The following is a 57,671-nucleotide window of genomic DNA, read 5'->3' on the forward strand; positions in this document are numbered from 1 at the left end:
TAGTAAGGCTGACCTATATTTGGCACCTTCTTAGGACGTGCACGACAGAGCCAACTATTCTCCTTCATAATTCGATAGACTTTCTTGCGATTAACGATTAGTCCATGGATTTAAGTAGTCGTGTAATAGTACGATAGCCGTAGATAAAATGATGTTCCATACAGAGTTGCTCGATTTTCTCTACAACCTCGTCTCTCTTCTCAAGTTTTTCGCCTCTTGCTTTCCAACGGTAGAAAGTTGAGCGTTTGACGCCGAAACAGGACTGAACCGCTGACCCTCTGCGATTGCCTGACCAAGCTCCGATACTTTTTTAAGAGTTGCACCTGTAATCGTAGTTGTTCTACTTCAGATAGCTCCTCCAGAACCTTTACCGTAGGAATCTTGCTTACCAACAGGTGGATGGAAACGGTGGAGCTCTTCGTTCTTATGCCATCTCATCCATGTATAAATCTGACTATTATTCTTAATGCCCAAAGTTTCCTTAATGACCTTGTTAGACTTACCTGCTTTCTTCATTTCGATACAGGCCAACTTAGTTTCCACTGAATAGGCTTTTTTGAGCATAATAAAACACTCCTGTTTCTAGTTTCCTAGATTTCAACAGAAGTGGTTTTCTTATGTCTCATTTTGAGGGTGTAGTGCCTATTATCATAGAATTTTTATATCATTTCTTCATATATTTATTGTTTATCTTTAACAATCATATTTAGTTGTCTATTTATGACTTAACTTTCTAGTCAAAAAATCACCAGCAAACTGGATAGTAAAGATAAGAATAATGATAATCACTGTTGCTAAAATAGTGACATCATTGTTATAACGATTGAAACCATAAGCAATAGCAACATTGCCAATCCCGCCGGCTCCGACAGCACCGGCCATGGCTGTTTCCCCAATCAGAGAAATGAGAGTCACAGTCGTCACACGAATCAAATCTGGCAGACCTTCGCGTAGATAGACACCTACTAGATCACTGAAAGTCGCTCCACTAGCTTGAGCAGCTTCAATCACACCAGCATCTAATTCGGCGAGAACAACCTGAACTTGACGAGCAAAGAAAGCAAATACAGCAAAAGAAAGTGGTACGATAGCTGCATTTGGTCCAATGCTAGTTCCTACAATCAAATGGGAAAACGGAGAAAGAACGGCTAACAAAATAATAAATGGAATTGCGCGAAAGATTGACGTGATTTTATCTAAAACCCAAAAAACTACTTTATTTTCCAAGACTCCTCCCGGAGCAGTCAAAACAAGAAAAAGCCCAGCAATTAACCCTAATAATCCACCAATAATAAAAGAAGTGACTGTCATATATAATGTCAAGTAAATAGCTGTTCCCCAGCCAGCTTGACCACTCCACCCCATTCGATAAACATTCGGCAAGTATGTTTGAATAAAGTTTTCCATCTATGCCTCTCCCTTCAATACCGTTAATTGAACCCCAGCTTCACAAATAGCTGTTTTAGCCGCTACTAGATTTTCCTTTTGACCAGATAAAACAACGACTAGTTCTCCGACAGGTGTTCCCCCTAAAATTTCAATATTTCCATAAAGTATGTTGGCAGTAACTTGATGATGTTTGTAAATCTCATTCAGCAAGGGTTCATCTGTAGAGGTTCCCGCATACTTCATTTGTACTAATAGGCTATTTGAGGCTAAATGTTTGACAATCTCTTGCTGTTCAATCTTGTCCATAGCTTCATCAATCCCTGTTGCAGTGGAGATAAAGTCTTTGGTTAAATCTTGCTGAGGATTAGAGAAAATATCCAAGACAGAACCTTCTTCAATCAATTGACCATCTTGCATAACAGCAACACAATTAGCGATATCTTTGATAATTTGCATCTCATGAGTAATCAAAACAATCGTTAATCCGAGCTTTTGATTCAAATCTTGTAACAATGTGAGGATTTGTTTAGTTGTTTTGGGATCTAGAGCAGAAGTTGATTCATCCGAAATCAAGATTTTGGGGTCATTTGCCAAGGCACGCGCGATTGCAACCCGTTGTTTTTGCCCTCCAGAAAGCTGAGAGGGATAATTTTCAGCGCGATCTGCTAAGCCAACGAGCTCCAACAACGTATGTACTTTCTCTTTCTTTTCTTCTTTTGATAAGCCAGAATGTTTCAACGCAAACGCAACATTTTCTTCCGCTGTTAATTGACTCATCAAATTAAAATGTTGGAAAATCATGCCAATATCTTGACGTTTGCGACGCAGTTGTTCTGCTGTCAGAGTTACTTTATTGTCAAAAAGAACATCCCCATCTACAATAATTTTCCCATTCGTTGGAACTTGCAGTAGGTTAATAACACGAACCAAGGTTGATTTCCCAGCTCCAGAATAGCCAACAATTCCATAAATATCTCTTTCTTGAATATGAAGTGTCACATCTTTAACTGCTTGAATCTGACGTTTCTTTTGTTGAAAAGTTACGTCAATATGCTCTAATTGAATCATTTCTTTACTCATAACCTGCAATCAGCTCCTCTACTAATTCAATATGGGTGTAATAATCTGAAATGCGTACATTCTCATCACCACCATGGTCACGACTATTTGCATTACCAAGTCCAAAAGCGACCATCGGCACTTCAAGTGCTTCAAAAACAGTGTGCATGGGACCGGTTCCTGCGGTTGTAGGCAAAACAGAAACACCTTCTGGATAAAATTTCTTAGCCAGTTCAATAACCTTTAAAATCGGTGGCGCGCTCATATCACTACGATAACTCATTTCGCCCAAAGTATAGACTAATTCTACCTTATCAAAACCATTTTTATCGAGTTGTTCTCGGATTAATTCTAATACTCTATGAGGTTCTAGTCCTGGAACTAAACGAACTTCTACTTTTGCTGAGGCCTCTGCAGGAAGAATAGTTTTCACCCCCTGCCCCTGATAACCAGAAGTAATCCCTTCAATGTTAATAGAAGGTTCAAAAAAGATTCGATTTAAAAAATCTTTTTTCTCCGCTTGTAATAAAGGTAATTTCAAACCGTAAATGGCTTCTACTTCTTCTGGACTGCGCTGAGCGTATCTCTCCACCAAAGCCAATTCTCGTTGATTGGGTGTTATTACTTGTTCATAAAGTCCTTCTACTTTAATGCGTCCATCCTTATTTCTCAAACTAGTAAGGGCATTAATCAAGTACCAAGAAGCTGAATCAATCACGCCACCAAAACTGGAGTGAATGTCCACTTCTGCACTTTTAACCTTGATATCAAACGTGACAATTCCCTTATTTCCACCAGAAATTTCAAGTTGACCTAAAGAATTTTTAATGCCTTGCTCCCAAACCAACAGGTCTGCTCCGTGTAGAAGAGATTTGTGTTTCTCTAGATATTTCTCCAAATCAACCGAAGCTGATTCCTCCGCACCTTCCATGATAAAAATGACAGTAACAGGCAAGTCATCATGCGTTTGTAGGTATTTTTGAACAGCCGTCAAACGTGCAATAATATGCCCTTTGTCATCATCGACTCCACGGCCATACATGCCACCATCCCGAATAGATAGAGTGAACGGATCATCTGTCCAAATTTGATCACTATCTGCCGGAACTGTATCATAGTGGTTGTAAAAAATAATTGTCTTAGCTGTTGGATTCTGACTTTTAAATTTTGCTATCACAAATGGCGCTGTATAGCTTTCATCTAATTCCACCTCTGCACCGGCTTTTATAAAGATTTCTTTTAGATAAGCAGCAACTTCTTGTAGACCAACCTGTTGGGCAAAGATTGATTTTTTAGAAATCAATGCCCGCAAAACGGCAATATAGTCTTGTGCCACCATATCCTCTTCAAATCTTTTAATTTGTTCTTCTTCACTTGAAAATGTCATCTTTTTTCCTCATAGTCATGGCGACAAAACTCAGTCGGCGATTCCAACTGAGTTTTGTCAAACTGAAATACAGATAAATAGGGTGAATCTTACCAAACTGGTTGATCTAGACCATCTGATGTTTCGTCAACTACTTTTTTGACTTCATCTGTATGATAAGCTTTGATAATTTTCTTAATGGCATCTGCTTTTGGAGATTTTTCCCAATCTTTTTTAGCTGCAATGATATTAAACCATTGTTTTGAGTTTTTATCTTTTGGTTCAACAAACAGAGCTTTTTTAAAATCAATTTTTGCTTCAGTAACAAAAGTATTATTGACAACAGCTGCATCTACAGATGTCAATGAACGTGCTGTTTGACTGGCATCCAATTCTGTAATTTTCAATTTCTTTAGATTTTCTTTGATATTTGCCACAGTTGCCAATTCATTCCCAGATTTGTCTAATTTAATCAGACCTGCAGATTGCAATAGATTGAGTGCTCGACTTTCATTTGTTGCATCATTTGGAACTGCGATTTCTGCACCATTTGGAATTTGACTTACCTTCGTATATTTATTTTTCCCATTTTTTGTACCAGAATAGAGGCGAATTGGGGCAATATAAGTTTCAGCTGCTGCGACTAAGTTTTGCTTGTTTTCCTTATTCCAGTTGTTCAAAAAATAGTAGTGTTGGAAAGCATTGATATCCACTTCACCATCAGCAACTGCTTTATTCGGCTGAGAGTAATCCGTAAATTCTGTAAATTGCAACTTGATGTTATCTTTTTTCAACAACTCTTGAATCTTGTTCCAACGTTTTTCTTCCGAATCACTTTTTGTCATCACACCAATTTTAACTGTCTTGGCATCAGCATTTTTATTTCCCGAACCACAAGCTGCTAAACCAATTACTGCTGTCGCTGCTAGAGCTGTTATTCCAAACCATGTTTTCAATTTCATTTTCATTCTCCTTTAAAAATCTTATGAAAATAGTATCGCACATATTTACCTAATTGACAAATTGTTATTTCATAACAAGGGTTATAGTTTTAAACTATAACTAAATTTATTAAAAAACCAGCTGGCATTTAGCATCTAGCTGGTTTTAAGTTTCTTATTTCACATCTGCTTCTGCTGGCAAGTAACTACCACCAAAGAATTTTTGAGATAATTTTTCCAGAGTCCCATCTTTGTACAAGTCTTGAATACGCTTATTAACAAATGTTTTCAATTCATTTTGCCCCTTTGCTAAAAGTGGATAAACATAAGGTTGTTGATTGCTTGGTAAATCAATCACTTTTAGGTTATCCAGTTTTTGATTTTTAATAACTGTTTCAACACCGATTTTATCAAAAATCTTATAATCAAACTTTCCATCGTTTAAATGGTTCATAATTTGTTGAAAATCCGCTTTTGTGTAGCTAATTTTTGTTGGATTGTTAGCATGTGCTTGATTGTATTTTTCTAATTGTGCGGCAGTCGTTGTCCCTTGCACTACTTCTGTTTTCTTACCACCAATATCATCCAATGATTGAATAGTTTTATCAGATTTTTTCACTACTAAGACATTTGGATTTTTAGCAGTCGGAGCTGCATACAAATACTTACCTGCACGTTCTTTTGTATAGCTGATATTGTTCACTGCCATTTGGTAGCGATCGCTATCTAGACCAGCGAAAATACCAGACCACTCTGTCGTTTCAAATTTGACCTTGTATTTATTAGAACCTTTAAAAATGGCACGAATAACTTCAATCTCATAGCCGGTTAGTTTCCCATTTTCTTCATAGTTAAATGGCTTTGGTGAAGCATTCGTTGCAACTTTGACTTCTGTTTTCCCAGATGAAGTAGGTGACTTTGAGGTAGAGCACGCTACTAAAACTCCTGCTGTTAAAAGTCCAAGAGCTGCTAAAGAAAAGTATTTCAATACTTTTTTCATATTCTTACAATACCCTCTTTCATTAAGATAAATCCTATCATATCAAATATTTTTCTTCTTGACTATTATTTGATTTTTATCCAAGTGATAGATTTTCTTTATCAAGTAGAGCTAAACGAAATCAGATTTTTACCAAACATTGATACATTTGACGAATAGTGGAAACACTCAATTACTTTTCTAAACTAGCTACGCGTGTTAAAGCGACATCAATATTAGCACAAAAGTTGTCTGCACCAACTCTTATCAATAAAGCTTGCTTTTTCCATGACATGGTAAGGTTGTTCGTTGACATTTGCCAAGGATCTCTTTAAGAACATCCAATCCCGAAATATCCATTACAGAAACACTGCGCATACGAAGAATTAAGACATTTTTACCTTGTTCAGACAAAAGAAGTCCTTGATTTGTCCAGCGATAATTCCAACGTCAATTCCAAGGGTAAAGCCAACAGTGATGGTCTTAGGAATAAATTTGAACAAGTCACTGAAATGTAGCAAACCCATGCCGACGAGCATTAGACCAGCTAAGAAAGTAGCCACTGTCAGACCAGATAGACCGTACTGCGCAATAATTCCATAAATGATAACAACCAAAGCGGCTGTTGGCTCACCAATATGAAAATGATTACCACGATAATCTAGCTACAAGGTCTTTGACAAATTGTGCACCCGAATAATTCTGTACCATACTAAAAACTTAGGATTGATATACTTAAAAGCGTCCATTTTCCCCTCCCCTTTTTCCCTGTTCCCAGACGCTTGCGAGAATCTTATTACCATTGTAATATAACCCCATGTAAAATCTCTAGATGACCTGAATATGAAAACGTATCAGAAAAGGCGATAATTATTTCACCATCGCCTTTAATAATCTTTCTCATTCGTTTTTATCCTTTAGTGAGGAGATTGAAAGACTGGCTAAACCAAGTCCAAGCATTGTCAGTGCAGCCTTAGTGTCCACTTTTCCTAAAGCAGATAAAACCACTACAACAATCCCCATGGCTACTCCAAGTCCTCTCAACACGGTGTCAACAATATCAGATTTTCTATTTTTCTTGTTTTCTTTCATCACTGTCTGTCCTTGCATCAGCTCATCTACCGATGTATCAAACAGGTCTGCTAATTTAGGAATGGTATTAATATCTGGATAGGATAAATCTCTTTCCCATTTTGAAACAGCCTTATCAGTGACCCCCATCTTTTCAGCCAGTTCTAATTGTGTCATCCCTTTTGCTTTCCTTAATGATGAAATCATCATACCTAGTGTTTGTTTTTTCATCAGATTTTTCCTCCCTCCATTTGCTAATTATATTGTAGCACCTTTTCTTACAAACTCAATCGACCAATAGTTTACTTCTCTCAACTTATAGTTTATCACTGATTTGTCTGCTTTTTACGCTCCTTATTTGAATTTTTAGAATAAACTAAGCTACAACAAGCAGTCTTGGAAACCAACCTCACTCTTCAACTACATATTATTAGCTAGCCACCTTTTCTACCAAACTTCATGTCTACTCTATCAAAGTAAAGAAGATACTAGCTCAACATACTTACGGTCTTATAACTAAATTTCTTAAAAAACACTGAGAGATTAGTAAGTAACAAAAAAAGAGACTGGGACAAAATTATCTCAGTCTCAATCTGTATTAGTAAAAAACTCTTGACGCAGTAGCTGTCGGACTCTTCATTTGCTTTTTAAGCTCAGAAGAGTATCTAAGCACCTCTTTCTTCACTATTAAAATCCTTCTACATTTGTATAAATCTTTTGGACATCTTCGTCATCTTCTAACACAGCATACAATTTTTCAAATGTTTCTAAATCTTCGCCTGATAATACCACATCAGATTGTGGAATCATTTCCAATTCGGTGACTTGGAATTCTTCTACACCAGATTCACGGAGAGCAGTCAAGGCCTTGTGCAAATCTGTTGGTGCTGTATAAACTGTAATGCTTCCATCTTCTGCTTCTACATCATCTACGTCTACATCTGCTTCTAACAGTTGTTCAAAGACACTATCTGCATCGTCTCCTGCAAACACAATCACACCTTTATTATCAAACATATAAGAAACTGAGCCACTTGCTCCCATATTTCCACCGTTTTTACCAAAGGCAGAGCGAACATTGGCTGCAGTACGATTGACATTTGAAGTTAGTGTATCCACAATAAGCATTGAACCATTTGGACCAAAGCCCTCATAACGTCCTTCAGTAAAGGTTTCGTCTGTATTTCCTTTTGCCTTATCTAACGCTTTGTCAATAACATGCTTCGGCACTTGCGCTTGTTTAGCACGTTCAATAACAAATTTCAAAGCTGAGTTCGATTCTGGATCTGGTTCTCCTTTTTTAGCTGCTACATAGATTTCAACACCAAATTTAGCATAAACTTTTGAGTTTGCTCCATCTTTTGCTGTTTTCTTTGCCACGATATTGGCCCATTTACGTCCCATTGGATATTCTCCTTTAGATTTTCACTTTTTCAATCTTTTTTATTATAACACAAGTCAACCTGAATTTCACTAGCAAATTAGTGACAAGAGACTGTTCTATAAGACAATTTTTTCATCAATCTACTATAATCGGGATCCTTCCAAAATTCTGTTCCTCTAGCTTTACATTTCCTAGTTGGTAAATACGATCAGCTTGCTGCGTTAAGGAATCCCATGGTTCTTGACCAATGCGGCTGATGACTTCGATTTTCTTTTTCATCTTTTTAAGATGTTCTTGACCTGCTTGAGTAAAACCTAATACGTGAATCCCACTAGGCAAAAGCTCATCTCTTGCACCAACCAAAATATAGGTCAAAATCCGTCTGATTCGTGCTTTCGTATATCGCTTGGTTGCGACTTGTTCGACCAACTCCTCTACGCTATAACTGCTTTTCACTGCTTCCTGCAAGCGCACCGCAAGTTCTTGATTAACCTGATAAAAACTCGTCAAATCGGGATGACTGATAATCTGGTAACGCAGCAAAGGATAGAGTGCTGACCAGGTCACTTTGGGAGACTGAATCAGCAGTTCATGAGCCGGGGTAAATTTCTCCAAAAAATCTGGACAATTAAGACGCTCTCTAAGAGCCGTAGCAGAGGCGTATTTTAAATTTTCTTCTTGCGAATGATAACCAGCTCCCTGACGCTTAATTGGGAGAAGCTCGATAGCCTTATTCGCGCAAGCTTTAGCATAGGACAGCCCTAAAATGTGATTGGGTGTATTGCCTGTGAATTTCACACCAGCAAACCTCTCCCACATTTTCTGTGTTTTCTGTGGATAAGACAAATCATCTGGCAAGCTTTGCACATAGTCCACCATTTTCTGTTGATGACCCCCATAAATCTGTGAAAAGCGTTGATAATCTAAGACCTCTTCCGTGCCAAAGGCCAACTTATCCACACCAAGTTGCTCTAAAATGTCCACTGCACCCTGTGCGAAGTAGTCAGCTGACTGAACAGCCACCAAAAATGGCAATTCAACCACCAAATCCGCCCCGTTTTCCAGAGCCATTCGGGTCCGAGTCCACTTATCCACAATCGCAGGTTCACCACGTTGAACAAAGTTTCCCGACATGGCAACAACTTTCAAACCTTTAACCTGCTCTAGTAAATATTTGTGACCATTGTGGAAGGGGTTGAATTCTGCGATAATGCCTGTGATGGTCATAGTTGGCTCCTTTAAGATAATCCAATCACTTTTTCATTAATTAGCAAAAAATAATTTCAATTAAAAAAGTAAGTAAATTAATAATCTAAACTAAATTTATGTTTTTCCAATAACCAGTTTGTTTTTGCGAAGTCTTTTAATGTCAATCATTTTAGCAAAGCATCCGTTTATCAATAGAAAAGAATTAACATTATATCGCATTCCTTTTTTCTTGTAAGATATCAATTCCCTTCGTAATTTGGAGATATTGGATAGATTCTCCTCCATATTTTTTTTCAATCTCCCGACGCAATCCTCTCATGCTCATCAGTAAATAATCTAGTTGGTGGACATAGCTACCCAATTCAACTTTATTATAAAAACATTTAATCTGTTCTTGTTGAGAAGAACTATAGCTAGAAAGGTCTCCCAATTTTATAGAAAAATCACTTGGATCCCTTTGAAAAACGCTTTTTACTTTATTATAATCAGAATGGAGTACATACTCGATTTCTCTAATAACCTCAAATGATGATTTTTTCCTATTACAATCGTGACACGCTAAAATTAAGTTTGACATTTTATTGGGACATCTATGAGATTTATTTTCAAATCGTTTCGATTTCTTGTATATAAAATGATCCACCTCAAAAAGTGTCTTAGAAATTATTTCTATCGAAATACCACAATAGCCACATTTATTGTTGTACACCTTCATAAATTGATTTTTATATTTTTCTTTATCTTTCACCCAGTTATAAAAGTTAGTTACCTTCGGATGATTTGACAAAATATCTTTAATAAGAAGATATTTCTGTGCTTTTATAGTGCTAAGATAGTTCTGCTCATAACGAGTTTTTCGATAATCTGTTCCCATTAATTTATCCTTCTATTCTTCTTGAACATTTGATTCCTCTCCAACAATTAATTCTTCTAATTTAATGAAGGATGAAATTATTTGATTCAAATCTTCTTGTTTCAATTCATCATAAAGTTCAGAACCTACTACCGAGTTTTGTATTCTATCAATTAAAATCTGATCAATAGCTTTGCTATTTTCAATATTCTTTAATACTTTTCTATATTCTAGAATATGTTTTATTAACTTATTCAAAATTGGGGATAAATTCTTATCATAATACTCTAGAGCTAGTTCTTTATTCTCTTCATAATTTCTGATTCCTTCAGAAGTATATTTTTTCACTGTTGTATAGCCTTCTTCAATTGGTTTTTGAGAGATGACAACTACTTCTATAAACGGTAGCAACTTCTTTAATATTAACTTAAATTGTTCGCCAGTTAAAAGTTCACTTGCCTTATTATTTTCAAATAACCTAGAATCTATCAATATAATATTTGCCTCTCTAACTTCTGGATTAGATAATAAATCAACATAGGTTTGAGAATCACCAAAAATTATATCTCCATATTCTTTTTCTACACCAATATTAACTTCGAACTTCTCATCTAAGAATTGTGCTAACAGCGGATCGGGATTATCGTCAATGTATACAATTTTAATTTTCTCCATTATCCTTCTCCTAAATAGAATTTTATATTAAATCCAGAGTTGTTATATATTTTTGTAATATCACCTCCACTTTCAAGAATAGAATTATTAACAATCCACATACCCAAACCATGCCCATCAGATCTACTTGTTTCATGTATTTCCAAAATATCTCTTGGTGACTGCGAAAATTTTTCATTTAAACCAACTCCATTATCAAAATAATGAATTTCCAGGTCACGATTGTGTTGAGTAACTAGAATTGTAATCTTTAAATCAGATTTCATATTATTGTTTTGAATGCTATTTAAAATCAGATTATCTAAAATCACTTGGATTACATCTGGTGAAACCTTGAAATCTATTTGTTTCTCGCACTGAAATTCAAGTTTAATTATATTATAATCATTTTCCCAGTTTCTTTTAATCCTAGTCAATTCGTCAAAAATATTACTAGTTTTATTTTTAAATCGCTGTACTTCTAATTCGGAAATCATCGCATCAACAAAAGTTAGTAATTTTTCATTCACTTGCTGAACTCTCTCTAATAAATAAGGTATACTTTTGGAACTTGTTTTCCCCTTTGATTCTAATAAACTCCACAACTCAAATTGACATAAAAGTTCTTTTATTCGGGGGATATTATTAATTAAAGAGGTTCTATCATTTTTAATTTCATGAGCAATAGAAGATGCTTTTAACCCTGACGTGGCTAACATGTTCAATAGCCGTACATCATATTTATACTTCTCCTCAGTTTCTTTTTGTTCTCTCTCTTTTTTCTGTTCATTTTCTTTCTGCTCTTTCAATTCATTTGAAAGAGCAGTACTTTCTTCATCCGAAAAGCTCTGTAATTTTTTAGGATCTTTTATAATTATATCTGTTAACGGACTATTTTTTTCTTGTGATTTGCTCTGCTCCTTGTTATATTTGCTAATTTCTCGAATAATTGTTTGCCTATATTTTTCAAACTGATTTATTGTTACTAAAATAATTTTCTTAAATAAATCGAAATAAACATTTTCATTTAACCCTTGTCTATTAGACATATCTTCCAAATATTTATTTTTCTGCTTATCAATGTCAATTTTTCCTGAAATTTGATTTTCCCTTAATCTCCACGCGCCAGATGGGTGAGATGCAGCTGCTGGTGATTTACGAGATCTTTTCCCAAGTTCAAGCCAGTCTTTTTTTCCATCAAATGATGAAATACTAAAAGCATTTCTATATAAAATTATTCCCTCCCTCATAGGAGATTCTAACATAGAATATTTATAGAAGTAGCGTTTTAAATCGGCTCTTAACGGTTTTATATAAAAATAAAATTCACCACTAAAATTTCCTAACCTATTAAGATACCCCTTTAAAAAAACACGAATTTCTTCCTGAACTTCTTTAGATAACTGTTTCTTCTTTTTTCTTCTATCTTCATACTCTTCATCTTCATATACTTCATCAATTAATAGTTCAATAAGGCTTTGATCCTGTAAACATTCATTAAAAATATTTACAGTGGAACAATAATATTTTGGATTGATTTTATCATTTAAAACACTATCAACTCCTTCTTCGAACTCATCAGACTGAATTTCTGTTGAAAGAACAAAATTACTAGTTGAATAATTAAAACTAATAGAAGATAAACAATTTATACCTAATTGAGGTTTGACAAAAAATGGCTTAACAGGATAAATTTCGCCATTATTGTTCATAATAATCTCCATTACATTATCATTATATGTACGACTCAAAAACTCTTTTAACATTTCAATTTTTTTCTTCGGCCATTTCTCCCTCAAATCAGAAATTAATATAGATGTTCCAAGAACATTTAAATCAGTATCGTACTCAATCGTTGATGAGTCCCAATCTGTTTTCCATACGATACCAATATTGTCTTTTTTCTTAGATTTCAACTCAATATCCTTTCCCAATCTAGCCAATGCAAACCTACCAATTCCCATTGAACCAGCCGTCATTTTTTCGACACCATCAAAATTAACAGTTTTATTCAGTTTATGATTCTCCCCAACATGCATCCAGTAATTATGGATATCAGAATAATTCATCCCACTCCCATTATCTGTAATTCTAATTAAATTTTTAGAAAACTCAATTATTACTTTTCTAGCCCCAGCATCGTATGCATTCTTTACTAATTCTAATACTGCAGATTCATCAGTTGAAAAATTTTGAACCCCCAATATAGCTGCCAAAGTTCTATCTTCAATAACGTACTTTAATTTTTCCGGTTCTTGATTAGTATTCATTATAAACTCCTTTAAAATTTATAATTTTCAATATCCCTTGATGTAATCCTAAAAGATTGACCATTTATAGGAATTCCAATTTGCTTTACGTATTCAAAAAATTCAGATGATTTCAAAATGCTCATTGCCCTATCTAAAGAAAATTGCTCCTCATCTATCGCTCGAATAAATAATCCGGAATATGGTACTGAATCATATCCAATCTTTGCGATATTTAATTGATGAGTTACAACTGTTGATAATAATAGTTTGGAGCAATTCAGATTATTAATGGCTTGGCTTCTTCCATATTCAAACCATTGAGCAGTTTTATCACTTTTTCGTCTCAATAACTCTGCGTAATATTTTCTTAAATATTTAAATACACCAGGATATTTTGTTTTTAACTTATCCTCTTTTATATGTTTTATATTACCCGAAACAGTTTCATAGGGAAATATTATTTTCTCTTGTTTGTTGTAACAAACTGATCGGGGAGAATATGCTATTCTAATCAGATCATTTTCTAGCAAAATACCTTCAACAAAGAGCTGACCATTGTCATTAATCGTAATATTATCTTTTAAAACAAATGCCTTATTGTATAACGTAGCTACTGAGTGAGAAACTTTATAAAAATCTCCAAATCGATTTTTCTTATTATTTTCAAAACTTGAAAACTGCCATTTCCCCTCAAGTCTAGCTTTAATTAGCTGTTTTATAATATTATTTGATCTTTTTTCATATCTAAAAGTTTTCAGATTACTATTTTTTTCTAAATATAAAATTGATGACTTTACAAGTGCATTTTCAAAAACATCAACATCACTAAAGTCTAGGATAGCTTTTAAGTGCGGTAAAATAAAGTTTCTTAATTCCTTTCCAAATACCGTTTTAAATATACTACTCGGGATTAAATACGACATCTTACCCGATTCTTTTAACATATTAATACTTTTTTCAACAAAAGCATAATAGTAATCAAACTTCCCATACTGACAAGTTTTAAAGTTCTCTCTAACAAATTGTCTATCCACCATTTTTAAATCTCTATATGTAATGTAAGGAGGATTACCTACAACATAATCAAATTTTAATTGAGATTTCCATCTTAAAAAATCTAAATTATGTATGTTCCAATGAATATTATATAATTTGTACTGTCTTGCAACTTTATCTAAATTAGAGACACATTTTTTAATTTGCTTATTGTCAATCTCAAATCCGTATAAATCTTCAGATAAGCCCTTAATTATTTCTTCATCTGCAATATGATTTTTCCGACAATCTTCAATATATCGTTTTACAACTTCTTTAAGTATTTGTCCGTCACCACAAGAATTCTCTAATATTTTTTTTCCAAACAAACTGTCCCTATATTCTACAATATTCAATAATTCTATAACATAATCATCAGGTGTGAAGACTTGTTCTTTTTTTTCCATTGCATCTCCAAACTACAATATTTAATTTTTCACCTACCTATTATTCATCAGCACTGCTAACTACCAATCACACAGTTATACTATTTCTAACTTATTAAAAACATAGCCTAACATATGTATGCTAATCTTAGCTTATTAAGTTAACACATGTTTTCATTATAGCACAGCAGTTAATTATCTGACGAGTATTTTGAAAAATAAAATTTTTTATATGCATTAATCTTTTTTAATATGTTTTTAACCATCTCCCTATTTCTCCGCCACAAAAAACCAACGTTTGCTTTCCTTTTTCGGTGCTTGGTCTTCAAAATCTGCATAGATTTTAACATTTTTAAATCCAGCTTGTTCCAGTAAAATATCATAGGTCAGAATTTCGTAAGTGCGTTCTTCGTGGACTTCGTCGTAACGTGTGAAGCGTCCGTCTTCGTCTTGCAAGAAGAAGGTCAATTCATGCACGACTGAATGGGGTGCTTCATCGGCGTATGTATCCCAGACCATGGCAAATTCATCAGCGTTTTCATGGTAAGAATAGCCAGGAAAAACTGTATCAGTTTGGTAAGTTGAGTGCACATCAAAAATGAAAACGCCGCCTTCGTTTAAGCAGTGGTAAACTTGCTGAAAGACATCACCGACTTCAACTTCATCGACCATGTAGCAAATTGAATCAGAGTAACAAGTCACCAAGTCGTATTTACCAACCTGCGACAAATCAAGCATGTTGCCCTGTTTAAATTCAATAGCTTCATCTGCTTCTTTGGCACGTTTACGAGCGATTTCAAGCATCTCCTCGCTCAAATCCAACCCCGTCACATCAAAACCTGCTTTAGCAAAGCGCACGGATTGAATCCCAGTTCCACAAGCTAATTCTAAGAGCTTTTTCTTATTTTTTGGAAAATGGCGGAGCGAAAAGTTAGTCCATTTATCATAAAGGCTGTCATCCATAATAGCATCATAGACTGATGCGAAGGTTTCATAAGTTGTCATCTTATCTAGAAGTACCAAAAAGGTACTCTTCCTTTCTTCTCATTGAAAGAGGTTGGGACAATGTCCTCAACCCTCATCGTTTTTTATCTACAAGGCTTGTTTCTCAAGCAATGGTGTCACATCCACACCAACGGCTTCATGCCAGAGTTTTTCAAGGTTGTAGTGATTCCGCATTTCCTCAGAAAAAATATGAACAACCACCCCGCCTAGATCCAAAAGTACCCAGCCTCCAGCAGAGTCTCCTTCTACATGGCTAGCTGATTGCCCTGCTTCTGTAACTTTTTCACGAATATTATCAGCAATCGCTTCTAGTTGACGGCTATTCATAGAGCTGGCAATGACAAAATAGTCTGTCATCGTCGTCAATTCTTGCAAATCTAGCACAGTAATGTCTTCTGCTCGTTTTTCATCCGCTGCTTTTACAACAATTTCTAATAGTTCTTGTTCTTTCATGTAGTCCTCTTCGTTTTAATTTTTCTCTAAATAGTGTACATAAGCATTGTAAGTTTCCAAAGTTTGAGGATAGATAGGCAAGCCCTTGTGTGCCAAGTGTTCCACTGTATGTGCCGTTTCATAAGCCACAGCTTGGTTGAGCGAAACGTGAGCAATTTCACGCGCCCGCTCCACTCCTGGAAAGTTCCGATTAGGCTCAATATAGTCTGCTACGTAGACCACCTTATCTAAATCGGACATTTGGGCAGAACCTACGGTATGAACCTCAATAGCTCGTAAAATTTCTGGATCTGTCAACCCTAAATCTTCCTGAATTTTATAAATGCCGACCATGCCATGCCAGACATTATTTCCCCAATCTTTCAATGCTGGATCCAGAGCATACTTATCAATCAGCGCCAGAAATTCTTCGTCAGAGAGCTTTTTCGCATAATCATGGAGCAGACCTGCCAAACCAGCTTTTCCTACATCTACTCCGAAGCGCTCTGCCAAGTTAATCGCTGCTTGTTCCACTCCCAGACAATGTTTAAAACGTTTTTCTGGTAACAGCTGTTGCATTTTGACTAAAAGCTGCTCACGAGAAATTCCCACATAAGTTTCATATTCCATTATTGTAAAGCCCTTCTTTCTCAATATAGTCTAAAACTGGCTTAGGTAGGAGAAAATTCGGTGTTCGACCTTGAGCTAGAAAATCCCGAACCATGCTCGAAGAAATATCCATCAACGGCACATCTACCCAGATAACCGGGTAAGAAGTTCCTGCTTTATAGCGGGGACGCTGAACCCCAACAAATTGAACCAAATCGACTAATTCGTCAATCCGATGCCACTTGGGAAGGTAATCTACCATATCCGCTCCGATGATGAAATAATAATCTGTATCTGGATGTTTTCCCGTCAAAAATTTCATCGTATCATAGGTGTAACTAATCCCTTTTCTCTCCAGCTCAATGGTTTCAATTCCCAGACTTTCAATGCCTTCAATTGCCAACTCCAGCATTTTCAGTCGGTGCTTCTCATCAATCGTTGATTTTTTATCAACATGTGGTGGCTCATACTCAGGCATCAGCAAGACCTGATCTAAACATAATTGTTGCCGAACTTGATCAGCTACGACCAAATGGGCGTTGTGGACTGGGTTGAAGTTTCCACCTAAAATCCCAACTTGCTTTCTTTTTTTTGCTTTTACTTCTGGTTCCAACTTCACCTTGGTGAAAGGAGTCAGTAATTCAATTGCCATAGGCTGCTTCCTCTAAATTTCTTTTACCTTTACTGAAATTTTACGGTTTTCTTTTTTGCTAGACTGCTTGTACAGAATTAAAATACGACCAATTTTTTGAACAATGTCCACACCGATTTCCTCTTCGAGAATTTCTGCTACTTCATGGATGTTCTCATCTGTATTTTGTAGAAGAGTTACTTTAATCAATTCTCTAGCATCTAGAGCTTGACGAACACTCGTTTTAATCTGGTCGTTGAGACCGTTTTTGCCAATTTGAATGATTGGTTTGAGACTGTGAGCTTGGCTATTTAAAAAAGCCCGTTGTTTTGATGTTAATGACATAGATTCCTCTTTTGTTTCTTATTTCGTTTGTCTTCTCTTTATTTTTCTAACAGCCATTTCTTCTTAGATAATGGCTTTGCGGGTCACTACTGCTACTCCCTCTGGAGCCCAAGCTGCAATCTTTGCTGGTCCTATCACACGAATCCAGCCCAAGCCTGAAAAAACTACATCTGTTTTAACTTCAATTTTCAACTCATGTTTGACTAACTGAGGGAAATCTGATTCTTCTTTTTTAGAGGGCGGTGTTAGCAAAGAGCCAACATGCTTTTCATAAAATTCTCCCGCTCCCGCAAGTTTGGTGCGGTGCAATTTGAGCTCATTGTCAAAATAAGCCGTAAAACCCTGTTTGTCACCCGACACAAAATCAAAGCGTCCCAAGCCCCCTAAAAAGAGGGTTTGTTCAGGATTAAGTTGGTAAGTTTTGGGCTTAATTTCCTTTTTCGGACTGATATATTTGAGATTTTTAGCAGACAGATAATGAGCCATTTGGTGGCGGTGGATAATCCCTGGTGTGTCGTAGATATGACTGCCGTCAGCCAGCGGAATTTCAATCTTATCCAGTGTCGTCCCTGGAAATCGTGAGGTCGTAATAACTTCCTTATCTCCGGTAATTTCCTGAATAATAGCATTGATAAGCGTGGACTTACCGACATTAGTCACGCCGACCACATAAACATCTCGACCTTTCCGATAGTGCTCAATCTTTTCAATAAGTTCTTTAATCGCTTGCTTGTTTTGAGCTGAAGTCAGAACCACATCAACAGGACGCAGACCTTCCTCGTGAGCCCTCTCTGTCAACCATTGGGTCACTTTGCTAGTCTTAACAGACTTGGGAAGAATATCTTTTTTATTCCCAACTAACAGCACATCATTGCCAGCCACAAAACGTGGCAAACCCGGAATCACTGAACCATTAAAATCAAAAATATCTACGACATTAACTACGAGAGCATTGCTGTCGCCGACTTCGTGGAGAAGTCTGAGAAAATCATCGTCAGTCAATTGCACATCGGTAATTTCGTTGTAGTGACGGAGACGAAAACAGCGCTGGCAATACAGTTCGCCTGTCTCCAGTCCTTTTTCCAAAGCAGACTGAGGAGTATAACCTAACTTGTCCTTATATTTTGTCTGAATCGGTGCTCCACACCCAATACAGAAAATGTCTTCCATGTTTAAATTCCTTTTTTATATACAATCGGTCCGTACTTTTTCGTCATTTTTTTTAGCACACGCCGCTCACGCGCTCGGTTTATCTGGGTTTTAAACGAATCATGTTCAACTAGTGGCTTGACCAAAATCGAACGAATTCCAGCCCTGTGAGCAGCTCGAATATCTGTCATAAGCTGATCGCCCACCATGACCACTTCGTTTTTCTCAAAATGGAATTCCTTTAACGCACGATTAATCCCCCAAGTAAAAGGCTTCATAGACCAACAAACATAATCAATTCCAAATTTTTCAACTGCTCGCTTCACTCGTTTTTTGGTATTATTAGATACCACAATAATTCGAATCCCTGCATCTCGCACATCGTGAAGCCACTGCTTCATTTCTGGTGTTCCATCGGGATTGTTCCATGCGATAAGAGTATTATCTAAATCCACCAAAACAGCCTTGATACCGTGTTTTTTTAAACTTTCAACTGTCAAATCATAAACTGCCTCAATCGCAAAATCAGGCATGTAGTTTTCAATTGCCACATTTCTCTCCAAACATTATACTTCTACCTATTTTAACATAAAAAAAAGGTTTTCGCACCCTAGATCTTTTCATCGATTTTATGTACAATTTGCCAAAAAATGTTTAAAAATGTTATAGTAAGAATAGAGAATTTAACACGGAGGAACTTATGGCAAATACGAGTAAGAAAATGACTGCCGTCTCCCCTCTTTTACAAAAATTTATCAACTGGGCTTCTATTGTTGGAGCAGTTGGAACAGTAATTTTCTGTATCTGGGCCTATTATACTGGCATTTTACAATCTAAAGAAACCCTGTCCGCCTTTATTAAGCAGGCTGGATTTTGGGGACCACCACTTTTTATTTTCCTGCAAATCCTACAGACAGTTGTTCCTATTATTCCTGGAGCTTTGACTTCGGTTGCTGGTGTTTTTATTTATGGTCATATCATTGGAACCATTTATAATTATGTTGGAATTGTCATCGGCTGTGCTATTATTTTTTACCTAGCACGTACCTACGGACCCGCTTTTGTCCAATCGGTCGTCAGCAAACACACCTACGACAGGTATATCGGTTGGCTGGACGAGGACAATCGTTTTGAACGTTTTTTCATCTTTATGATGATTTGGCCTATCAGTCCAGCAGACTTCCTCTGTATGCTGGCTGCTCTTACGAAAATGACTTTTAAAAAATATATGATCATTATCGTCTTGTGCAAGCCTATCACACTTGTCATCTATACTTACGGTTTGACATACATCATCGACTTCTTTTGGCAATTATTTTCAAAATGAAAGACAGAGCAATGCGATTCGCTCTGCCTTTTATAAGATTCCTTTCCTTTTTTCTAATATCAAATCTTTGATAGAAATTAAGAAGACCGCCGATAAAATCATAAACATACCAGCAAAATCTACGAGATAAAATTGCTCGTGCATAAGGAGAAAAGCAAAAAATACAGCCGATATAGGCTCAACAGCCGCTAGAAGGCTTGATTTTACAGGTCCGACTAGACTGGTTCCTTTGAGAAATAGTGTATAAGCGAGGATTGTCCCCACTAAAATAATCCCAGCTAAAGCTAGATACACTTCCATGGATAATCGCCAATGAAAATGCAAGATACCGCTGAATGGTATCAGAACAAGGCCTGCGAACATCATCCCCACTCCAATCACCGGAATACTGCCCCATGTCTTTATCAGCTGAATCGGAATAAGAATATATAAAGCGTAAGTGAAGGCTGCAAACAATCCCCAGAACAATCCTGCTGGCGTGACAGATAATTGATTAAGCTGTCCGTGGGTAGCAATCAAAAAGGTTCCACCAGCCGCTAATATCATAGATAACACCTCTGTCACAGTAGGGGCAACACGGTCTTTGATACAAGTGTAAGCAAGGATTCCAACCGGACAGACATATTGTAAAACAGTAGCCGTTCCTGCATTGCTTTCGTAAATAGACTTTAAATAAGCAAATTGATTGAGCAACAATCCTAACAAAGCAAACAATGCTAAAGACATTATTGCTTTTCGGTCTTTTATCATTTCAATCAATTTTCTACGATTAGCTAGCACCATATACAATACCAACAAAGCCCCTGCGATTAGAAGTCGGATATTTGTTAAAACTAAAACCGGAAATCCATGCGCCATCAAGTATTGTCCGCTCATCCCAGATAATTCCCATGCAATTCCTGCGACTAAGGTTAAAATGGTGCCCTTTGGCTGTCTTTGACATTCCACTTCTCCCTTTCATCGTATGATTATAACACAAAAAATCAGCCGAAACGACTGATTTTTTATATTTTACAATTTTTCCAACTCTTGATTGAGCAGTTTTTGAGCTACTTGTGGATTAGCTTGGCCTTTGGTAGCTTTCATGAGCTGACCAATCAGTGACTTAGCTGCATTTTTGTTGCCGCCCTTGTAGTCATTGAGAGCTTTTTCATTGTTGGCAAATACTTCTTGGATGATTGGTAATAGCTGGGCTGGGTCTGAGATTTGGACCAGACCGGCTTTTTCTACATATTCCTTGGCTGATCCACCATTCTTCGCCAAATGAACAAAGACTTTTTTGGCAATTTTAGAAGAGATAGTGCCATCTGTAATCAAAGCAATCATTTCTGTCAGATTTTCCGGTGTCAACTCAATCTCTGCGATAGTCTTGCCCTCAGCATTGAGGTACTGAGCCACTTCACCTTGCAGCCAGTTTGACACAGTTTTTGCGTCTCCGCCTGCTGCTACCGCAGCTTCAAAGAAGTCTGAGAGATTTTTCGTTGCCGTTAATTGTTTGACATCATAGTCTGATAGTCCGAAGTCAGCTTTATACTTAGCCCGACGTTCTTTTGGAAAAGCTGGTAAATCTGAGCGCACCGCCTCAATCCAGCTGTCATCAATCTCAAAGATTGGCAGGTCTGGCTCTGGGAAATAACGATAATCTGCCGAACCTTCCTTGACTCTCATCAAAAGAGTCTCACCTGTCGCTTCGTCATAACGGCGAGTTTCTTGACGAATCTGTCCACCGCTACGCAAAATCTCAGCCTGGCGTTTTTCCTCAAAAGCCAAGCCCTTGCGGACAAAGTTAAAGGAATTAAGATTTTTTAGTTCTGTCTTGGTGCCAAATTCTTCTTGGCCATAAGGTCGGATAGAAATATTTGCGTCGACCCGCATGGAGCCTTCCTCCATCTTGACATCGGAAATACCCGTGTATTGGATAATTTCTTTGAGCGCTGTTAAGTAAGCGTAAGCTTCTTCTGGACTGCGCATGTCAGCTTCTGAGACAATCTCGATCAAAGGCACTCCTTGACGGTTAAGGTCAACATAAGAATAACCGTCACTGCCATGGGTATTCTTGCCAGCATCCTCTTCCAAATGAGCCCGCTCAATGCGAATTTTTTTAGTCGTGCCGTCTTCTAGCTCGATTTCAATCCAGCCATTATAGCCAATGGGCTCATCAAATTGAGAAATTTGATAGGCTTTAGGATTATCTGGATAAAAATAATTCTTGCGGTCAAAGTGCATTTTTTGATGAATGTCCATATTGAGCGCCAGAGCAGCCTTGATCCCGTAATCAATAACTCCCTTATTCATTACTGGCAAGACACCTGGAAAAGACCAGTCAATGATATTGGTGTTGGTATTTGGATCTTCCCCGAAATGAGCCGGTGCTGGTGAGAAAATTTTTGAATTTGTTTTTAATTCAACATGGACTTCCAATCCAATAATCGTTTCAAAGTTCATTATTTTTCACCTCCAAAAATGACTGGCTTTTGCTTGTGGTAATCTGTCGTTGCTTCAAAAGCAGCTGCGACTTGGTAAATCGTTTCTTCATCAAAGTGGTTACCAATCAGCTGCAGACCAACAGGAAGACCATCTGCAAAGCCAGCTGGGATCGAAATACCCGGCAGGCCAGCCAGATTGACTGGAATGGTCAAAAGGTCGGCCAGATACATGGCTACCGGATCTTGGTTTTGACTGCCCAAGTCATATGCTACCGTCGGTGCAGTTGGGCCTAAGATCAAATCATATTTTTCAAAAACCTTGGCAAAATCTTGCATAATGAGCGTCCGAACTTGACCCGCCTTTTTGAAATAAGCATCATAATAACCAGACGATAAACTGAACGTTCCTAGCATAATTCGGCGCTTGACTTCCTCACCAAAACCTTGGCTGCGAGATTTGACATAGACATCTTCTAAGTTTTCAATCTCTTCTGCCCGATAGCCGTAGCGAATCCCGTCAAAACGTTGCAAGTTGGAACTGGCTTCAGAAGAAGCGATGATATAGTAAACTGCAACACCGTACTTACTATGCGGCAGGCTGACTTCTTCAACAATTGCTCCCAGACTCTCCAAATGCTGAGCAGCCGCTAAAATGCGTTCTTTGACTTTTTCATCAATTCCATCGCCCATGTATTCTTTGGGAAGAGCGATTTTCAATCCTTTAATCTCTCGACCAATCTTGCTAGTGAAATCAGGAACAGCTCGTTGAGAAGAAGTTGAGTCTTTTTTGTCATTGCCTGCAATCACTCCCAAAAGCTGAGCATTTTCTTTGACCGTCCGAGAAAATGGTCCAATCTGATCTAGCGAGCTACCAAAAGCAATGAGACCAAACCGAGAAACTCGTCCATAAGTTGGCTTGAGACCAACCACTCCGTTAAAGGAAGCTGGCTGACGGATCGAACCTCCGGTATCAGAACCTAGAGACAGGCGAACTTGACCAGAAGCAACTGCTGTCGCTGAACCACCAGATGAACCACCTGGAACTTTTGTAGCGTCCCAAGCATTTTTCGTAGTCTTAAAATAAGAGTTTTCGCTAGAACCACCCATGGCAAATTCGTCCATATTGGTTTTACCAACGATAATCATGTCCTTACTATAGAGTTTCTCCACACTGGTCGCATCGAAAATCGGTTTGTAATTGTAGAGAATTTTTGAGGCAGCTGTCGTTAGAATCCCCTTAGTAGAAATATTGTCCTTAACAGCCAGTGGAATGCCGCTCATGAGATTATCCGCATCAATTCCCTTTGCATCTACTGCTGCTGCCTGTGCCACCGCTTCTTCTTCACTAATCGTAATAAAACTATCAACTGCACTTTCTCGACTTTTCATATCTTCCAGAGTAGCTTTCGTCAGCTCAACTGCTGAAAGTTCCTTTTTGACAAGGAGATCATGCAATTCTTCAATTGTTTTTTGGTTTAAAGTCATTAGGCATCTCCTCCGTCATCTAGGATGGCAGGAACCTTGATATAGCCCCGCTCTTTTTCAGGTACATTTTGGAAAAGTTCTTCTCGATTCCAACCTGCAACTGCTACATCTTCACGCATATAGTTGACATTTTCTGCCACGTTTGATGTAAAAGGCACTCCAGTTGTATCAACTTCGTTTAACAACTCCACCATGTCCACAATTTTTGACAAAGTTGTCGCAAATTCTGCTGTTTCTTCAGGTGAAAAAGCTAATTTTGACAAGTGAGCAACATGCGTTACTTCCTCTTGAGTAATTTTCATCTCTGTTTCCTTTCTCTTCTTTTATTTTTCAGCATAACTGAAAAATAATCGTCTTCTTATTTTATCACAAATAGGCTTAGTTCTTCAATTCCAAATGCAGGTCTTTCAGCTGTCTTTGGTCAACCAAACTTGGACTTTCCAGCATCGGATCAAAGCCAGTACCATTCTTCGGAAAGGCGATGACTTGGCGGATATTTTCTTCCCCAGCTAAAATCATAACCAAACGATCTAAGCCTAGAGCCAAGCCGCCGTGCGGTGGGAAGCCGTATTCCAAGGCTTCCAGGAAGAAACCAAAGTCCCGCTCATAGTCTTCTCGGCTCATGCCTAATAGCTCAAACATGGCCTCCTGAGCTTTCCGGTCGTGAATACGAAGGCTTCCTCCACCAATTTCATAGCCATTCAAGACAATGTCGTAGGCATGGCTGCGAAATTGACCTGGCTCTTGCCCATCTTCAAAAATCCCCTGTGTGAAAGGATGGTGCATGGCTTGATAGCGGTTTTGGTCCTCATTCCACTCCAGCAGGGGCCAGTCCACAACCCAGAGAAAGTTCAGCAAGCTCTGGTCGATCAAATCAAGATGTTTTGCCACTTCTAAACGCAAGTACCCTAGAGCTTCTTGAGCTTGTCTTTTCTTGGCAATAACTAGCAAAAGTAAATCACCGTCTTGTGCTTTAAATTGCTCTATGAAGGCAGCTACTTCTGTTTCAAAAGTCGAAGCCAAATCCCCTTGAAGCCCACCAGCTTCCACCGTAACGCTTGCAAACCTACTAGCTCCAAATCCTTTCATTTCCTGATAGAAATGACTAAGCTGCTTTTTAGTGAATGCGTTCGCAGCATTAGGAACACAGATACCCATCACTTCCTCTTGGTTATCCAAGGCTTTCTTGATGAGAAGCGATTCATTTGCTTGGCACAAATCCGTCAAACTCTTCAGCTCTAAACCAAAGCGCGTATCTGGCTTATCAGAGCCGAAGCGGCTCATAGCCTCTTCATAGCTAATAGTTGAAAAAGCTTCTGTTAGCTCTAAACCATGAGTTTTCTTAACAACAGCTTTGAGCATGCCTTCAACAAGTCTGCGAATGTCTTCCTCACTAACAAAACTCATTTCCATATCAACCTGAGTAAACTCAGGCTGACGATCTCCTCGTAGATCCTCATCCCGAAAGCAGCGAACAACTTGATAGTAACGCTCCAGACCAGCTCCCATTAGGAGTTGCTTCAGCATTTGCGGACTTTGAGGCAAGGCATAAAATTGATTTTTAAAAACTCGACTAGGAACCAAAAAATCTCTAGCTCCTTCCGGTGTAGACTTTGTCAAGTAAGGAGTCTCCACTTCCATAAAATCCTTACCGTTTAAATAGTCACGAATTGTGCTGGTTACTTGATGACGAAGTTTGAGGTTCTCTGTCATCTTACTCCGACGCAAATCTAGATAGCGATATTTCTGTCGCAAGTCTTCTCCTGTATGGGCGTGCTGATCGAGTTCAAAGGGAAGAGACTTACTGTTTGCAAGGATTTGAATAGCCTCCGCTCGTAGCTCCACCTGTCCAGACTTGATAGCTTTGTTGACAAAGCGACTTTCTCGTTTGACAACCTCTCCCGTAACAGAGATAACATCTTCCTTATGTAGATGATCAATTCCCGCAAAAGCTGGGCTATCGCCTGCGACAAAAACTTGAAGTAGTCCTTCTCGGTCTCTTAGCTCTATAAAAGCTAATTTCCCATGATTTCGGATATTGGCAACCCATCCGGTCGCTGTCATTTTCTGACCAACCTGTTCTAAACCGTAGTTTCCGATAAAAACTTCTTTCATGTTCTCTACCTCTTTCTAAATTCATGTTCAGTTTAATCACCAATTTACCACAAATTACATATAGAAATCTACGCCCATAGATCTAATGCTATAAAGCATTAAGCAATTTGGGGTTACAGATTCTGTCCAAAGGACAAAACTGCATCCACTCCTCTATGTGCTAAGAATTATAAGGAACATAGACTTTACTGCGTAAATCTATGTCCATAGCTCTAGACTCTAAAGCATTAAGAACGATGGAAAAACGGCTTTCGCCTGTAAAACAGACGAAAGCCGTGGTACCACTGTTATTCGTTGCATTGCAACCTCTGGCTCGTAACGTGAGCAGCCGTTTGTGCTTTGATTCACACAAATCATTCGCAACAATATAATAGTTTTAAACAATATTATCTTTTGTCATAAATAGCATAGAAAAAACCATTTTATCATTGACAGTATGTTCTTCGGATTTTGCTTTCTTGGTGCTGCTCTCAGCTTTCAGCACTTTCTGTGCAAGTCAGCAAGCCTACTCTACTGCTTTTTTACTTTTAAATTGTTATCTATTATAGTCGAACCTAAAACATTTTGCAAGTGATTGAGAGCAAATTTATGATTTTCTTCAGAAAGAGAAGCTACCGCAGGTTCTACCACCTCAATTTGATACCCTAAATTGTAGGCATCGATTGCCGTATGCAGGACGCAAATATCCGTCAAGACTCCTGTCAGAATCACCGTGTCTACTTTTCTTTCTCGCAGACGTATATCCAAATCTGTGCCGGAAAAGGCAGAATAATGACGCTTATCCATCCAAAAGACTCGAGAGTCCGCTTGATAGGTTTCATAAAAGTCAGCCAATGGTCCATAAAGATTGCGTCCACTAGTTCCTTTGATATTGTGTGGTGGAAAGAGTTTACTTTCTGGGTGGAAAGTATCTCCTTCGTCATGCGCATCAATTGCAAAAAAGATATAATCTCCTCGCTCAAAAGCTGCCTCGGTCACTTGGGCAATAGCTTCAGAAATTGCCTGAGCTGGAGCTCCAGCTGTCAACTTGCCATCATCTGCCACAAAATCCACCGTATAATCAATCGAAATCAATGCTTTTGTCATCAGTAGTCTCTCCTTTTAATCTCTTCAAAGACATCGGGAATAAGGACTTTAAGGTAGGTTCCTTTCATTCCTAAAGAACGACTCTCAATAATGCCTGCACTCTCTAGTTTACGCAAAGCATTGACAATCACTGAGCGAGTAATCCCAATACGATCTGCAATGACCGATGCTGTCAACTGTCCTTCATTACCATTTAGTTCACCTAAAATAGCTGAAACAGCTCGTAATTCTGAATAAGATAGCGTATTCACAGCCATGGTTACAGCTGTTCTGCGGCGAATATTTTTTTCATCTTCTTCTCGTTGGAAGTTGAGTAGCTGAATCCCAACTACTGTACTTGCAATTTCAACTAAGATCAAGTCATCATCATCAAATTCTTTATCATTTCGCCAAACAATCAATGTTCCTAAGCGAATCCCTGATACATGAATAGGCGAAATCGTCGTCAAGCCATCTGGAAATTCATCTTTGGTTTCGACTGGAAAAATAGATAAAGCATGATTGACAGGAAGATTAGCTTCTGTATCATACATCAAATTCGCTGTGCGAACATACTCTTCTGGGAAGATTTTTGTTTGATAAAATGCTTCCACCCGGTCATTATTCGTCTTGTAGCGCATAAAATACCCCAAAAGACGACCCTTGCTGTTTACAATACAAGCATTGCAATCCATAATCTCAGCTAACTGCTGAGTAATAGCATTGTAAGGCAATTCTTCCTGTAAGCGCTCATCTGAACGACGCAAAATAGATGTAATTTTTCGTGTTTTTGCTAATAAGTTTGCCATAATTTACCTCGCATATAATCTTATTGATTATACCATAAAACGCTTTATTCTTCAACAATTATCTGAAAATTGTTTATTGAAACACAATTAAGTCTCATTAACTTTTTCAAAACTCCTCAATCCGCATTTCCAATACCAAAAAAGCAACCTTTCGGCTGCCTGTATGATTATCTTCGATATTGCCTTAAGAAACGCGTCATCTTTTCTTGGATCTGTGCTAATTCATCTACACGTGGCAGATAAACGATACGGAAATGATCTGGGTCTTTCCAATTAAATCCGCGTCCGTGCACCAGCAAAATCTTTTCTTGCTTTAAGAAATCAAGCACGAATTGTTCGTCATCATCCACTTGATACATTTCTCTATCAATTTTTGGAAAAATATACAGTCCTGCTTTAGGTTTGGTCGCAGACAAACCTGGAATTTCATTGATAGCCTTGTAAATAAAATTCCGTTGCTCATAAATGCGACCACCAGGAAGTAACAATTCGTCTACTGACTGATAACCTCCAAGAGATGTTTGGACCACATGCTGAGATAAGACGTTTGAGCACAAACGCATATTTGACAGCATATTTAGCCCTTCGATATAATCTTTCACATGAGATTTTGGACCTGAAAGCACCATCCAGCCTACGCGAAAACCTGCGATACGGTGCGATTTAGACAAACCGTTCATACTAACACAGAAAAGATCAGGAGCTAAACTTGCGATAGCTATATGCTTTTCACCGTCCATTACTAAACGATCATAAATCTCATCCGCAAAAATAATCAAATTATTTTGTCGTGCAATTTCAACAAGATATTCTAGGACTTCCTTAGGATACAAGGCACCGGTCGGATTGTTTGGATTGATAACGACAATAGCCTTTGTATTAGAAGTAATCTTTGATTTGATATCTTCTATATCTGGATACCAATCCGCCTGCTCATCACAAAGATAATGAACCGCATTGCCTCCTGCTAAGCTAACAGCAGCTGTCCAGAGCGGATAATCAGGCATTGGCACTAGAACTTCGTCCCCATTATCCAGCAAGCCCTGCATTGACATAACAATCAGCTCGCTAACCCCATTACCAAGATAAACGTCCTCAATATCGACATTTGGAATATTCTTCAACTGACAATACTGCATAATGGCTTTCCGAGCAGAAAAAATTCCTTTCGAGTCTGAATAACCCTCACTATCACGCGCATTCATAATCAAGTCATGGATCACCTCATCTGGTGCCGTAAAACCAAATTCGGCAGGATTTCCTGTATTCAAACGGAGGATCTTCTCACCATTTGCACGCATTCGCATGGCTTCTTCTAGGACTGGACCACGAATATCATAAGCTACATGTTCTAACTTTGTCGATTTATTAAATTCTTTCATCGAACTTTTCCTCATTTCAAAAGAGTCAATTTATTATAACGCAATTTTTCTAAAAAATCTAAAAAAGTTCTTGTAAAGTCTGCCTGAAAATACTTTACTTTTTTCATGTAAAGGGTTACAATATTAGTAAAGAAAGAATGGAGGTATCCCTATGCTACAAAGATATCAAAACATTATGGTCGCTGTTGATGGTTCTCACGAAGCTGAGCTTGCTTTTGAAAAAGGGGTAAATGTGGCACTAAGAAATAATTCACGTCTCACAATCGCTCACGTTATTGATACACGTGCATTGCAAAGTGTTTCCACATTCGATGCCGAAGTTTATGAAGAATTACAGGCAGATGCTAAAAAATTAATGGATGAGTATGCCCAAAAAGCAAAAGAAACTGGCGTCACAGACGTTGTCACAATTGTTGAAATGGGTAACCCTAAAACCTTACTTGCAACAGATATTCCAGATGAACAAAAAGTCGATCTCATCATGGTCGGTGCTACTGGGCTCAATGCCTTTGAACGTTTATTGGTCGGTTCCTCATCTGAATACATCTTGCGTCATGCAAAAGTTGACTTACTTGTTGTTCGTGATAAGGAAAAAACATTATAATCCAAAGATAAAGAGAGATTGGCATAAACCAGTCTCTCCTCTTTTTTATTCTTCATTTTTTTCACAATTCCGTTGATAAGCTTGAATTTGACGTTCAAGTTCTTTTTTGATAGCAGGCTCCGGTGCATAATTTTTTTCCCAATCATCTGGTTTTAAAATTTTATGAGTAACTGGGTCAAAGTGCGCTTTACCATCTGGGAAGAGTTTCCCCATATTCGCTTGGTGTACAATTTCAAATAAGCGCTCAGGATCTACTCCCATTAAAACAAAACTACCATAAGTAAAATATAGCATATCAATCAGTGCATCTACTTGTCCAACGAGAGACATCTCTGCATTACTCTTCTGTTTAACCTTATCGGAAGCTTTATCTATCGCTTTATGCAAATATTGAATAGACTGATTGAAAATTTCTTCTGACGGACTAGCTGCTCGTAAAAATTCCACTAGTTCTTCTACCTTGAAGCCTGCACGATGACGAGCACCCTCTGTTGTCCACAGGATGGGCTCTTCCTGCGTGCATTCATCCATTATCCCATGAAATTCTTTGACCTTATTAAAGTGGTGGTCGCTACTGACAAAGACTTTTTCACTCGCCAAAATACCAAAATGCTCCAAAGCCTTATGAATTCCGTCCTGACTATTACTGCTAGTAGTGTGTTTCGCAACTTCTTTCACTTGACTGGTTCCATTTCCCATGGCGATGGACATCCCAACCCCCGCTAACATTTCAACATCATTATCAGAATCACCAAAAGCCATGACTTGATTGATATCAAAGCCATATTCTTTTCCAACCAGCTTAATTCCCTCTAGCTTGGACATACCCTGATTGATAATGTCAGCCGCAAAAGGACTGCTGCGAGTAAATTTTAAATTTGGAAAATCGACTTCTATAGATTGTGTTTCTCTCGGAGTTGCCAACATTAACACTTGATAAATCGGCTCTTGAATAGATTTAAATAAATCATTCTGTTGTTGAGGAAGCGCCTTGCTGATTACATGATTGAAACTTTTATTAACCAAGTGTGTCATCTTTTTCGGAACAAAACGACTAGTCCATTGAGAAAATTTGCTCATGCCAAAACTCATAATTTTTGAGCCAACCACTCCTGATTCTGTTCCAAATGAAATTTCTATTTTATGCTGGTGAGCATACTGAATCAAGTGACGCAAGCTGGTTTTATCAATTGGCTTAGCAGAAATGACTTTATCTTTTGAAAAAATATATTGTCCATTATAGGTCACTGCAAAATCTAAATCCAACTGTTCCATAAAGGATTGGACAAAAAAGGGGCCTCTTCCTGTTGCTAAACCAACTAAAATACCTTGCTGTTTTAAACTATGGATCGCTTGTTCTGTGGATTTCAAGACCGTCCGACTATCATTTACTAATGTCCCGTCAATATCAAAAAAGACTGCTTTGATTTCCATTCATTTCTCATCTCTTTCTTTTATGATACAATAATTATAGCATAGATTCAGGAGAAGCTCACTTATGACCAAAAGAATTCTAGTTTTACATACTGGCGGTACTATTTCCATGCAAGCTGACACCACTGGAAAAGTCGTCACAAATGAACATAATCCCATGAACCATGTCGCAGTTCCTCTAGAAGGCATTCAAGTGACTGCTCTTGATATTTTCAATATTCCTAGTCCTCACATGACACCACAGCACATGCTGCAGTTGTACAAAAAAATCAAGGCAGATGGAAAGCATTTTGACGGTGTTGTGATTACTCACGGAACGGACACTCTAGAAGAAACAGCATATTTTTTGGATACGATGGAACTTCCAAATATTCCTGTTGTTTTGACTGGTGCCATGCGAAGCTCTAATGAACTAGGGAGTGACGGAGTTTACAATTACTTGTCTGCACTTCGTGTTGCAAGTGATGAAAAGGCACGCGGAAAGGGCGTTCTAGTAGTTATGAATGATGAAATCCATTCTGCTAAATACGTAACAAAAACACATACAACAAATGTCAGTACCTTTCAAACGCCAACTCATGGTCCACTTGGATTGATTATGAAAAAAGAAATTCTCTATTTTAAAACTGCCGAACCACGCGTACATTTTCATTTGAATAAGATTACTGGCTTGATTCCTATTATCCCCACCTATGCTGGAATGACAACCGAATTGCTGGATATGTTAGATTTGAAGAGAATAGACGGTCTCATCATTGAAGCCTTCGGAGCTGGGAATCTACCACAAGAAGTGGCACAAAAGCTCAGCCGTATGACTGCTTCTGGTCTTCCAATTGCATTGGTGTCTCGTTGCTTCAATGGTATTGCAGAGCCAGTTTATGCTTATGAAGGAGGTGGCGTGATGCTTCGTGAAGCAGGAATTATGTTTGTTAAAGAATTAAATGCTCCTAAAGCTCGTATCAAACTTCTCATCGCCCTTAACGCTGGACTTCAAGGGCAGACATTAAAAAACTACATAGAAGGCTAGATTCTTATATAAATAAAAAGCCTCGATTAATTCGAAGCTTCTTAGGAGATTTATGAAAAAAAGTTTTTTAACTCGCTTGTTTTTTTAGTTACCTACCATATATTTCTAATTCCTTTCTTGTTTTTTTGAATGTTTTGTTATAATTCACTTTAATGTTTACTGTCATTGGACTTACCTCTTTCTTTTTGATGAATTTAGTATAGTCCGAAAAACTTAAAACAGGCTTATAGATTTCTTTCAGAAAACTTAATCTAAAATTTAGTTTGTAGTCTCTCCTACAAAGCTGCTCAACTGTCTCCTAGACTATTGAGGTAATGAATGAAGAAAACAAAGTTTTTGTCAACAGCACTTTTTCAAGCTTGAAAAGCAAACGAAAAGTGACTTACTTTCAAGTTTTATCTGCAACGACGCAGTGTTTTGCGCAATTAGTTACTTCGTCGTTGCTTTATTACACAGTATGCTTTGAGGCTGGATTTTGTTCCAGCCTCTTTTTCGTTTCATCTTCTAATCCAAGTAGTCCTGCTTGTCCAAATAAAGTGCTACAATATGCCAATCTGCATGCGTTCTCCAATCAGAAATGGACACAATTTGACTAGCGACTTTTCTGGCTTCTTCTAAAATTGGATAATCCTCTACAATATCCGCCACTTGAAACTCTGGAATCCCTGATTGACGCGTGCCGAAGATTTCACCAGAACCACGTATTTTCAAATCTTCCTCAGCTAAGACGAAACCGTTAGTCGTTTCCGTCATGATTTTCATGCGCTTCTTACCAGATTCAGTCTTGGGATTAGCCACGAGAACCGCATAAGATTGCTTGTCTCCACGTCCTACCCGACCACGTAACTGGTGGAGCTGACTGAGCCCAAATCGATCCGCATCCATGATTAGCATGACCGTAGCATTGGGGACATTGACACCGACTTCAATAACAGTCGTGGAAACCAGAATGTCAATTTTTCCTTTCTTAAAATCCTGCATAATGGTATCTTTTTCTTCGCTCTTCATTTTACCATGTAGCAGAGCTACTTGTGCTTTGTCACCGAAATAAGCCTTTAATTCCTCTTCCAAAGCAATAGCATTTTTCAGATCCAGGGCTTCCGACTCCTCAATCAAAGGAGAGATGACATAGACCTGAGCACCTCGTTGCAGCTCTTTCCTCAACCAATCCAGAACTACTTCCAGCTGCTCATGCTTGACCCAACGAGTGATAATCGGCTTACGCCCAGCTGGCATTTGGTCAATAAGTGACACATCCATATCACCAAAAGCAGTGATCGCAAGCGTCCTCGGAATCGGTGTTGCAGTCATCATGAGCACATCAGGATTATTTCCTTTTTCCCGCAAAATTCGTCTCTGTCCCACTCCAAAGCGGTGCTGTTCATCAATAATCACCAGACCAAGCTGATGATATGTCACACTTTCTTGAATCAAAGCATGAGTACCGACAATCATATCTACCTGACCAGTCTCAATCGCTTCTAGTGCTTCTTTTCGTTCTGCCTGCTTCATTCCTCCTGTCAACAGAATTATCCGTAGTTCAGGAAAAAGTTGGCTCAAGCTATCAAAATGCTGCTCTGCCAAAATTTCAGTCGGTACCATAAGAGCAGATTGCAAACCAGCTGTATAGGTAGCGTACATAGCTAGACCCGCAACCACCGTCTTTCCACTACCCACATCTCCCTGCAAAAGCCGGTTCATGTGGGTTGGTGCTTTCATATCTTGTAGAATTTCATCAAGACTCCGCTTCTGGGCAGCTGTCAATTCAAAAGGTAGCAGTGTCAGCTTTTTTTCTAATAAATCATCTCGCCAAGGAATAGCTAACCCTTGACTCGCATTCTTGCTTTCGCTCTTTAGGACCTGTAACTGCATTTGAAAGTAAAAAAGCTCTTCAAACTTGACCCGACGCAAGGCTTGTTTGTATTCTGTTAAGTCTTTTGGAAAATGCATTGCTCGTACGGCCTGACTGCGTTCCACTAACTGATAGCGCTCCAGCAGAATTTGAGGCAGATTTTCTTCCAACAGAAGTTCTAAGCCTTGGTCAAAAGCTGTCTTAATGACTTTCACCAAACTAGCTTGACTAATCCCTTGTGCCACTCGATAGACAGGCTGTAAGTCATCCTCCACTTGTGCTAAAATTTTCATACCTGTCAGACTCGCTTTTGCTTTATCCCATTTCCCGAAAATAGAAATGGTTGAACCAACCTCCACTTTGTCTGCCAGATAGGGTTGGTTAAAAAAATTGACTGCAAGCACCACTTCGCCTTGTTTTATAGTAAAACGTAGACGATTACGTTTATAGCCATAATACTGCACATTGGCTGGCGTAACGACAAGTCCTGAGATAACCGCCTTTTCACCATCTTCCAGTTCTAACACATTCTTACTTTTAAAATCTTCATAGCGAAATGGAAAATAGAGTAGTAAATCCTGTAGGTTTTCAATTCCCAGCCTAGTAAACTTTTCAGCAGATTTCGGTCCTACACCCGGCAGAACCGTTAAAGGTTGGTGTAAATTCATAATTCCTCTTTCAGTTCTGTTTCTTAAGAATTTATAAAAGCAGGCTAAAACAGACACCCTCCAATAGCTCTTTGGATTGTTTCCGACTACTTTTAGATTTCAACTCATTCTTTGTAAACTCTAGGGACGCGGTCACTGATCAAACAAACCACCTCGTAATTGATGGTTTCCCGTTTTTCTGCCACATCTGTTGCAGAAATAGCTTCTTTACCACTTTCACCGATAAGGACAACTGACGTTCCAATAGGATAAAACTGAGGTAAACGAACAGTAATCTGATCCATAGATACGCGTCCAACAATGGGACAAGGATTCCCGTCAACTAAAACATTAAAGCCTTGCATATCTCGCGTCCAGCCATCAGCATAGCCCAGTGGAATCGTTCCAATGAACTGTGGGCTATCACTAGTGTAAGTAGCTCCGTACCCTACATCTGCCCCTACTTCTAATTGCTTGACATGAACCAATTCTGAAACCAATGAAAGAGCTGGTTTGATGTCATAAGGCAGCTCCAAAACAGTTCCACTTGGATTAAGCCCATAAATGACATCGCCCAAACGGACTGCATTCATAATCGTCTCACTATGCCACAGAGTCGTTGCCGAATTACTAGCGTGAACAATCGGTGGAATAGTTTCTAATTGCCCTAAAATTTCTTTAAAACGTGCTAACTGTGCCTCAAATTTTTGCGTATCTGCTTCATCAGCTGTCGCAAAATGGGTGAAAATTCCTTTGACCTGAGCACCTGCCTTTTCCAAACGATGAATCGCTTCTTGAGCGTCTTGGCTATTTCGAAAACCAATCCGCCCCATTCCAGAATCAATTTTTATATGAACAACCAGTCCAGTTAGGTCTATGTCTGACTTCAAAAGCAAATCAATCCATTCTAAACTAGCCACCGTATAAGTAATCTTGTATTTAATTGAAAACGGAACAGACTGGATAGTTGATACTCCCAGAACCAGAATTTTTTTTGAAATACCAGCTTCTCTCAGCTCTACCGCTTCATCAATATTGGAAACACAAAAGCCATCCACAATTGGCTCAATAGATTGCGTAACAGCAACTGCACCGTGACCATAGGCGTCTGCCTTGACAACAGCCCATTTTTCTACATTGTCTGGAATATGCGCTGCAATTTGTTTAATATTAAATTGAATAGCAGCCAAATCCACAATAGCCTTAGTAGGCCGATGATTACTCGTTTTCATGATGTTCCTCCAAAATAACACTAGCTGTGACGACATTATCTGTGTGGCTGAGTGACACCCAGACCTTGCCAGAAAAAGGTGATTTGCTAAAAATAGGCGCTCCCTTTTCATCGTTTAAAATTTCTAAATCCTGAAAAGTGACACAGCCGATACCAGTCCCCCACGCTTTAGAAAAAGCCTCTTTAGCAGACCAACGCCCCGCCAAATATTCCATTTTTCGCTTACCAGTCAGTTTTTCAAATCGGTCAAATTCTGCGGCTGTCAAAACTTTCTTAGCAAAGCGAGCATTTTTTTCATAAACTTTTTGAATAGAAGAAATTTCCTCTATATCAATACCATGTCCTTTAATCATCTTTTTAAAAAGAGTTGAGACTAGTCTCAACTCCATCCTTTTTATTTTTCATTTTTAGATAGGGTAGTGTAAATTTCCTTGACTAATCTGACTGTATTATCCCAACCCAAACAAGGGTCTGTGATGGATTTTCCGAACACCTCAGGCTCATTTTGACGGCCATCTTCTAAGTAAGACTCGATCATAAAGCCGCGTACAACTTTTTTGATTTTCTCATTCCAATCACGGTTGATTAAAGTTTGACGGACAATTCGTACCTGTTCTAAATACTGTTTTCCAGAATTATCATGGTTGGTATCAATGATGATAAAAGGATTTTCTAAGCCCATTTTTTCATATTGAGCAATCGTATCTAGTAAATTATCATAGTAATAATTTGGGATGTTCTTTCCGTATTCATCAAGACCACCGCGCAAAATAGCATGCGCTAAGGGATTACCTGAAGTTTCTACTTCCTTACCAGCAAACAAGAAACTTTGTTTGTTTTGGGCTGCATAAATCCCATTAAACATAACATTAAGATTTCCAGAAGTGGGGTTTTTTAAACCAGTCGCAACGTCAGCTCCACTAGCTACAAAACGGTGTTGCTGATCTTCCACAGAACGCGCTCCAACAGCCATGTAAGAAATCAAATCATCTACCAAAGGAAGATTTTCCGGATACAACATTTCATCAGCAGTCGTCATTCCTGTTTCTGTAATCACACGATAGTGCAAATTGCGTACTGCTTTAATGCCGTTGATTAAACTTGGGGCTGCTTTCGCATTTGGTTGATGAATCAAGCCTTTATAGCCGTCACCATTGGTACGAGGTTTTGCCGTATACACACGCATCACCATAAAAATACGGTCTTTTACCTCTTCTTGAAGGGCAGATAAACGTTTTGCATATTCTAGAACAGCCGCTTCATTGTCAGAAGAACACGGACCGATGACTAGCAGAATGCGGTCATCTTCTCCGCGAATAATTGCGTTTAGTTCCCGATCTCGTGCTTCTTTTTTGGCTAAAGCATCTCCTTTTAATTTCGATAGATTGCGAACCTTTGCTACGTCAATTGGCTGACTAGTTGCTTTAAATGTCATAATCTCCCTCTCTTTACACTACTTATCTGTGGCGTCCGTGACAATTTTTGAATTTCTTCCCTGAACCACATGGACATAAGTCATTGCGCTTCACTTTTGTCAAATCGATATCACTAGGTAAGCCAGATTTTTGTGCTGCAATATTACGTGTTGCCGTTGTACTGATATGGTGTTCCGTCCGTGGACGCTCTTGCTCATGAATTTGAGCTTTCATCATCAGCCGTGTAACATCAAACTCAATCGAACCAATCATATCATTAAACATGCGGAAACTTTCTGCTTGATATTCAACAACCGGATTGTTTTGTGCATAACCTCGGAGTCCAACGGCATTACGTAATTGATCTAAAGCATCAATATGGTCAGTCCATTTATTGTCCACTACACGCAGAATCAAAACTTTTTGGAATTCTCTGACTGATTCTTCATCTCGCAATTTTGCGACCTGATTGTCATATACTTCCAGTGCTCGTTGATACAAGTTTTCCTTTATTTCATCATCTGATAAGTCGATTAAGTCTGATATGTTGATAGAATCTTCGGGCACCAGATTATATTTAGCAAAATTCACAATAGCTTCGATTTTTTCTTGCTGTTCGGCACGACTATTGCCATCTACAAAACGATTAATAGTCCGCTTCATCATAGCGTGAATTTCCGGTGCTAAATCACGATCAGCCGTAATGACATCATAACGTTGTGCATAGATAATCTCACGTTGCTCACGCATGACATCATCATATTGAAGGACTTGTTTACGTGTATCGTAATTGTTCCCTTCAACACGCTTTTGGGCTCCTTCCACTTGACGAGTAAACATTTTGGATTTGATAACCGACTCTTCTTCACTCATTTTGAAGCGTTCCATAACTGCTTTAATCCGCTCTGAACCAAAACGACGCATGAGCTCATCTTCAAGTGACAGATAAAATTGCGATTCCCCTGGATCTCCCTGACGTCCGGAACGACCACGAAGCTGATTATCGATACGACGACTTTCATGACGTTCTGTACCAATGACACAAAGTCCACCTAACTCGCGAACGCCTTCACCAAGTTTAATATCCGTACCACGACCAGCCATATTGGTTGCAATCGTTACAGCACCTCGCTGACCAGCATTCATAATGATTTGTGCTTCTTTATAGTGATTTTTCGCATTCAATACTTCATGAGGAACTCCAGCTTCGACTAATTTTTTAGAAATATAATCACTCGTTTCAACAGCGACCGTCCCCACAAGCACAGGTTGCCCTTTTTCATGACGAGCTTTCACATCTTGGACAACTGCTTTAAATTTTGATTCAATACTTGGATAAAGAAGGTCTGGGTGATCAATACGAGCCACCGGACGGTTTGTAGGAATCGGAATCACTCGAATATTATAAGTTTCGCGGAATTCTTCTTCTTCTGTCTTGGCCGTTCCCGTCATTCCTGACAATTTCTTATACATACGGAACAGATTTTGGTAAGTGATAGAAGCTGAGGTCTTCGTTTCATCCTGAATTGGTACACCTTCTTTAGCTTCAATTGCTTGGTGGAGTCCATCAGAATAGCGGCGACCTTCCATTGTCCGACCTGTAAATTGGTCAACAATCAAAATTTCCTGTTCTTCACTAACCACATAGTCAATGTCCAACAGCATAATATAATTTGCACGAAGAGCATTGTCAACAAAGTGAGTCAGTGCTACATTTTCAATGTCATACAGGTTTTCTAGTTTGAAATAACTTTCTGCCTTATCAATCCCCGAATCAGAAAGTCCAATAGTCTTAGACTGAACATCAATAATATAATCATCTTTGTTTAATGATTTTACAAAGCTATCTGCCATATGATAAAGCTGATTTGTATCAGACGAAGTTGGTCCGGACACAATTAAAGGGGTACGAGCTTCATCAATCAAAATGGAGTCCACTTCATCAACCAAAGCGTAGTTAAGTGGACGTTGCACCATATTTTCAGCACGCACTACCATATTGTCGCGCAAATAATCAAACCCAATCTCTGCATTCGTTGAATAGGTAATATCACAAGCGTAGGCTTCTTTCTTTTCTGCTGATGACTTTGCGGCAAGGTTAATACCAACAGAAAGTCCCAACCAAGAGTACAATTCACCCATTTCAGTTGCGTCACGTTCTGTCAGGTACTCATTTACTGTGACAACGTGTACACCTTCACCAGACAAAGCATTCAGATAAACCGGCATGGTCGCAGTCAAAGTCTTTCCTTCCCCTGTGCGCATTTCTGGTACATCTCCATGGTGTAAGACAATCCCGCCCATAATCTGTACGGGGTAAGGGAAGAGGCCCAACACACGTTTTGCGCCTTCACGAACAACTGCAAAGGCCTCATAAAGCAAATCATCTAATGACTCACCATTTTGATACCGCAACTTAAATTCATCTGTCTTTGCTTTCAAAGCCTCATCTGACAAAGCAGCCATTTCATCTTCATAAGCCATGACTTTCTTCGCCATTTTTTCTAATCTTCTTAATTCGCCTTTATCATTTTCGATAATTGTTCTTAAAATATTCGCCATTTCTTTCCTTACTTGTAATAATTCTTATTTTAAAATGTTCTTTTCATTATAGCATTTTTCACTATATCTTTCAAGAAAATAAAAGGATAAAAACGGCAGTTCCATTCAAAACTACCGTTCTATGTCCTTACTCTTTTAAGTGATAAGAATAACTAGCTACAACAACATTTTCATGCCATCTGAGAAAATATTTCAATTTCAAGCTCATTTGATTGTGCAGCATATTTTGCCAGCTATGATTTGGAATGAACTGTGGCACTAATACCGTTACGGTATAACCTTTCTTCTGCGCATTACGAGCGACTTTTGTCACATACTGTACTGTTGGTCTGATGATATTACGGTAACTTGTTTCTACATTGACAAATTGGATATCTGAAAAATAGTGTTTAAATTCACTTGCTACTTCCTCATCTTTTTCTTGTGTTTCTTTAGTAGATACGTGCATAGCAATCACTTCATCACCAATACTACAAGCATAATTCATCGCACCGGCACTAACACGCGTAACATTCCCAACAAGGACCAAAACCAGATTTCCTGCATAATTCACGCGTTCAATTTTTTCATTTAAACGCAATTGTTTAGCAACTTTATTATAATGATTTTTGATTGTTAAGAAAATCCAAAGCAAAATAATAATAATCGGGAAGAATGGCCAGATATCTCGCAAACGGAAAAGCAACAAAATCGCCACAATCGTGTAACAAATTGCTGCACCCAGAATATTTGTTACAGAATATTTTAAGAAATGTTTTCCATGCTGTTTGCGCCAATGTACGACCATTCCTGTTTGAGAAAGCGCAAAAGGTACAAATACACCAATCGTATAAAGTGGAATGAGCCGCTCAGTATTTCCATTGAAAATCAACAAAAGAAAAATTGCACCAATGGCCAAGGTCAAAATCCCATTTGAATAACCAAGGCGAGCACCTTTCTCCATATACATATGTGGCATATATTTATTTTTTGCCATATTGTAAGATAGCATAGGAAAGGCCGAAAAGCCTGTATTAGCTGCTACAGCAAGAATGAGTGCTGTTGACAGTTGGAAAATATAAAAGAGAAGCCGCCCAATAGGTGAATTTCCCAAAATAGCTTGTGCCATTTGAGCGAGTATTGTAACGTCTTTTATCGGAACGATTCCAATCCAGTAGTTTAAAAAAGTAATACCGGCAAACATGAAGCCTAAAATGGCAGCCATAATTGCTAATGTTTTCGCTGCATTTTCAGCTTTTGGTGTTTTGAAAAATGGGACAGAATTTGAAATAGCTTCCACACCTGTCAGAGAAGCTGAACCGCTCGTAAAAGCACGTAACAGAAGCACTAAGCTAACGCCTGAGATAGATTTTCCAATTGGCGCTGTTGCATGATAAGATAAATTTCCCAGCAATAATTGCAATAAGCCAAAGCCAATCAAGAAAACAGTGCTTGCGATAAACAAATACACTGGAATCATAAGAGAAACTGCAGATTCCCGCAATCCGCGTAAGTTCATTAGCATTAAAGCCAGCACTAAAACGATCGAAATATGCAAGTTATATGGGTGCAATGCAGGAATAGCTGACGTAATCGCATCTGCCCCAGACGAAACAGATACCGCTACCGTCAACATATAATCAACCAGCAAACTACCACCTGAAATCAGACCAGCTTTTGGTGAAAGATTTTCCGTTGTAACCATATAAGCCCCACCACCTTGTGGATAGGCATGAATCACCTGACGATATGAAATAGTCAAACTAGCCAATAAAATCAGCACCACAATACCAATTGGCAACGACCACCAAATCGCGCCAGCAGATACAGATATCAAAACCAAAACAACTTGTTCAGGCCCATAAGCAATTGAAGACAGAGCATCACTTGATAACATGGCTAGGGCTTGTAGTTTTGTTAATAAGTTTCCTTCTTCTCCCTCATCACTTGATTTCAAAGGTCGACCAATAAAAATATTTTTCAACTTGGAAAACATATTTTTCTCCTAAATTTTTCAATATCAGCCATTATAACGCTTTTCTGAAATAGTATCAATGTTTTCTGAAAATGACATCGTTTTTTAATATAACTGATAATTTCTGCATAAATAAGAGAATAAAATAGACTACTATAATTCCTTTGAAATCATCTGTAAAAATGAGTAAACTAATGAACCACTACATCATGATGCTTTAGACTTATGCTTTTAAAGAGGTCAAGGAATTTCCCCCAACCTCTGATTTTTTATATCATTTTTTTACGGATGACTGACAATCATTTCAAGATCTTGTCCCTCAAAAGTCCAAGCCTCCAGATCGCTTGGTAAAATGAAATGGTCTCCTTTTGCAATCGGATAAGCTTTCTCATCTACTGTCAGCATCCCTTGTCCTGCCAACACACTCACCAATAAATAAGGAGCTGTTTTCTCAATCGCAACTTTCCCTGACACTTCCCATTTGTAAACGGCAAAGAAATCACTGGCAACCAAAAGGGTTGATTGCAAATCATCTGCTTTCACAGTAACTGGTCGACTATTGGCCGGCGCACCGATATTGAGTACATAAATGGATTTTTCTAGATGAAGCTCGCGCAAATTGCCTTGAGCGTCTTTTCGGTCGAAATCATAAACACGATAGGTAGTATCACTGGACTGTTGCGTTTCTAAAATCAAGATACCTGAGCCAATGGCGTGCATGGTGCCACTTGGAACATAGAAGAAGTCCCCAGCCTTGACTGGCACCTTGGTTAAGAGCTTCTCCCATTCTTTCTTTTCAATCTGCTGGCGCAACTCTTCTCGTGACTGAGCACTGTGTCCATAGATGATTTCTGCTCCTTCATCTGCCGCAATCACATACCAGCACTCGGTCTTTCCTAATTCTCCTTCGTGCTTCATAGCATAGTGGTCATCTGGATGAACTTGAACACTAAGCCAATCATTGGCATCCAAAATTTTGGTTAAAAGCGGAAAAACAGGCTCGTTGCTATTGCCAAACAATTCACGGTGCTCAGCATAGACTTTATCCAATCCTTGTCCTGCAAATCGACCGTTTTTTATAGTAGATACTCCGTGTGGATGAGCTGAAATCGCCCAGTATTCGCCTATTTTATCACTGGGAATTTCATAGCCGAATTCATCTCGTAGCTTCGTTCCGCCCCAGATTTTTTCCTGCATAACAGATTGTAAAAATAATGGTTCTGACATCATTTCCTCCTTTAATATTGTACAAACAACTTAAATATTTTTAACATCTAAAAGCGAATACCCTCTCGTGTCAAAGCGATTGCGACTTCTCGAGTACTCAATCGGACGCCCATTTTCGAGATAAACGACTTGTTCAACCTGCAAAAGTGGATCGTCATTTTGACAGTCCAGATACATTTTATCATATTCATCTGGCTTTTCAGCTGTGATATGGCGATAACTTCCGGCAAATTTTAAGTTTAATTCATCCCATAAATAAGCATAGATAGACTGAAGTAAAATAGTCTCATCCAATCCTGGCACCAAATCACACGGCATATAAGTGTGTTCCAACACATAGGGCTTCTCATCAAGCAGACGCAAACGTATGATTTTATAAACTGGCGTCGTCACTTCCACTTGCAGGCGCTCTGCAATCTCGGCTTCTGGGAATTCAACTGCAAACTGAATAATCTGACTCGTTAATTTTCGGTCATCATTTTTGAAATCTTGACTCAAGCCATTGTAATTATTCAAACGAAATTTTGAATCTTCTTTATCCCAAAAAGAGGAATTTAACACTCTCGTTCCATTTCCTTGTTTGGAAAAAATCAATCCCTCAATGGTTAGAATCTCAACAGCTTTTTTTATAGTCATTCGGCTAACACCGAACTCTTTTGATAATTCAGACTGAATAGGCAACATGGAGTCTACTGGGTAGACTCCATTTGCGATTCTATCTCGAAGTATATTTGCTATTTCTTCGTATTTAGGCATATGATAGCTCCTGCAAATCTGTCATTCATCTCATTATAATACAGAATCAGGTTGTTTGTCCAGCATACGAAGGAATGGATACCAGATAAATCCAACAATCACCATATCCACTAACTGAAGGACACCACCTAAAATGGAATTGGTTGCTAGCATTCCGCTAAAGAATACGGGCACCGTCCAAGGAACTGCCACTCCTGTTGGAGCTGGAACAATTCCTACTGCCATCACAATATAGTTAAACGCAGTCACAACAATCGGTGCTAAAACCCATGGAATCAGAATAGTCGCATTCAAAACGATTGGCAAGCCAAAGATAACTGGTTCATTGACATTGAATAGCCCCGCTCCAAGAGCAAGTCGTCCAACGTCCTTATACATTTTCTTTTTCAGAATAAAAGCCATAATGATAACTACAGCTAGCGTCATCCCAGAACCACCTAAACCAACAGTAAATGTTTCCATAAATGATTTGGAAATAATGTGTGGCAAATGCTTGCCAGCCTGATAAGCCTCTAAGTTATCCAACATCAATGTATTCCAAATTGGATCCATGACAGAATTAACAAGAATTTGTCCATGAAGTCCAAGAACCATAAAAATTGAACAAAGAAGATTGCCACTAAAGTTGCCCAGATACTACTTCCCAAGCCAACCAGCGGCGTTTGAATAACCTTATAAATAATATCATGAAGATTTGCATTGAAAAATCCTGTCAAACCAGCATTGACAAACAAGAATATGGAAAGAGTCAATACGGCAGGAATCAAAGCCGCAAACGACTTGGCTACTGCAGGCGGAACGCTGTCTGGCATTTTAATCTGCCAACCTTTTTTCGTTGCCCAGCAGTAGATTTCCGCTGCCAAAAATGCAACCAGCATTCCAAGGAACATCCCTTTTGCCCCTAAACGGTCTAAACTCAAGACGCCTGAAATTTTTTCACCTTTTTCTGGCATGGTATAAAAAGGTGTCAAAAGAAGAAAACTAGAAAAGGAAACTGCTTCTCCAAAAATTCCTTCCACATCATAAGATTTTGATAAATAATAGCCAATACCAAACGTTACAAAGATTGTCATAATTGACATCGTTGCATTTTGTCCACTGCCAAACAGATTAGACAAAGTAGCTTTCGTTGCATCATTAAAAAATGGCAAATTGTTAAATACCACTACAATTGAGCCAAACATCGTTAATGGAAAGGAGAGCATAAAGGCATCTCGTAAAACAGCCAAATAACGATTGGAAGCGAGTTTGTTTGCCAATGGCAACAACTTATCACCGATTTGATCTAGAAACTTGTTCATCAATCTTCCCTCTTTTTCTTTTTTGATACTCTAACTATACTATACTTTTTATAAATTGTCTATACTTTTTATATAAAAGATTGACTTTTTTTGAAAAAAAGTATAGTATTATATTGTAGACTATTTTTAAAAAGGAGAAAATATATGACATTTTTAACATTTCCAAAAGGCTTCTTTTGGGGAACTGCTTCCAGTGGGCCGCAAACAGAAGGTCGATTTGACGGTGATGGAAAAGGAGAGAATATCTGGGACTATTGATACAACAAAGAACCTGAAAAATTTTTCAACCATATTGGACCTGATAAAGCTTCCTATAATTATCAGTATTACAAAGAAGATGTGCAACTAATGAAAGCAACTGGACACAATTCTTTCCGCACTTCTATCCAATGGAGTCGTCTAATCCCAGAAGGCGTTGGTGCTGTTAATCCACAAGCCGTAGATTTTTACAATTCATTCATTGATGAACTGATTACAAATGGAATTGAACCATTTATTAACTTATACCATTTTGACATGCCAATGGCACTACAAGCAAAAGGTGGTTGGCTTAATCGGGAAACGGTTGATGCTTATGTAAACTTTGCAAAAACCTGCTTTAACCTATTTGGTGACCGCGTCAAATATTGGTTCACTCACAATGAACCCATTGTCCCCGTCGAAGGTGGTTACCTCTACAATTTCCACTATCCAAATGAAATCAACATGAAACACGCTGTACAGGTGGCTTTTCACGAAATGCTCGCCAGCAGCTTAGCTGTCAAAGCCTATCACGAAAAGCAAGATGGTAAAATTGGGATTATCCTCAACTTAACTCCAAGCTATCCGCGTGATGAGAATAATCCTGAAGACGTCAAAGCTGCTCAAATTGCAGATGCTTTCTTTAATCGCTCTTTCTTAGATCCTGCCATCAAAGGCGAATACACTGCTGATTTGATTGCTATCATTAAAGAATTGGATATGATGCCAGAATACACAGCTGAAGATTTGCAGACCATTAAAGAAAATACCATTGACTTGCTTGGTGTCAATTATTACCAGCCACGCCGAGTTAAAGCAAAGGAAAACCCTGCCGATAAAGACCCGCAGAATCCTATGCCAGATGATTTCTTTGACTACTACGATATGCCAGGTAAAAAAATGAACCCTTATCGCGGTTGGGAAATCTATGAAAAAAGGAATTTATGATATTATGATGAATGTCCGTGATAACTATGGAAATCTTCCTTGCTATATCTCAGAAAACGGCATGGGCGTCGAAGGTGAGGAGCGCTATATCAACGCCAATGGTCAAATTGAGGACGACTACCGTATTGACTTCATCAAAGATCACCTCCGTTACCTACACCAAGCCATTGAAGAAGGAGCTAACTGCATCGGCTATCATCTTTGGACTTGTATGGACAATTGGTCCTGGTGCAATGCCTACAAAAATCGCTATGGTCTCATTGCCGTTGACCTTGATAAGAAAGGAAAACGAACGATTAATAAATCAGGTTATTTCTTTAAAGAGTTGTCTGACAAAAATGGTTTTGAAGATTAAATGTGACAAAACTCCCCAAGGGTTCCGATACCTTGGGGAGTTTATGCTAAATAAAAGATAAAAAATAAACCTATAACATGTAACTAATTCACACAAACACTATAAGTTTATTCTTAGGAGGTTTATAAATAAATTATTTTTCTTCTAACTTTTTATATAATTCAAGCATCTCTAATGCCACTTCACGTAATGTCATTGTTGTCATCAAATGATCCTGTGCATGAACCATGATGATCTCAATCTTAATCTCAACACCACTTGCGTAATCTTGCAACAATTTCGTCTGTGCGTGATGTGCTTCAACCAACTCTGTATTCGCGGCTTCCAATTTTTGAGAAGCTTCATCGTAGTGACCAAGTCGCATCGCTGCAAATGCTTCGTGTACTGTTGCACGCGCAGTTCCACTATGAAGAATGATTTCAAATGCTGCTACTTGTAATTCTTCTGTATTCATAACATCCTCTTTATAGATTGTCTGTGACTCCTGTTGGGATTGGAACATAGGCTTGAGGTGGAATTTGAACAACTGGACGTCCAACTTTTTCTCCGAGGTCAGCAAATTGTTTAAAATACATTCTTGTTTGAGGACTAATTAAATAAAGATCAAATGCGGCAGATTCAATTACTTTATTTCCTTCTGTTGCTCCAATTGCTTCAACAGTAATATCTTGTCCTTGACCTTGAAGGTATTCAGTTGTCTTTTTAGCCATGAGAGAAGAAGACATCCCTGCTGCACAGATAATTAACGCTTTTGTCATGAAATTTCTCTTTAAAATTTTGTATATGAGGTAAGTTTTTATTAACAAATTACCTATCATTGAAATTAGTATAGCACAGTTTTTATTAAATATCTAGTCTTTTATATATAAAGATTATACTTTTTTAAAAATTTAATAACAAAAAACTCTTTCCGGTCAAAGTTTGACTAGAAAGAGTCCCTATTGTAATTTATCGTTTGTCATTTCCTTTACGCATACTCTGCGTCTTCATCGAATTGACTATTGTAAAGATCAGCATAGAAGCCATTTTCTTCCATCAATTGATCATGATTTCCTTGTTCAATGATATTGCCATCTCGCATGACCAAAATCAAATCAGCATTACGAATGGTCGACAAGCGGTGAGCAATGACGAAAGAAGTCCTTCCTTCCATCAACTTATCCATCGCTTTTTGGATCAATTCTTCTGTCCGCGTATCAACAGATGAAGTCGCTTCATCCAAGATAAGTAAGGGAGCATCCTTAAGAAGTGCACGCGCGATAGTCAGCAATTGCTTTTGCCCAACAGAAAGACTGACTGTGTCATCCAACACTGTATCGTATCCTTTTGGCAAAGTCTTGATAAAGTGATGAACCCCGACAGCTTTAGTCGCTGCCACAACCGCTTCATCAGAAATATTCTTCTGATTGTAAATCAAATTTTCTTTAATCGTTCCCTCAAATAACCAAGTGTCTTGAAGGACCATTGAGAAAGCATCATGCACTTCAGAGCGTTTCATTTGCTTGGTATCAACACCATCAATAGTAATCCGCCCTTTCTCAATTTCATAAAATTTCATCAACAGATTGACAATCGTCGTTTTCCCAGCACCGGTCGGACCAACAATAGCAATCTTTTGGCCGGCTTTGGCCTTGGCAGAAAAATCATGAATAATTGTTCGATCCGGATTGTAGCCAAAGAATACATTATCAAAGGTAACATCACCCTTTAAAGTTGTGAGCTGTTGAGACTTGTGCTCATCATTTTCCATTTCCGGCTCTGCTAAAAACTCAAATACACGCCCCATAGCAGCACTAGCTTGTTGAAGAGTGGTAATCCCTTGTGCAATTTGGGACAATGGTTGAGAAAAAGTCCGTACATATACCATAAAGGCAACAATCGTCCCCATCGTGACATCACCATTCAATGCCATGCTCGCTCCAACCAATACGACCATCACATAACCAAAGTTCCCTATAAATATCATTAACGGCATCATAATCCCTGAAATGAATTGTGATTTCCACATACTACTATAAAGATTCGTATTAAGCATTTGAAAGGCTTTTTTTGATTCTTCGGTAGCATTATAGCTGACAATGACATTGTGACCAGAATACATCTCTTCCACATATCCATTGACACTAGCAAGATTCTCTTGTTGTGCGCGGAAAAACCGTTGTGATTTGCCCATAATCAACGCAACAAAGACAAAACCAATCAAAACCGATCCAATCGTTACAAAGGATAGAACCACGTTGTTATAAAACATCATAAAGAGAACAGCAATAAGAAGCAAACTTGATGAAATCACTATGCCTAAACTTTGGTTCAGAGATTGTCCAACAGTATCCACGTCATTAGTGACTCGTGAAAGAGTGTCCCCTTGCGAATGGCTATCAAAATACCGCAAGGGTAATTTATTAATTTTCTCCTCAATGGCTGTCCGTAAACGTTTTGAAAAATGCTGAACAACGGACGAAATAATAAAGGATTGCATATAATTTAATACAGTACCCACCGCATATAAAACGGCTAAGAAAAGAGCAATATTAGAGATCGCCTTCAGATCAATCCGACTTCTCATTCCTTCTGTGATAAGATTGGTAATTTCTTTTAATTTGACCGGACCATAAACCGTGATAACACTAGATAGCATTGCTCCCACAAATGCAACGAGCAATGGAAACTGGAATCCTTTAATATAGGGTTTCACTTGGCTAAATAAAGATGATTTTTTATTTTCCATTTTCCAATTCCTCCTTTGATAATTGTGAGTAAGCAATTTCTTGATAAACTTCGTTTGTCGCTAGCAGCTCTTTGTGAGTTCCTTGCCCAACAACTTTCCCTTTATCCAACACCAAGATCTGATCAGCATCCATGATCGTTGAAATCCGCTGAGCTACGATCAATCTGGTTGTAGCTTTCACTTTTTTCGCCAATTCTTCTCGCAAAATACGGTCTGTCTTATAGTCCAGTGCTGAAAATGAATCGTCAAAAATCAGAATTTCAGGTTTCCTAGCAAGTGCACGTGCAATCGCCAGCCGCTGCTTTTGACCACCAGAGAAATTGGTTCCGCTTTGTGCAACCTCTGAGTTCAGACCACCTTCTTTTTCTTCAACAAATGATTTCGCTTGTGCCAAGTCCAACGCAGACCACATTTTTTCATCATCCAATGGACTTTCATTGCTTTGTCCAAAATCTAAATTACTCTTTATATCACCAGAAAAGAGAACAGCTTTTTGTGGAATGTAGCCAATTTTATTATGCAAATCTTCCAACTGATAATCTTTTACATTCACGCCATCTACTAAAATTCTTCCTTCTGTCACATCATAGAAACGAGGAATTAAACTAATTAGGGTTGATTTCCCAGAACCAGTTGATCCGATGAAAGCTACCGTTTCGCCCGCTTTAGCTGTAAAGCTAACATGTTCAATGACAGCCTCAGAGTTTTTAGTATAGCGGAAAGAAACATTGTCAAATACCACTTCACCTTTGACATCTTTAGCTGTTTTGGGTTGCATTGGAGATTCAATCGTGGAATGCAAATCAAGTACCTCATTAATCCGCCCCGCAGACACCAAGGTACGAGGAAGAACGATAAACAGAGCAGCCATGAGCATGAAGCCCATTACGACCTGCATAGCATAGGACATAAAGACAACCATGTCACTAAAGATTGGCAAACGTCCTGATAAAACTGCATCTTGAATCAAGTAAGCACCAATCCAGTATATTGCCAAGGTCAAACCACTCGAAATCCCCATCATAATCGGATTTAAAATAGCCATGAGCCGACTAACAAAGAGATTCAACCGAGTCACTTCATCATTTGCCCCTGCAAATTTATCATCCTGATAGTCTTCAGCATTGTAAGCCCGAACAACACGAATCCCTGTTAGACTTTCACGCGTAATACTATTTAACTTATCAGTCAACCGTTGAATAACAGATTGTTTTGGAAAGGCCAACGTCATCAAAACTGTCGTCATAATCATATTCACAATAACTGCGACAATAACTGCCCACAGCCAGTATTCTGATTTCCCAATGATTTTTGTAATCGCCCAAATCGCCATAATCGGCCCACGAGTCACGACTTGCAAGCCCATAGTAATCATAAGCTGAATTTGCGTAAGATCATTGGTTGTCCGCGTTAAAAGACTTGGAATAGAAAATCTCTTAATCTCAGCATTTGAATAATCCAGTACACGATTGAAAATATCTGAGCGCAAGCTCGTTGTAAAGCTAGCTGCCAATCTAGCCGCAATAAAACCAACTACCACAGCACTGAGAAAACTAGCAAATGACAATCCAATCATTTTCAAGCCCGGATTCCACAAATCAGAAATAACTGTTCCTCTCGTCTGTAAGAGTTCCGTAATTTTTGAAATATAGGTTGGAACCTCTAAGTCCAAATAAACTGCCAAACAAGTAAATAAGATACTGATGATAATCAGCCCTACTTCTTTGACAGTTAAACGTTTAAACAATTTAACCATTCGCTTCTCCTTTTCCTATTTTTTCAATATTCTGGTAAAATTTTCCCATTACCTGAAAAAAAGTCACCAAATCTTCTTCTGAAATGCCATTCAATAAGCAGCGATCCATCTCATCAAAGAAATCCCGAATTTTATTCATGCGCTCTTTTGATTCCGATGTCAAACGAATAATCTTAGCGCGCTTATCTGCTTCACTCACTTCCAGATAAATCAAGCCATTTTTAACCATTCGCTTCATTAAATTACTAGCAACTGACTTGGTAATTCCCAACTCCTGCTCAATATCTTTAATAAAGGTCATCTTGCCACAATCTTCTCGATGATTCACAAAATGCAATACTTGCCCTTGTGGACCCGCCATAAATTCAATCCCTCGCTCTTTGGCAATTTTTTGAATCATCAGATGTGTCTTCCGTCCAAATCGCTTGAATTCCAATAATGGTTTTTCCATTTGATTTCCTTTCAAATAGTTCTCTAGAGAACCAGTTAGTTTTCATGAGAACTATTTTACTATAATTCAAATGAATGTCAAGTAATAAGTTTCTATGAGAACTATTTTTATTAAAATAAAATAGCTGACCAAAAATTCAGCCAGCTATCCCTATTTTTTATATAAGACGTTTACTTTTCAGCACTGTCATATTTTCCAGTATGAAGCTCTGTGATACTATCATGTCCTGGCAACTCTGGTAAACCTAAAGAATCCTCACGAGTAAAGGCTTCACGCAAACCAGATGTCCAGGTGGTTTGCTCTAGTTGTTCTGGACTAATTTGGTGTACAATTTCATCACCACGACCTTCTTTTATCTTTTGCCCAAACAACGGATCAATCAATGTTCCGCGACCAACTGCAATCAAATCAGTCGGAGTCTGTGCAATCGCATCCTGCGCATCTTCCTCACTAAAGACACCACCAACAATAATTAGCTTAGTTTGATTATCTAGAATGGATTTAAAATGCTCAGCATAAGTCCGATCAGAGCCAACAGGTTTTGACGCATATCCTTCCCAGAGCGACAGATGAATGTAATCCAACTCATATTTGATGACCTCTCGAATCAAGGCTTGGGCTTCTCTATAACTATAACCGACCTCATCTCCGTGAATTTCTTCAGGACTGATCCGATAGCCTACGATAAAATCTTTTGGTGCATATTTTTCCACTACTCGTTTCACTTCTTTTACGACCGCAAGAGGAAAAGCCATGCGTTTTTCTAAAGAACCGCCCCATTTATCCTCACGCACATTTGAGAAACTTGAAAAAAATTGCTGCAAGAGATAATGATTTGCACCATGAATTTCCACTCCTGAAAAACCAGCCTCAATAGCACGCTTAGTGGCACGTCCAAAATCTTTAATAATTCCTTCAATCTCAGCATTCGTCATTTCACGAACTGGATAAGACAAAAATGAAAAATCAAGAGCACTGGGTGCCAAAACCTCCTCACCTTTAACAGCGCGACCAGAAGCCTCGCGCCCACCATGATGAATCTGTAAAATAGCTTTGTTGCCATTTTTCTGCAAGGCTGCCGCAATCTTTTTAGCTCCCTCTAGATGCTCATCGGAGTAAATTCCTAATTGTTCAGGATAACCTGGTCTAGAGCAAGGTCCACCTGACTCACTCACATAATGGTATTCAGCAATCAATAATCCAGCCGCCTGCGAACGAGCATGATAATAGCGCAAGGTATCATCAGAAACGAAACCACCTTTCAAACCACTAAAGGTTAGCATTGGTGGCATAACCAAACGACTAGAGAGCTGAGCACCATGACGGAATTGAACCGTATCTATAAGACTCTTTGACATGACAAATCCTCCTTAAAATTTAAATTTTTGATTCCACTATTATTTTATTAAAACCATCATCGCAGATAATAACTCATTTAGCTAAGCATATTCCCCAGACTTCATTTCCAGCAAATCCACTTTTTGCATCACAAATCAACCATTCCCTACGCTTTTTTAAACTATAAACATTGTTCATCAAGATTCATTCGACAAAACTTACAAAATTCTAGCATTTCTTCACTATTAGTCGATTTTTCTGACATAGCATATATTACACGTTTTTCTATATCAAAATACCTTCCAAGTGATCCAATTCATGCTGGCAAATTTGTGCTGGAAAATCTTTCAAAGTTAGCGTTTGTTTTTGCCAATTCTGGTCCAAATATTCAACCATAATTTCCTTATAACGAGTCGTCAAGCAACTTCCCGAAAGTGATAAACACGATTCTTCTGCTTGATAAGGAGAGGACTTCCTTTTCAAAATAGGATTGAACATGATAACAGGCACCATACCATACATGAAAATAATCGCTCGTTTTTGCACCCCAATCATATTGGCCGCCATTCCGACACACCTATCTTGATTTGCTTTTAAAGTATCTAATAAATCCTGCCCAATTTCGATATCTTTTTCGGTCGCTAATTGCGCTTTCTGTTGTAAAAATAATAGATCTTTTACAATTGGTTTAATCATTTTCCTCCTCGTAAGAAAAAAGCAAGTTCATTCAATATCCTTTTACTTGCTCTCAATTCACTTAATTATCCTTTGACTTTTTCACTGACTTTTTTAGCTAAAACAAAATTTCCAAGTGTTGCTGAGCCATTTCCAGCAACAGCTGGTGTCACAATATAGTCACGCACATCAGGTACTGGCAGATAACCATTCAAAAGAACAGTGAATTTTTCACGAACTCGATCCAGCATATGTTGTTGCGCCATGACCCCTCCACCAAAGACAACAACATTCGGACGGAAAGTCACTGTTGCTTGAATCGCTGCTTGTGCAATATAATAAGCTTGAATATCCCAGACAGAGCTGTTTAGTTCTATATTTTCTCCTCGAATGCCAGTACGCGCCTCTAAGCTAGGCCCGGCAGCCAATCCCTCCAAACAACCATTATGGAATGGACAAACACCATTAAATTCTTTCTCTACATCCATCGGGTGTTTCGCAACATAATAATGCCCCATTTCAGGATGACCTGTTCCACCAACAAATTCACCACGTTGAATAGCACCAGCACCAATACCTGTTCCAATCGTATAATAAACCAAATTTTCAATACGACCACCAGCATTGTTTCGTGCTACTATTTCACCGTACGCAGAGCTATTAACATCTGTCGTAAAGAAAATCGGTACATTCAATGCACGCCGCAAAGCACCAACAATATCAACATTTGCCCAGTGTGGCTTGGGTGTAGTTGTAATAAAACCATACGTTTTTGAATTTGGATCAATATCAATCGGTCCAAAAGAACCAATTGCCAATCCCGTCAAATTCTCAAAGCGTGAGAAAAATGCAATTGTTTTATCCAATGTTTCAATCGGTGTAGTCGTTGGAAATTGCGTTTTCTCAACCACTTCAAAATTATCGCCACCAACTGCACAAACAAATTTTGTACCACCAGCCTCTAAGCTTCCATACAATTTTGTCATTTCAAAACCTCTTTATATTTTGTTTTATTCTCTCTTCATTATAGCATATATTCATGTCACTTCTGAGTACAAATTTCAGTTATTCTTCTCTTTTTCAAAGAAAAGCGAACAAACATTCATTTGCTCGCTTTATCTTACATTAGACTTTCAACTCAATGACAGCCTCTCCCTTAGTTACTGCACCCTCTGCAACAGGAGTGACAGAAGCGTAATCAGCCGTGTTGGTAACAATCACCATGGTTGTGTCATCAAGACCAGCGGCTGCAATTTTGGCAACGTCAAATGTACCAAGAACATCACCTGCTTTGACTTTAATACCTTGAGCAACTTTTTGATCAAATCCATCACCGTTCATAGAAACTGTGTCGATCCCAATATGAATCAAAATCTCAGCTCCATTTGTCGTTTTCAATCCGTAAGCATGACCAGTTGCAAATGCGATTGTCACTTCTGCATCAGCAGGAGCATATACCACACCTTCGCTAGGTTTTACTGCGATTCCTTGTCCCATAGCACCACTTGAGAACACTGGATCATTGACATCTTTCAAATCAACGATTGAACCAACGATTGGAGAAAGGATTGTTTCGTCAGTAAGAACTGGCGCAGCAGCTTCATTCGCTTCGACTACTTCTTTAGCTTCAGTAGCTTCTTCTTCAGCATCTTTATAACCAAATGCATAAGTCAAACCAAATCCAAGACCAGTTGTTACAAGTACCATAAAGATATATTGAAGAACTTGACCATTCAGATAGAGAAGCGTACCTGGGATGATGGTAATCCCAAATCCAGTCCCAGCAAGTCCAAGAATAGAGGCTAACCAACCACCAATAGCACCGGCAGCAAGACCCAGAACGAATGGTTTACCATAACGCAAGTTCACCCCGAAAATAGCTGGCTCAGTGATTCCAAGACCTGCAGAAAGAGCTGCTGGAAATGCAAGAGCTTTTAATTTTTTAGATTTTGTTTTTACACCAACTGCAAGAGTTGCACCGGCTTGGGCTGTCATAGCAGCTGTAATAATCGCATTAAAGGCATCTTTTCCTTCATTGGCAATCAATTGCGCTTCTAATAAGTTGAAGATATGGTGAACACCTGTTACCACAATTAGTTGGTGAATGCCCCCAAGAATCAAACCTGCTAAGCCAAACGGTAAGGCAAGAATAGCTTTTGTTGCAGCAAGAATGACATTTTCAAGTGAATGGAAAATTGGACCAATGATAAAGAGACCCAGAACTGACATCACAAGGAAAGTCAAGAATGGCACAACAAGCAAATCAAGCACATCTGGAATTTTCTTATGCAACCATTTTTCAAGCTTCGCACCAAGTAGACCAATGAAGAAGGCTGGCAAAACTGAATTTTGATAACCAACGACCGGAATAAAACCAAAGAACATGATTGGCTTGGCATCACCAGAAGCAACAGCCCAAGCATTTGGAAGAGCTGTATTTACCAGCATCAAGCCAAGTACAATACCAATAACCGGATTCCCACCAAATACACGGAAAGCCGACCAAGAAATCAAAGCAGGGAAGAAAGCAAAAGCTGTATCTGTCAAAACGACTGTATAAGTATAAAAATCTGATGCAGCAAAAGCTTTTGAGGTTGTCCCAAATAATCCAAGAATCGTATCATTATTAATCGCACCACGAATCCCCATGAAAAGACCTGTTGCTACGATGGCTGGTAAGATAGGTACAAATACATCACCAAATGTACGAACAGCACGTTGGAACCAATTTCCTTTTTTAGCAGCTTCTGCTTTTTGTTCACCAGTTGAAGAAGTTGGTAAGCCAAGTGCAACCACTTCATCATATATTTTATTAACGGTACCAGTCCCAAAAATAATTTGATACTGACCTGAATTAAAGAATGCTCCTTGAACCTTCTCAAGATTCTCAACTCTGTCTTTAGCAATTTTAGCTTCATCCTTGACCATGATACGCAGACGGGTTGCACAGTGAGCAACACTACTTACATTGTCTCGTCCACCGATGGCTTCAATGACCGCTTTTGCAATGTCTTTATTTTCCATTTGCATCTCCTTATTGAAAATAATTAACTTTTATGAAAGCGATTTAATCGCTCCTACGACTATTATTTTAACATGATTTAAAAATATGTCAAGCGTTTTACAGAAATTTTATTTTTTTCTGCTAAAAAGTTGATTTTTCTAAAGAAAACGTTTACTATATAAGTAAGAAAACTATATTGGAGGATAAAAGATTGGCTTGGACAACCGAACAACGCTACAAACGTTATGAAAACTGGACAACAGATGAAATCAATCAAATAAAAGAAAATATTGAAAAATCCCCTTGGCATACTAGTTACCATGTAGAACCTCAGACAGGATTACTCAATGATCCAAACGGCTTCTCTTATTTTAATGGTAAATGGATTGTGTTCTATCAGAACTTCCCTTTTGGAGCAACCCACGGTCTAAAATGCTGGGTACAGCTCGAAAGTGATGATTTAGTCCATTTCACAGAAACTGGTGTACGAGTTCTACCAGATACGAAATTGGATAGCCACGGCGCCTACTCTGGCTCTGCTATGCAGTTTAATGACAAGCTTTTCCTTTTTTATACCGGAAATGTTCGCGATGAAAATTGGGTACGTCACCCATACCAAATTGGAGCATTGCTGGATAAAGAAGGGAAACTCGAGAAGATTGATAAAGTCTTGATTGAGCAACCAAAAGAAGCTACAGATCACTTTCGCGATCCACAGATTTTCAATTATAAAGGCCAGAGCTATGCCATTGTCGGCGGACAAACTCTGGACAAAAAAGGGTTTATCAAGCTTTATAAAGCAGTTGAA

General features: G+C 38.5%; 53 protein-coding genes and 3 pseudogenes (1 of these 56 running past the window's edge). 5 read left to right on the forward strand and 51 right to left on the reverse strand.

From position 1 onward, the window contains the following. The 24 genes and pseudogenes from HMPREF1514_RS09815 to HMPREF1514_RS05660 all read right to left on the reverse strand — a co-directional run. The coding region (locus HMPREF1514_RS09815; protein WP_443030964.1) for a hypothetical protein at positions 1–68 on the reverse strand (68 nt) is incomplete at its 3' end. 277 nt (positions 69–345) lie between these two features. After that, positions 346–564 (reverse strand): IS3 family transposase, encoded by a 219-nt coding sequence (locus HMPREF1514_RS05560; protein WP_084635987.1) that lies wholly within the window; start codon positions 562–564, stop codon positions 346–348. A gap of 150 nt (positions 565–714) precedes the next feature. Then, positions 715–1,407, reverse strand: a complete 693-nt coding sequence (locus HMPREF1514_RS05565; RefSeq protein WP_006270229.1) for a methionine ABC transporter permease — start codon at positions 1,405–1,407, stop codon at positions 715–717. Further along, positions 1,408–2,469, reverse strand: a complete 1,062-nt coding sequence (locus HMPREF1514_RS05570) for a methionine ABC transporter ATP-binding protein (RefSeq protein WP_037597877.1) — start codon at positions 2,467–2,469, stop codon at positions 1,408–1,410. Further along, complete coding sequence (locus HMPREF1514_RS05575) at positions 2,462–3,835, reverse strand: M20/M25/M40 family metallo-hydrolase (protein ID WP_037597879.1); 1,374 nt, start codon at positions 3,833–3,835, stop codon at positions 2,462–2,464. Before HMPREF1514_RS05575 ends, HMPREF1514_RS05570 begins: the two co-directional genes overlap by 8 nt. An 89-nt stretch (positions 3,836–3,924) precedes the next feature. After that, positions 3,925–4,776, reverse strand: coding sequence for a MetQ/NlpA family ABC transporter substrate-binding protein (locus HMPREF1514_RS05580; RefSeq protein WP_037597881.1), 852 nt, complete (start codon positions 4,774–4,776; stop codon positions 3,925–3,927). A gap of 154 nt (positions 4,777–4,930) precedes the next feature. Further along, positions 4,931–5,755 (reverse strand): amino acid ABC transporter substrate-binding protein, encoded by an 825-nt coding sequence (locus HMPREF1514_RS05585; protein WP_037597883.1) that lies wholly within the window; start codon positions 5,753–5,755, stop codon positions 4,931–4,933. A 172-nt stretch (positions 5,756–5,927) separates the two neighbouring features. Continuing rightward, entirely contained in the window at positions 5,928–6,050 is a 123-nt protein-coding gene (locus HMPREF1514_RS09765; protein ID WP_261674374.1) for a hypothetical protein, read from the reverse strand. After that, a complete protein-coding gene (locus tag HMPREF1514_RS09820) occupies positions 6,002–6,112 on the reverse strand; it encodes a hypothetical protein (RefSeq protein WP_119056564.1) in 111 nt (36 codons plus the stop codon). Before HMPREF1514_RS09820 ends, HMPREF1514_RS09765 begins: the two co-directional genes overlap by 49 nt. 26 nt (positions 6,113–6,138) lie before the next feature. Further along, positions 6,139–6,483 (reverse strand): annotated as a pseudogene (locus HMPREF1514_RS05590) (SulP family inorganic anion transporter); the annotation flags it as partial. A gap of 151 nt (positions 6,484–6,634) precedes the next feature. Next, the gene (locus tag HMPREF1514_RS05595; protein WP_006268533.1) at positions 6,635–7,036 is read right to left on the reverse strand and encodes a helix-turn-helix domain-containing protein; all 402 of its coding nucleotides are present in this window, start codon (positions 7,034–7,036) and stop codon (positions 6,635–6,637) included. Between the two features lie 456 nt (positions 7,037–7,492). Next, entirely contained in the window at positions 7,493–8,209 is a 717-nt protein-coding gene (locus HMPREF1514_RS05600; RefSeq protein ID WP_003039425.1) for a YebC/PmpR family DNA-binding transcriptional regulator, read from the reverse strand. A gap of 115 nt (positions 8,210–8,324) precedes the next feature. Next, positions 8,325–9,416 carry a nucleotidyltransferase gene (locus tag HMPREF1514_RS05605; protein WP_037597886.1) on the reverse strand — a complete coding sequence of 364 codons (1,092 nt, stop codon included), beginning with the start codon at positions 9,414–9,416 and terminating at the stop codon, positions 8,325–8,327. 190 nt (positions 9,417–9,606) lie between these two features. Then, a complete protein-coding gene (locus HMPREF1514_RS05610; protein WP_037597888.1) occupies positions 9,607–10,272 on the reverse strand; it encodes an HNH endonuclease in 666 nt (221 codons plus the stop codon). Positions 10,273–10,284: 12 nt separating this feature from the next. Then, on the reverse strand, positions 10,285–10,926 hold the full coding sequence (locus HMPREF1514_RS05615) for a hypothetical protein (RefSeq protein WP_037597890.1): 642 nt from the start codon (positions 10,924–10,926) through the stop codon (positions 10,285–10,287). Beyond that, entirely contained in the window at positions 10,926–13,175 is a 2,250-nt protein-coding gene (locus tag HMPREF1514_RS05620) for a sensor histidine kinase (protein ID WP_037597892.1), read from the reverse strand. Before HMPREF1514_RS05620 ends, HMPREF1514_RS05615 begins: the two co-directional genes overlap by 1 nt. 11 nt (positions 13,176–13,186) lie before the next feature. Continuing rightward, entirely contained in the window at positions 13,187–14,599 is a 1,413-nt protein-coding gene (locus HMPREF1514_RS05625; protein WP_037597894.1) for an Eco57I restriction-modification methylase domain-containing protein, read from the reverse strand. A 249-nt stretch (positions 14,600–14,848) separates the two neighbouring features. After that, entirely contained in the window at positions 14,849–15,583 is a 735-nt protein-coding gene (locus tag HMPREF1514_RS05630) for a class I SAM-dependent DNA methyltransferase (protein WP_037597898.1), read from the reverse strand. An 87-nt stretch (positions 15,584–15,670) separates the two neighbouring features. After that, positions 15,671–16,036: a ribosome silencing factor gene (gene rsfS, locus HMPREF1514_RS05635; protein ID WP_037597901.1), complete on the reverse strand. Its 366-nt coding sequence runs from the start codon at positions 16,034–16,036 to the stop codon at positions 15,671–15,673. A 15-nt stretch (positions 16,037–16,051) separates the two neighbouring features. Then, a complete protein-coding gene (gene yqeK / locus HMPREF1514_RS05640; protein WP_037597902.1) occupies positions 16,052–16,645 on the reverse strand; it encodes a bis(5'-nucleosyl)-tetraphosphatase (symmetrical) YqeK in 594 nt (197 codons plus the stop codon). After that, positions 16,635–17,276 carry a nicotinate-nucleotide adenylyltransferase gene (locus HMPREF1514_RS05645; RefSeq protein ID WP_037597905.1) on the reverse strand — a complete coding sequence of 214 codons (642 nt, stop codon included), beginning with the start codon at positions 17,274–17,276 and terminating at the stop codon, positions 16,635–16,637. Before HMPREF1514_RS05645 ends, yqeK begins: the two co-directional genes overlap by 11 nt. Before the next feature lie 12 nt (positions 17,277–17,288). Next, entirely contained in the window at positions 17,289–17,600 is a 312-nt protein-coding gene (yhbY, locus tag HMPREF1514_RS05650; RefSeq protein WP_024052667.1) for a ribosome assembly RNA-binding protein YhbY, read from the reverse strand. A gap of 63 nt (positions 17,601–17,663) precedes the next feature. Then, positions 17,664–18,770, reverse strand: a complete 1,107-nt coding sequence (gene yqeH / locus HMPREF1514_RS05655; protein ID WP_037597910.1) for a ribosome biogenesis GTPase YqeH — start codon at positions 18,768–18,770, stop codon at positions 17,664–17,666. A 2-nt stretch (positions 18,771–18,772) separates the two neighbouring features. Further along, positions 18,773–19,300 (reverse strand): YqeG family HAD IIIA-type phosphatase, encoded by a 528-nt coding sequence (locus tag HMPREF1514_RS05660; RefSeq protein ID WP_037597912.1) that lies wholly within the window; start codon positions 19,298–19,300, stop codon positions 18,773–18,775. Between the two features lie 149 nt (positions 19,301–19,449). On the opposite strand from HMPREF1514_RS05660, the gene HMPREF1514_RS05665 reads away from it, so the two are divergent. After that, complete coding sequence (locus HMPREF1514_RS05665) at positions 19,450–20,076, forward strand: TVP38/TMEM64 family protein (protein ID WP_006268538.1); 627 nt, start codon at positions 19,450–19,452, stop codon at positions 20,074–20,076. 30 nt (positions 20,077–20,106) lie between these two features. Here the strand turns inward: HMPREF1514_RS05665 and HMPREF1514_RS05670 are convergent, their stop codons facing one another. The 8 genes from HMPREF1514_RS05670 to HMPREF1514_RS05705 all read right to left on the reverse strand — a co-directional run bounded on the left by HMPREF1514_RS05670 (position 20,107) and on the right by HMPREF1514_RS05705 (position 29,358). Further along, the gene (locus HMPREF1514_RS05670; protein ID WP_037597913.1) at positions 20,107–21,024 is read right to left on the reverse strand and encodes a DMT family transporter; all 918 of its coding nucleotides are present in this window, start codon (positions 21,022–21,024) and stop codon (positions 20,107–20,109) included. Between the two features lie 63 nt (positions 21,025–21,087). After that, on the reverse strand, positions 21,088–22,521 hold the full coding sequence (gene gatB / locus HMPREF1514_RS05675; protein ID WP_037597915.1) for an Asp-tRNA(Asn)/Glu-tRNA(Gln) amidotransferase subunit GatB: 1,434 nt from the start codon (positions 22,519–22,521) through the stop codon (positions 21,088–21,090). Beyond that, a complete protein-coding gene (gatA, locus tag HMPREF1514_RS05680) occupies positions 22,521–23,987 on the reverse strand; it encodes an Asp-tRNA(Asn)/Glu-tRNA(Gln) amidotransferase subunit GatA (RefSeq protein WP_037597916.1) in 1,467 nt (488 codons plus the stop codon). The genes gatB and gatA overlap by 1 nt, the downstream gene beginning before the upstream one ends. After that, positions 23,987–24,289: an Asp-tRNA(Asn)/Glu-tRNA(Gln) amidotransferase subunit GatC gene (gene gatC, locus HMPREF1514_RS05685; RefSeq protein ID WP_003026120.1), complete on the reverse strand. Its 303-nt coding sequence runs from the start codon at positions 24,287–24,289 to the stop codon at positions 23,987–23,989. The genes gatA and gatC overlap by 1 nt, the downstream gene beginning before the upstream one ends. Before the next feature lie 76 nt (positions 24,290–24,365). Beyond that, positions 24,366–26,102, reverse strand: a complete 1,737-nt coding sequence (gene aspS / locus HMPREF1514_RS05690) for an aspartate--tRNA ligase (RefSeq protein WP_037597917.1) — start codon at positions 26,100–26,102, stop codon at positions 24,366–24,368. A 510-nt stretch (positions 26,103–26,612) separates the two neighbouring features. Next, on the reverse strand, positions 26,613–27,188 hold the full coding sequence (locus HMPREF1514_RS05695) for a cysteine hydrolase family protein (protein WP_003031209.1): 576 nt from the start codon (positions 27,186–27,188) through the stop codon (positions 26,613–26,615). After that, a complete protein-coding gene (codY, locus tag HMPREF1514_RS05700; protein WP_003070508.1) occupies positions 27,188–27,976 on the reverse strand; it encodes a GTP-sensing pleiotropic transcriptional regulator CodY in 789 nt (262 codons plus the stop codon). Before codY ends, HMPREF1514_RS05695 begins: the two co-directional genes overlap by 1 nt. A 167-nt stretch (positions 27,977–28,143) precedes the next feature. Beyond that, entirely contained in the window at positions 28,144–29,358 is a 1,215-nt protein-coding gene (locus HMPREF1514_RS05705; protein ID WP_037597918.1) for a pyridoxal phosphate-dependent aminotransferase, read from the reverse strand. 151 nt (positions 29,359–29,509) lie between these two features. On the opposite strand from HMPREF1514_RS05705, the gene HMPREF1514_RS05710 reads away from it, so the two are divergent. Next, positions 29,510–29,962: a universal stress protein gene (locus tag HMPREF1514_RS05710; RefSeq protein ID WP_003070511.1), complete on the forward strand. Its 453-nt coding sequence runs from the start codon at positions 29,510–29,512 to the stop codon at positions 29,960–29,962. Between the two features lie 45 nt (positions 29,963–30,007). On the opposite strand, the gene HMPREF1514_RS05715 is transcribed toward HMPREF1514_RS05710, so the two are convergent. Further along, complete coding sequence (locus HMPREF1514_RS05715; RefSeq protein ID WP_037597921.1) at positions 30,008–31,396, reverse strand: Cof-type HAD-IIB family hydrolase; 1,389 nt, start codon at positions 31,394–31,396, stop codon at positions 30,008–30,010. Between the two features lie 64 nt (positions 31,397–31,460). Here HMPREF1514_RS05715 and HMPREF1514_RS05720 point away from each other — a divergent pair, with 64 nt between their 5' ends. Then, positions 31,461–32,423: an asparaginase gene (locus HMPREF1514_RS05720; protein ID WP_037597924.1), complete on the forward strand. Its 963-nt coding sequence runs from the start codon at positions 31,461–31,463 to the stop codon at positions 32,421–32,423. 504 nt (positions 32,424–32,927) lie between these two features. Here HMPREF1514_RS05720 and recG read toward each other — a convergent pair. From recG to HMPREF1514_RS05765, 9 genes and pseudogenes are all read right to left on the reverse strand, one after another. Further along, positions 32,928–34,943: an ATP-dependent DNA helicase RecG gene (gene recG / locus HMPREF1514_RS05725; RefSeq protein WP_037597926.1), complete on the reverse strand. Its 2,016-nt coding sequence runs from the start codon at positions 34,941–34,943 to the stop codon at positions 32,928–32,930. A gap of 104 nt (positions 34,944–35,047) precedes the next feature. Further along, positions 35,048–36,154 (reverse strand): alanine racemase, encoded by a 1,107-nt coding sequence (gene alr, locus HMPREF1514_RS05730; RefSeq protein ID WP_037597928.1) that lies wholly within the window; start codon positions 36,152–36,154, stop codon positions 35,048–35,050. Beyond that, positions 36,141–36,506 carry a holo-ACP synthase gene (gene acpS, locus HMPREF1514_RS05735; RefSeq protein WP_025271655.1) on the reverse strand — a complete coding sequence of 122 codons (366 nt, stop codon included), beginning with the start codon at positions 36,504–36,506 and terminating at the stop codon, positions 36,141–36,143. The genes alr and acpS overlap by 14 nt, the downstream gene beginning before the upstream one ends. A 41-nt stretch (positions 36,507–36,547) precedes the next feature. Beyond that, a complete protein-coding gene (locus tag HMPREF1514_RS05740; protein ID WP_003070524.1) occupies positions 36,548–37,588 on the reverse strand; it encodes a 3-deoxy-7-phosphoheptulonate synthase in 1,041 nt (346 codons plus the stop codon). Positions 37,589–37,610: 22 nt separating this feature from the next. Further along, entirely contained in the window at positions 37,611–40,130 is a 2,520-nt protein-coding gene (gene secA, locus HMPREF1514_RS05745; RefSeq protein ID WP_006267982.1) for a preprotein translocase subunit SecA, read from the reverse strand. 127 nt (positions 40,131–40,257) lie between these two features. Further along, the gene (locus HMPREF1514_RS05750; protein WP_037597929.1) at positions 40,258–42,105 is read right to left on the reverse strand and encodes an APC family permease; all 1,848 of its coding nucleotides are present in this window, start codon (positions 42,103–42,105) and stop codon (positions 40,258–40,260) included. Positions 42,106–42,366: 261 nt separating this feature from the next. Next, positions 42,367–43,311: a mannose-6-phosphate isomerase, class I gene (gene manA, locus HMPREF1514_RS05755; RefSeq protein WP_037597930.1), complete on the reverse strand. Its 945-nt coding sequence runs from the start codon at positions 43,309–43,311 to the stop codon at positions 42,367–42,369. 30 nt (positions 43,312–43,341) lie between these two features. Further along, positions 43,342–44,067 (reverse strand): GntR family transcriptional regulator, encoded by a 726-nt coding sequence (locus HMPREF1514_RS05760; RefSeq protein WP_037597932.1) that lies wholly within the window; start codon positions 44,065–44,067, stop codon positions 43,342–43,344. A 33-nt stretch (positions 44,068–44,100) separates the two neighbouring features. Beyond that, positions 44,101–45,296 (reverse strand): annotated as a pseudogene (locus tag HMPREF1514_RS05765) (PTS sugar transporter subunit IIC). 216 nt (positions 45,297–45,512) lie between these two features. Here HMPREF1514_RS05765 and HMPREF1514_RS05770 point away from each other — a divergent pair. Beyond that, positions 45,513–46,911, forward strand: a pseudogene (locus HMPREF1514_RS05770) (glycoside hydrolase family 1 protein). A 133-nt stretch (positions 46,912–47,044) separates the two neighbouring features. On the opposite strand, the gene HMPREF1514_RS05775 reads toward HMPREF1514_RS05770, so the two are convergent. The 9 genes from HMPREF1514_RS05775 to HMPREF1514_RS05815 form a co-directional block, all read right to left on the reverse strand. Beyond that, positions 47,045–47,365, reverse strand: a complete 321-nt coding sequence (locus HMPREF1514_RS05775; RefSeq protein ID WP_021002019.1) for a PTS cellobiose transporter subunit IIA — start codon at positions 47,363–47,365, stop codon at positions 47,045–47,047. A 10-nt stretch (positions 47,366–47,375) separates the two neighbouring features. Continuing rightward, complete coding sequence (locus HMPREF1514_RS05780; protein ID WP_037597936.1) at positions 47,376–47,669, reverse strand: PTS cellobiose transporter subunit IIB; 294 nt, start codon at positions 47,667–47,669, stop codon at positions 47,376–47,378. Positions 47,670–47,878: 209 nt separating this feature from the next. After that, positions 47,879–49,639 carry an ABC transporter ATP-binding protein gene (locus HMPREF1514_RS05785; protein ID WP_037597939.1) on the reverse strand — a complete coding sequence of 587 codons (1,761 nt, stop codon included), beginning with the start codon at positions 49,637–49,639 and terminating at the stop codon, positions 47,879–47,881. Next, complete coding sequence (locus HMPREF1514_RS05790; RefSeq protein WP_037597941.1) at positions 49,629–51,395, reverse strand: ABC transporter ATP-binding protein; 1,767 nt, start codon at positions 51,393–51,395, stop codon at positions 49,629–49,631. The genes HMPREF1514_RS05785 and HMPREF1514_RS05790 overlap by 11 nt, the downstream gene beginning before the upstream one ends. Next, positions 51,388–51,846: a MarR family winged helix-turn-helix transcriptional regulator gene (locus tag HMPREF1514_RS05795; protein ID WP_037597943.1), complete on the reverse strand. Its 459-nt coding sequence runs from the start codon at positions 51,844–51,846 to the stop codon at positions 51,388–51,390. The genes HMPREF1514_RS05790 and HMPREF1514_RS05795 overlap by 8 nt, the downstream gene beginning before the upstream one ends. A gap of 170 nt (positions 51,847–52,016) precedes the next feature. After that, on the reverse strand, positions 52,017–53,204 hold the full coding sequence (locus HMPREF1514_RS05800) for an NADH-dependent flavin oxidoreductase (RefSeq protein ID WP_037597946.1): 1,188 nt from the start codon (positions 53,202–53,204) through the stop codon (positions 52,017–52,019). A 265-nt stretch (positions 53,205–53,469) separates the two neighbouring features. Next, positions 53,470–53,880, reverse strand: coding sequence for a peptide deformylase (locus tag HMPREF1514_RS05805; RefSeq protein ID WP_037597948.1), 411 nt, complete (start codon positions 53,878–53,880; stop codon positions 53,470–53,472). Between the two features lie 65 nt (positions 53,881–53,945). After that, the gene (scrK, locus tag HMPREF1514_RS05810) at positions 53,946–54,845 is read right to left on the reverse strand and encodes a fructokinase ScrK (RefSeq protein WP_037597950.1); all 900 of its coding nucleotides are present in this window, start codon (positions 54,843–54,845) and stop codon (positions 53,946–53,948) included. 139 nt (positions 54,846–54,984) lie between these two features. Beyond that, the gene (locus HMPREF1514_RS05815) at positions 54,985–56,883 is read right to left on the reverse strand and encodes a sucrose-specific PTS transporter subunit IIBC (RefSeq protein WP_037597951.1); all 1,899 of its coding nucleotides are present in this window, start codon (positions 56,881–56,883) and stop codon (positions 54,985–54,987) included. A gap of 191 nt (positions 56,884–57,074) precedes the next feature. Here HMPREF1514_RS05815 and HMPREF1514_RS05820 point away from each other — a divergent pair, with 191 nt between their 5' ends. After that, positions 57,075–57,671: the 5' portion of a sucrose-6-phosphate hydrolase gene (locus HMPREF1514_RS05820; RefSeq protein WP_037597952.1), read on the forward strand. The gene runs 858 nt beyond the window's last position; the window shows 597 of its 1,455 coding nt (coding positions 1–597); it begins with the start codon at positions 57,075–57,077; its stop codon lies beyond the right edge, outside the window.

Origin of the sequence: Streptococcus sp. AS20 (assembly GCF_000524255.1) — a bacterium.
In the GTDB taxonomy this organism is placed as follows: domain Bacteria; phylum Bacillota; class Bacilli; order Lactobacillales; family Streptococcaceae; genus Streptococcus; species Streptococcus constellatus.

Excerpts from the sequence above, each read along its gene's own strand:
- HMPREF1514_RS05610 (WP_037597888.1), bottom strand. The coding sequence starts at position 10,272 with ATGGGAACAGATTATCGAAAAACTCGTTATGAGCAGAACTATCTTAGC.
- HMPREF1514_RS05615 (WP_037597890.1), bottom strand. The coding sequence starts at position 10,926 with ATGGAGAAAATTAAAATTGTATACATTGACGATAATCCCGATCCGCTG.
- HMPREF1514_RS05625 (WP_037597894.1), bottom strand. The coding sequence starts at position 14,599 with ATGGAAAAAAAAGAACAAGTCTTCACACCTGATGATTATGTTATAGAA.
- HMPREF1514_RS05790 (WP_037597941.1), bottom strand. The coding sequence starts at position 51,395 with ATGGTTAAATTGTTTAAACGTTTAACTGTCAAAGAAGTAGGGCTGATT.
- HMPREF1514_RS05665 (WP_006268538.1), top strand. The coding sequence starts at position 19,450 with ATGGCAAATACGAGTAAGAAAATGACTGCCGTCTCCCCTCTTTTACAA.
- HMPREF1514_RS09820 (WP_119056564.1), bottom strand. The coding sequence starts at position 6,112 with ATGCGCAGTGTTTCTGTAATGGATATTTCGGGATTGGATGTTCTTAAA.
- recG (WP_037597926.1), bottom strand. The coding sequence starts at position 34,943 with ATGAATTTACACCAACCTTTAACGGTTCTGCCGGGTGTAGGACCGAAA.
- HMPREF1514_RS05710 (WP_003070511.1), top strand. The coding sequence starts at position 29,510 with ATGCTACAAAGATATCAAAACATTATGGTCGCTGTTGATGGTTCTCAC.
- HMPREF1514_RS05595 (WP_006268533.1), bottom strand. The coding sequence starts at position 7,036 with ATGAAAAAACAAACACTAGGTATGATGATTTCATCATTAAGGAAAGCA.
- secA (WP_006267982.1), bottom strand. The coding sequence starts at position 40,130 with ATGGCGAATATTTTAAGAACAATTATCGAAAATGATAAAGGCGAATTA.
- HMPREF1514_RS05750 (WP_037597929.1), bottom strand. The coding sequence starts at position 42,105 with ATGTTTTCCAAGTTGAAAAATATTTTTATTGGTCGACCTTTGAAATCA.
- HMPREF1514_RS05645 (WP_037597905.1), bottom strand. The coding sequence starts at position 17,276 with ATGGCAATTGAATTACTGACTCCTTTCACCAAGGTGAAGTTGGAACCA.
- HMPREF1514_RS05585 (WP_037597883.1), bottom strand. The coding sequence starts at position 5,755 with ATGAAAAAAGTATTGAAATACTTTTCTTTAGCAGCTCTTGGACTTTTA.
- HMPREF1514_RS05575 (WP_037597879.1), bottom strand. The coding sequence starts at position 3,835 with ATGACATTTTCAAGTGAAGAAGAACAAATTAAAAGATTTGAAGAGGAT.
- gatC (WP_003026120.1), bottom strand. The coding sequence starts at position 24,289 with ATGAAAATTACTCAAGAGGAAGTAACGCATGTTGCTCACTTGTCAAAA.
- manA (WP_037597930.1), bottom strand. The coding sequence starts at position 43,311 with ATGTCAGAACCATTATTTTTACAATCTGTTATGCAGGAAAAAATCTGG.
- HMPREF1514_RS05560 (WP_084635987.1), bottom strand. The coding sequence starts at position 564 with ATGCTCAAAAAAGCCTATTCAGTGGAAACTAAGTTGGCCTGTATCGAA.
- gatB (WP_037597915.1), bottom strand. The coding sequence starts at position 22,521 with ATGAACTTTGAAACGATTATTGGATTGGAAGTCCATGTTGAATTAAAA.
- HMPREF1514_RS05805 (WP_037597948.1), bottom strand. The coding sequence starts at position 53,880 with ATGATTAAACCAATTGTAAAAGATCTATTATTTTTACAACAGAAAGCG.
- HMPREF1514_RS05740 (WP_003070524.1), bottom strand. The coding sequence starts at position 37,588 with ATGACATTTAAAGCAACTAGTCAGCCAATTGACGTAGCAAAGGTTCGC.
- rsfS (WP_037597901.1), bottom strand. The coding sequence starts at position 16,036 with ATGAAAGAACAAGAACTATTAGAAATTGTTGTAAAAGCAGCGGATGAA.
- HMPREF1514_RS05580 (WP_037597881.1), bottom strand. The coding sequence starts at position 4,776 with ATGAAATTGAAAACATGGTTTGGAATAACAGCTCTAGCAGCGACAGCA.
- HMPREF1514_RS05620 (WP_037597892.1), bottom strand. The coding sequence starts at position 13,175 with ATGAATACTAATCAAGAACCGGAAAAATTAAAGTACGTTATTGAAGAT.
- HMPREF1514_RS05715 (WP_037597921.1), bottom strand. The coding sequence starts at position 31,396 with ATGGAAATCAAAGCAGTCTTTTTTGATATTGACGGGACATTAGTAAAT.
- HMPREF1514_RS09765 (WP_261674374.1), bottom strand. The coding sequence starts at position 6,050 with ATGTCAACGAACAACCTTACCATGTCATGGAAAAAGCAAGCTTTATTG.
- HMPREF1514_RS05815 (WP_037597951.1), bottom strand. The coding sequence starts at position 56,883 with ATGGAAAATAAAGACATTGCAAAAGCGGTCATTGAAGCCATCGGTGGA.
- yqeH (WP_037597910.1), bottom strand. The coding sequence starts at position 18,770 with ATGGAAGACATTTTCTGTATTGGGTGTGGAGCACCGATTCAGACAAAA.
- HMPREF1514_RS05780 (WP_037597936.1), bottom strand. The coding sequence starts at position 47,669 with ATGACAAAAGCGTTAATTATCTGTGCAGCAGGGATGTCTTCTTCTCTC.
- gatA (WP_037597916.1), bottom strand. The coding sequence starts at position 23,987 with ATGACTTTAAACCAAAAAACAATTGAAGAATTGCATGATCTCCTTGTC.
- yqeK (WP_037597902.1), bottom strand. The coding sequence starts at position 16,645 with ATGGAATATGAAACTTATGTGGGAATTTCTCGTGAGCAGCTTTTAGTC.
- codY (WP_003070508.1), bottom strand. The coding sequence starts at position 27,976 with ATGGCAAACTTATTAGCAAAAACACGAAAAATTACATCTATTTTGCGT.
- HMPREF1514_RS05570 (WP_037597877.1), bottom strand. The coding sequence starts at position 2,469 with ATGAGTAAAGAAATGATTCAATTAGAGCATATTGACGTAACTTTTCAA.
- alr (WP_037597928.1), bottom strand. The coding sequence starts at position 36,154 with ATGAAAACGAGTAATCATCGGCCTACTAAGGCTATTGTGGATTTGGCT.
- HMPREF1514_RS05800 (WP_037597946.1), bottom strand. The coding sequence starts at position 53,204 with ATGTCAAAGAGTCTTATAGATACGGTTCAATTCCGTCATGGTGCTCAG.
- HMPREF1514_RS05785 (WP_037597939.1), bottom strand. The coding sequence starts at position 49,639 with ATGGAAAATAAAAAATCATCTTTATTTAGCCAAGTGAAACCCTATATT.
- HMPREF1514_RS05630 (WP_037597898.1), bottom strand. The coding sequence starts at position 15,583 with ATGACAACTTATGAAACCTTCGCATCAGTCTATGATGCTATTATGGAT.
- acpS (WP_025271655.1), bottom strand. The coding sequence starts at position 36,506 with ATGATTAAAGGACATGGTATTGATATAGAGGAAATTTCTTCTATTCAA.
- scrK (WP_037597950.1), bottom strand. The coding sequence starts at position 54,845 with ATGACAAAATTGTATGGAAGCTTAGAGGCTGGTGGTACAAAATTTGTT.
- HMPREF1514_RS05695 (WP_003031209.1), bottom strand. The coding sequence starts at position 27,188 with ATGACAAAAGCATTGATTTCGATTGATTATACGGTGGATTTTGTGGCA.
- HMPREF1514_RS05705 (WP_037597918.1), bottom strand. The coding sequence starts at position 29,358 with ATGAAAGAATTTAATAAATCGACAAAGTTAGAACATGTAGCTTATGAT.
- HMPREF1514_RS05600 (WP_003039425.1), bottom strand. The coding sequence starts at position 8,209 with ATGGGACGTAAATGGGCCAATATCGTGGCAAAGAAAACAGCAAAAGAT.
- HMPREF1514_RS05795 (WP_037597943.1), bottom strand. The coding sequence starts at position 51,846 with ATGGAAAAACCATTATTGGAATTCAAGCGATTTGGACGGAAGACACAT.
- yhbY (WP_024052667.1), bottom strand. The coding sequence starts at position 17,600 with ATGTCATTAACATCAAAACAACGGGCTTTTTTAAATAGCCAAGCTCAC.
- HMPREF1514_RS05775 (WP_021002019.1), bottom strand. The coding sequence starts at position 47,365 with ATGAATACAGAAGAATTACAAGTAGCAGCATTTGAAATCATTCTTCAT.
- HMPREF1514_RS05760 (WP_037597932.1), bottom strand. The coding sequence starts at position 44,067 with ATGCCTAAATACGAAGAAATAGCAAATATACTTCGAGATAGAATCGCA.
- HMPREF1514_RS05720 (WP_037597924.1), top strand. The coding sequence starts at position 31,461 with ATGACCAAAAGAATTCTAGTTTTACATACTGGCGGTACTATTTCCATG.
- aspS (WP_037597917.1), bottom strand. The coding sequence starts at position 26,102 with ATGAAAGAAGTTTTTATCGGAAACTACGGTTTAGAACAGGTTGGTCAG.
- HMPREF1514_RS05605 (WP_037597886.1), bottom strand. The coding sequence starts at position 9,416 with ATGACCATCACAGGCATTATCGCAGAATTCAACCCCTTCCACAATGGT.
- HMPREF1514_RS05565 (WP_006270229.1), bottom strand. The coding sequence starts at position 1,407 with ATGGAAAACTTTATTCAAACATACTTGCCGAATGTTTATCGAATGGGG.